Here is a 40847-nt window from a genome sequence, read left to right as displayed (position 1 = left end):
GTCACTCTTCAAGACTTAAAATCAAATATTTTTTTGATAGTGTCCTGTGAGTGCCCACACAGATTGTCTGATAAATTGTTAAAGAGCGTTGCGACATTTCTTTTGGAAATTCGACTCGGTTTTTATTAACTTAGGTCGTTGTCGCGAGGTGACGTATATTACGTTTTTTATTTAGAAAGTCAAGCGTTTATTTTCAACTTTTTCTTTCTCACCTCTGTTATCACAAGGCTTCGAGGTTTTCTTCGAGCCGGTTTATCGTGACAACGGATGCGCATTATAGGGAGCCCAGAAAATCTAGCAAGTGTTTTTTTGTTTTTTTATTTTGTTCGCGTTTTTTTTAGCCAAAACAGGCTTTATAAGTTAAATAAGGTCTGTATATTGACTATTTCAGCAGCAATTATTCATTTACTCGCGTAATATAAGTATCTAAGAAATGCGTATTGAGATGAATTATGGAATTAAGTAAGCAACAAACTGCCTCACAGAAGAACCGCTCTTATATTATTGCAGAGAATCTTGGACAGTTAATTTTAAGCAGTACCTATTTACCTGACTCCATTTTACCCAATGAATTAGATTTATCAGAACAATTCCAAGCAAGCAGAACAGCAATAAGAGAAGCAATAAAAATACTCGCGGCAAAAGGAATGGTATTAGCCCGCCCTAAAATTGGTACTCGTGTGATGCCTTCTTCAAATTGGAATTTTTTGGACCAAGACCTTTTAAAGTGGTGGTCGAATAGCGAAGAACAGTCCGTTGTTATTAAACATTTTAAAGTTGTTCGTCTCGCAATTGAGCCCCAAGCTTGTTATCTTGCTGCATTACATGCAACACAAGAACAAAAACAATCTTTACAACTTTTAGCGAGTGAAATGCAATTACTAGCAAAAGAATTTGATAGAGAACGATGGATAAAAATTGACTACCATTTTCATTTAACTATCTATAAAGCTTGCGCTAACCCTTTTTTGATCTCTTTTGCTAATCTGTTTCGCTCTATCTATCAGCGTTATTTTGATGTAATCACTGATAATGAAGTAATTGAAGTTGATACACATCAACAGCTCGCGAATGCAATTATTGAAGGCAAAAGTGCAGATGCCCTTAATTTTTGCTATAGCTTATTAACGAATACTCAGAAATAAAACTAACGAGATAACTCACCGATTTTGGAATTCAATTTTTTAGATAGGTAACTGATGTTCAAGACAGCCAAAAATATGTCTGGTCTTCCATGGATTGCGGCCATGGCCTTTTTCATGCAAGCACTTGATGCCACTATTTTGAATACGGCTTTACCTGATATTGCCAAGAGCCTTCACCACTCCCCCCTTGCTATGCAATCAGCAGTAGTCAGTTACACATTAACTGTTGCCTTATTGATCCCTGTAAGTGGGTGGTTTGCCGATAGATTTGGGACACGGCGTGTTTTTATTTTAGCAGTTTCATTATTTTCTTTAGGTTCTTTATTGTGTGCACTTTCACCCTCCCTAGATTTTTTAGTAACGTCAAGGGTTATTCAAGGGGTTGGTGGGGCAATGATGATGCCAGTTGCACGTTTAGCGCTAATTAGAGCTTATCCACGTAGTGAATTATTGCCAATATTAAACTTTGTCACAATACCGGGGTTAGTTGGGCCAATATTAGGGCCTCTGCTAGGTGGTATATTAGTGACCTACGCCACATGGCATTGGATATTTATTATTAATATTCCTATTGGCGTTTTAGGTATTTTTTATGCGTTAAAACATATGCCTGATTTTAAAATGCCGAAGCGAAAATTTGATACCCTCGGTTTCTTATTGTTTGGATTCGGTTTAGTAATGCTATCTGTCAGCCTCGATTTCTTTGGTGATAAATCGCTACCTACATCTATACCAGTATCTCTTGTTGCAATTGGGTTTCTTTTCCTATTTCTTTATATTTTCCATGCAAGGCGAATTAAGCACGCCATTATTCCTTTAAATTTATTTAAAACTCGCACTTTTTCTATTGGTATCAGTGGGAATGTTGCAACTCGACTAGGTACTGGCAGTATTCCATTTCTAATGCCATTAATGCTACAAGTTGGTTTTGGCTATGAAGCTGTTGTTGCTGGTATGATGATGGCACCATTAGCGATTGGTTCAATCACAGCAAAATCCGCTGTTACAAAAATACTCACTAAATATGGGTACCGTAATACATTATTTGTTATCACCATCATTATTGGATTAATGATTGCTCAATTTTCCTTGCAGTCACCAAGTATGTCGATTTATCTGTTAATAGTCCCTTTATTCATTTTAGGTATGGTAATGTCTGTACAATTTACCGCAATGAATACGATATGTTTGGCTGACCTAACAGATAATAATGCAAGTGCGGGGAACAGTATGTTAGCCGTGACTCAACAGCTATCGATAAGTTTCGGTATTGCAGTGAGCGCAGCAATATTGAACTTCTATGGTGGACAGCCTAACAGCAATACCGTCGATAATTTCCATTATACCTTTATTACTGTCGGTGCTATCACCTTAATATCCGCTTTTGTCTTTTTATTATTAAGTAAGACTGATGGGGATAACTTAATAAAAAATAAAGCAAAAAAGGCTAAAAATTAGCATTTCCTGACCGATTGACGCTCAATAAGTTCAGGTGTTAATACTAAAACACTGGCATCTGCTTCAGGGTTATCCATACGATAAATAAGTTGGTCAACAGCCTGTTTGCCTAGTTTATCTTTTGGTTGATGGATCGTCGTCAATGGTGGGATCATATAAGGTGAAAGGTCGATATCATCATAACCAATGATTGAAATATCATCAGGCACTTTGATTCCTTTTTGGAATATAGCCTGATAAGCCCCAACAGCCATGGCATCATTCCCTGCAAAAATAGCTTGTGGAGGCGTTGATAACTCAAGCAGTTTATTCATTGATTCAAAACCACCAGCAAATTCGAAGTCACTGAAAATAATATAATCTTCATTAACTTCAATTTTAGCCTGTTCCATCGCTTGAATAAAACCTTGATAACGAGCCCTTGCTGGAGACTTATCTTGAGGCCCCGCAATACAGGCTATTCGGGTAAAACCCGAATCAATAAGATAACGGGTAGCAATTTCCCCCCCAAGAAATGAGTTATCTTGAATCACATCTCCTACTGAATCAAATGGTGACCAATCCATCATAACGGTCGGAACGCTAGGGTAGCGAGTAAACACATCCTTCGATGGGCCTTGAACTTCTGTACACATAATTAATAGCCCATCAACACGTTTTTGTAATAACGTTTCTAAGCTATGGTTCATACGTTGAAGGTCACCTTCAGTATTACATAAGATCAAACTATAACCGCGCTCGTAGCAACTACGTTCAACACCACGTACTACTTCTGCATAAAATGGGTTATTACTTGTTGTTAGTAACATCCCTATTGTATTAGTGCGATTCATTTTTAAGCTTCTAGCTAATGCTGAAGGGGCATAGTTTAGCTCTTCTATCGCATTTTTGACGCGCAGAGTTATACTTTCGCTAACATAGCGATTTTGATTAATCACGTGAGAGACTGTGGATGTCGACACCCCCGCTAAACGTGCCACATCTTTCATTGTTGCCACAAGCTAATCCTGTTGAGTCAAAAATTGTTCAATTTCTTTACGCCAAGGTACCGATGGCTGCGCGCCAGGACGAGTTACAGCAATTGCTGCGGCAGCATGAGCAAAAATAATTGCGTCTTCATCTGCCTTACCTTCCAATAGTGCAGTGACATAAGCCCCATTGAATGTATCACCTGCCGCAATAGTATCTACTGCTTTTACGTTAAATGCAGGAATTATTTTCCCTTGTGAGCCTTGTTCACTATACCAAACCCCTCTGGACCCTAGCGTTATCATCACTTTGCTGATCCCTTTTTCGTGCAACACCTGTGCAGCTGCTTGTGCTCCTTTATTATCATTAACAGCAATCCCTGTTAGATGCTCAGCTTCGGTTTCATTTGGTGTAATGATATCGACTAGTGTTAATAATGAATCTGGCAATGACTGGGCTGGTGCTGGATTTAAAATTACCTGTGTATTATTTTTATTGGCAATTTCAGCAGCCATTTGTACCGTATCAAGAGGTGACTCTAATTGCATTAAAACAGCATCAGCTTCGATAATTTTTTGTTGATAGCTAGCAAGCCTTTCTGTCGTCAATTGTGCATTTGCGCCTGCACTGATACCAATAATGTTTTCACCTTGTTGGTTCACATAAATCAATGCCACACCAGTAGTTTCATCTTGAATGGCATCAATACACTCAGTTTTAATATTATCCAAACTAAGCTGTTTTTTAATACTAGAACCAATGCCATCATCACCAACACAAGCAATAAAAGTTATGTCAGCACCGCTTCTACCCGCGGCGACAGCTTGATTTGCGCCTTTACCACCAAATGCAACTTGATAGTGATCACCCCTCACCGTTTCACCCGGCTGCGGAAATTGCTTAACATTTAATATATGATCAGCATTGATACTACCAAGAACCACTAGCTTTGCTGTAGCCATAACGTTTATTTCCTTTTTATTGTGACGTAATAACCCACAAACTAAATGAACCGCCGTTATAATAGTAAACGGCGGTTTTTATTTTTTATTGTTTTACCACTAATTCCAATTCAACTGGAACCGTAGATTCAACTTTTTCACCTTTTAAGACTTTATCCGCTATCTGTACTCCAACGATACCGATTTGGTCTGGGCGCTGTGCTATGGTTGCCCCTAATTTACCGCTTTCTACTGCTTTGATGCCATCATTAGTGCCATCAAACCCAACAACAAGAACATCAGAGTAACCAGCAGTTTGTAAAGCTCTTAAAGCACCTAGAGCCATTTCATCATTCTGAGCAAATACCGCTTGGACAGTAGGATGTGCCGTTAACAAGTTTTGCATGACGTTCAAGCCTTTTGTTCTATCAAAATCAGCAGGTTGGCTCGCCAGTAAATTAAATTTATGCTCTTTTGCTCCAGTATTAAAACCTTCACCACGCTCACGCGCTGCTGAAGTACCGGAAATCCCTTCTAATTGAATGACTTTTGCTTCATTACCCGTTTTTTTTGCGATATAGTCAGCCGCCATTTTCCCACCCATGCGGTTATCTGATGCCACATGGCTGACAACTTCACCTTTATTTGCTGCTCTATCTAATGTGATCACAGGAATGTTAGCTTTGTTAGCCATTAAAATAGAATTCCCGACCGCGTCTGAATCAGTTGGATTGATTAACATAAGTTTTGTGCCACGCACAGTTAGATCTTGTACGTTTGCCAACTCTTTAGCTGGGTTATCTTGAGAATCTAAGACGATCAATTCATACCCCAGTTTATCAGCTTCTTTTTGTGCGCTGTCTTTCATCGTCACAAAGAATGGATTGTTAAGTGTAGAAATAACTAATGCAATGCTATCTTTCGCCATCGCATTAACACTGACCGTTGCACTCAGTGCAACCGCAGATAATAGTGTTGCTAATTTATTCATCTTCATAATAATTTTCCTGTAGGGTTATTTTTTATTATCAACAAGTACCGCAAGTAAGATGACGACAGCTTTTACAATCATCTGATAGTTTGACGAAATACCTAATAAGTTTAAGCCATTATTTAGAAAACCAAGGATCAAGGCACCAATCAAGGTTCCGACAATGCGGCCTTTACCACCAGCAAGGCTGGTACCACCAAGAACAACCGCAGCAATGGCATCCAATTCATATCCATTACCCGCCATTGGTTGTGCTGATGATAAACGCGCAACTTCGATTACACTCGCCAATGCAGCTAACAAGCCACATAAGGCATAAACGATAATTTTAATGCGGTCGACGTTAATACCAGATAGGCGAGTTGCTGATTCATTCCCCCCTAATGCATAGATATAACGACCTAGACGTGTGTGATGCAACATGTACCATGCAGCCGCAAAAACAATGATCATTAACCAAACAGGGGTCGGAATGCCAAATGGACGCCCAATACCAAACCAACCAAATAAATCTGCGTTATCACTAAACCCTGTATTAATAGGGCTTCCGTCGGTGTACACGCGAGTAACCCCACGTAGTAATAACATCATGACTAGAGTTGCAATAAAAGCTTGAACTTTACCTTTTGCGACAATAACACCGGTACATGCGCCAATTGCAGCCCCCAATGCTAATGCACCAGCAACAGCGACTAAAGCATTTACATCAGTACTCACCATAGAAGCTGCCACAGCCCCAGTTAATGCTAATAATGAGCCGACAGACAGGTCAATTCCTGAGGTTAAAATGACCAATGTCATTCCAACAGCCATAATGGCATTCACAGAGGTTTGTTGTAAGATATTGAAAAAGTTATTAACCGTAAAAAAATTAGGGCTTAATGTCGATACGATCGCAATTAAAATTAATAGTGCTATTAATGATTTTTGCTCCATCAGCCATGCTTTGCTGAACCAGCGTTTTGATGATGCGGTAGTTGAACTCATGCTGATAACTCCTGAACTGAGCCATAATGTTTACCCACTGCAGCAGCCATTAAGGCTTCCTGAGTTGCGTCTTTGGCGGAAAACTCCCCACTGATATGACCTTCATGCATAACCAAAATACGGTCACTCATTCCAATCACTTCTGGCATTTCTGAAGAAACTAAAATGATACTCAGTCCTTCTTTCTTAAATTGGTTAATTAATTGATAAATTTCTTTTTTGGCTCCAACATCAACCCCGCGAGTTGGTTCATCAAGGATCAGGACTTTAGGTCGCGTCATTAACCCCCGAGCAATTGCCACTTTTTGCTGATTACCACCAGAAAGGTTGCCAATAATTTGGTTCATTGATGGCGTTTTAATATTGAATAATCGAATGAAATCACTGACAGTTTGTTGTTCTTCTTTATGTTTTAAACTACCACCTACGCGGCTAAAATAACGTAGTGCCGTCAATGACATATTTTCTTTCACTGACATGCCAAGTACTAAACCATCACGTTTGCGGTCTTCAGAAATATAGACAATGCCGTTATTTAGGCCATCTTGAGGAGTTCTTAATGTGACTTCCTTACCTTCAAGAGTAATAGTCCCTGTTTTCTTCGCTGCCGCGCCATAAATAATTTTCATCAATTCCGTGCGACCTGCCCCCATCAACCCTGAAACCCCTAAAATTTCACCACTTTTTAGACTAAAACTGGCATTAGTGACTCCGGGACCGGATATATTTTGCAACTGTAAGCGCACACTACCAGTAGGAACATCAACTCTCGGATACTGATCTTCTAGTTTTCGTCCTACCATCATTTCAATTAGCTTTTCTTCTTCTAATTCGCTAACAGGTTTTTCACCTATAAATTGGCCGTCACGAAAAACAGTTACATCATCGCAAATTTCAAAAATTTCTTTTAGCCGATGAGAAATGTACACAATGCCACAGCCTTGCGCTTTTAAGTCTTCAATAACTCTAAATAAAGAAGCTGTTTCTGTATCAGTTAAAGCATCGGTTGGCTCATCCATGATGATAACTTGGGATTGATAACTCAGAACCTTAGCTATTTCGACCATTTGCTGCTCACCAATAGAGAGCTCAGCAATAGTTTGGTGGCTGTTATAATCAAGATTAAGACGTTGAAGAAGTTTGTCTGATTCACTAAACATCTTTTTCCAGTCGATTTTGCCAAATACATTAACAAATTCTCGACCAAGAAAAATATTCTCCGCGATAGTTAATTCAGGAATAAGATTTAGCTCTTGGTGAATAATACCAATGCCTGCTTCTTGGGAGTTTTTAGGGCCATTAAATTTTACTTCTTTGCCTAGATAGCGGATTTTACCTGCATCTTTGCTATAGATACCGGTTAGTACTTTCATCATGGTTGATTTGCCAGCCCCATTTTCCCCCACCAGCGCCATGACTTTTCCAGGATAGACATTTAATGTCGCCCCATTAAGGGCTTTTACCCCTGGAAATGATTTATCGATTCCGATAAGTTCTAATAAAGGTTGCATAATCACCTCAGAAAGTCACACCAGAACAAAGAATAATGTTAGCGAACGGTGAACATTCTCCGGTGCGGATCACCGCTTTACTGTCATGAGTCAGTTGTTTAAAACGTTCATGGCTGCAATAGATAATTTCAATCGTATTATTTTGAGTGACTTCTAGCTGTTGTAAGTGAGCTAAAATAGCATCTTCCATTTGTGGGTTATTGGTACTAATTTCCTCAGCTAGAATGGCTTTTTCGACTTGCATCTCTTGAGTAATAACACTTAAAACTGACATGAAATCGGGTAAGCCTTGAGTAATGGCTAAATCAATACGCTCAGTTCCTTGAGAAATAGGCAAACCAGCATCAGCAAGCGTTATTTGGTCCGTATGACCTAACTTGGCAATTACAGAGGTCACGTTGGCATTAAGTAAAACACCCTTTTTCATTTTTCACCGCCATTCTAGTAAGCGAAACGTTTCGCTCATGTAATCATAGTAAAGATGAGTCACAACTCAATATTGATGGTTAATATTTGTGATCAACATCGAAACGTTTCGTTAGCGTTAAAAAAATAAAAAATGATAACTAATTGAATAGCTTAAGCTGAATCGTTTCTATTGATTCATAAATAAACATAAAAAAAAACATTCAAAAACAATTAAAAATTGTTTACACAAATTTTTTGATGAAAAATGCCATTTAAATTCATTTTAAACTCATTTTATGGTGACATATCAAATGTAATTTAAGATAGGTTGAATTATTTATCTTTAACCGTTGCGATAAGGAATAAAAAATGAATATGACATCATCAATAAAATCAGTTAATCCAGCAACAAATAAAGTAGAAAAGATTTATCAAGAAATGAGTGCGGAGGAAGTCGATACAATACTCAGCAAAGCAGATAACGCCTACCTGACTTGGAAAAAAAGCTCATTTACAGAGCGAGCAGTAATTTTACATAACATAGCAAAATCTATGCGAGATAAAAAAGAGCTTCTCGGAAAAATCTGTACAACAGAAATGGGAAAACTATTAAGTGAATCGATAAGCGAAGTCGAATTATGCGCAAATATTTTTGACTACTATGCGAATGAAGGAAGCCGTTTATTAGCGGATAAAGAAATTGATGTTAAACACGGAAAAGCCTTCTTAACTTATGAACCTATCGGGGTACTCCTGACTGTTCAACCATGGAATTTTCCATTTTATCAAATAACTCGAACAGCTGCTGCTAATCTAATGGCAGGGAATACCATTGTTTTAAAGCATGCTTCAAATATTCCCCAATGCGCTGAAATAATGGAAAAAATATTTATTGAAGCAGGCCTACCGGATGGCGTTTACAACAATTTATTCATTCCTGGCTCAAAAGTTTCAGCTCTTGTTTCAGATGAACGAGTCAAAGCCGTATCTTTAACAGGAAGTAAACCTGCTGGTTCCAATTTTGCCTCTGAAGCAAGCAAAGTAATAAAAAAATCAACACTTGAGCTAGGAGGGAGTGATGCTTTTATTGTGCTAGCTGATGCAGATATTGATAGTGCGGTTGCGACAGCGACTGCTGGCCGTCTATGGAATGCAGGGCAAGTTTGTGTTTCACCAAAACGTATTATTGTATTAGAAAACGTTGCGAAAGAATTTATCGCAAAAGCAAAAGCAATCTATGAAAAAATTATTGTGGGTGACCCAATGGACCCAGCTACGCAACTCGCCCCATTAAGTAGCGAAGGAGCAGTAAACGACGTTATTAATCAAGTTGAAGTGGCTGTAAAAGAGGGCGCAACACTGGTATTTGGCGGTAAGCGATTAGATCGTGAAGGGGCGTTTATGCAACCCACAATATTGACAGATATAAAACCGAATATGAAAGCTTATCATGAAGAAATATTCGGCCCAGTACTTTGTATTTATGCTGTAAAAAATATAGATGAAGCCATTCAATTAGCTAACGCGACTGAATTCGGTTTAGGTGGAACTGTCTTTGGTAAGAATGAAGCGGAAGCAATAAAAGTGGCTCGCCAAATAGTCACAGGGATGGTTTATATCAATCATACGACAGGAATTGCCCCTGAGCTCCCCTTCGGTGGAACTAAGCTTTCTGGTTATGGTCGAGAACAATCACTTGCGGGCATTCGTGAGTTTGTGAATGAAAAATTAATTCGAGTTACCACGCCAGATGCACCTTATTAATAATTATTAATCCTCAGCGCGGGCTCATAGTTTTATACTCATGAGCCCACCCAGTCCAAATCAGCTCTCTTTCGATTAAGATTTTCTCGCCTTAATACAGCTACACACGATTTAAATCAAATAACACAAAAGAAAAATGACAAATTTGATTGCACTGTTTATAAAAGGACGGATAACCTAAGAATTAAGCGTAACTACAACATTATTGAATTTTGTTATTCAATGAAAGGAATATCGATGCAATTATCTGAACGGATAGCTCAACTTAGCAATTACCTTGAAAGCGGTTTATATGAACGCCAGCAGGCTATTCGTTTATGTTTATTAGCCACATTAAGTGGGGAAAGTGTTTTTCTCTTAGGCCCTCCAGGTATTGCAAAAAGCTTGATAGCGAGACGAATGAAATTTGCTTTTCGCCATGCAAATGCGTTTGAATACTTAATGACACGTTTTTCGACTCCCGAAGAAATATTTGGCCCACTATCAATACAGGCACTAAAAGATGAAGGGCGCTACCAACGGCTAACTAAAGGCTATTTACCTGATGCTGAAGTTGTCTTTCTTGATGAGATTTGGAAAGCCGGCCCCGCTATTTTAAATACTTTGCTAACGGCAGTAAATGAACGCAAGTTTCGTAATGGTGACGAAGAAAAACGTATTCCGATGCGGCTATTAGTTACCGCTTCTAATGAACTTCCTGATGCAGATAGTAGCCTAGAAGCACTATTTGACCGTATGTTAGTGCGTATTTGGTTAGATAAACTACAAGAAAAACAAAATTTCCGCGCACTTCTAACTGGAAAATCATCCTTAGATGAAGCACAAGTACCTGAACATTTAAAAATCAGTGATGAAGAATACCAACAGTGGCAACAAGAAATACCGAAAATTACGCTACCCGATCACTGTTTTGAGCTTATTTATCAACTACGTCAACAATTAGATGCAACAGATAAGCAAGTTTATGTTTCTGACAGGCGATGGAAAAAAGCGGTTTATCTACTGCAAGCAAGTGCATTTTTCAATGGTAGAAGTAGTGTATCCCCCCTTGATATTGTGCTACTAAAAGATTGCCTATGGCACGATATGCAATCCATGAACACCTTGCCTAAATTATTGCAATCTCTACTGCAAGAGGATGGCTGGCAACAACGTAAATTAATGCACGAAATAGAGCTAACTTACCAACAATGGATGTCATCAACCCAAGATCAAAACAACCAAGACGCATTTAAAGTAAATAAAAACAATGCAATGTTTGCTCGCAAAGCCTCATATGTACTCCCAGAGAATATTGCTGAAGGGCGTATTACGCTATTTTTACATCGCCCATTGCAGTTACATAATATGAAAGTCACCTTTGTGACAACGGATAAAAAATCCCTGATAAACTTTTTAAATAAAGGAACAACGTTATCAGCTCACCTCAACGGAATTGGTTTTGCCCAAGAATTGGCCGCAGAGATTAATAATTTAAACCAAATTCAATTATTAGATGTGAGTCACCAATCATCGACTTTATATCTACAGGATAAAACAGCAAGTAACATACCTACGATAAATAACCAAGAATGGTTAGATAAGTTGGATAAAATTCAAAATGATATCCAAACAGCTCGCTATCAATTTGAAAAACAGCAACCAAATTTATTTATCGAGCCCCATTGGATAGCAGATATAGAACAAAGCTTTATTAACGTATCCGAGAGACTCATCCAACTACGCAACCAAATCACGGGTAAAGTGGCTGAATAATTATGATGAGTTTAGCCACACTCGAAATGCTACTTTCGGTTAATGAAGGTCAATTAATTGAAGAGATCATTATTTCTCTTCTCGCTACCCCACAATTGGCCGTATTTTTCGAAAAACACCCACGTTTGAAAAAAGCCTTACTAAAAGATTTATCCAGTTGGAAAAAAGATCTCAAACAAAGGATGAAAGATGCACTCGTCCCTTTACAGCTTTCTGAAGAGTTTGAGTTGTATCGCCAGTCATTAGGAATTTCCACTGATGCTTTTTTTACCCAACTCCCTACTGTAATTGAAAAGCTTCATCAACTTGATTCCCCTTTTTATCGTGAAGCTTATCAGTTACAGAGTGGCAAAATAGAAAACCGTGGTGCAAGACAATCACTGTTTGTCCAAAGATGGCGTATTAGCTTAATTTTTCAAGTTACGACTCTTCATAAAGAACTGTTGGAGCAAGAAAAAGAACAGTTGCTGGCGGAATTACAGCGTCGGCTAGCGTTAAGTGGAAATTTAGAAGATATACTCGGTGAAAATGAGCGAGCAGCAGGCCGCTTATGGGATCTAAGCAAAGGGGCCAATATGACCTCAGCTTATAATGACCAATTGTTAAATCGTTATAGTGAGTTTTTACGCCAACAACCTGAACTGGAAAAAATAGCCCAATTGTTAGGCCGCAGCCAAACAGCCCAAGCCATTCCAGATGATAGCGTCATACTTGAACCAATGACTATCATGGAAAAAGTCCCTGAAACTGTCCCCGAACAAGTTAATGGTTTAAATCAAAGCGATGATATTTTACGGTTATTACCCGCGGAATTAGCCATGTTAGGACTTGAAGATATAGAGTTTGAGTTTTATCGCAAATTGCTTGAAAAACAACTTTTGACTTATCGTTTACAAGGTGAGAGTTGGCAAGAAAGAAAAATACTTCGGCCAATCACACATCATCATAACGAAGAGCAACCAAGAGGACCATTCGTTGTATGTATCGATACCTCTGGTTCAATGGGGGGGTTAAATGAACGATGTGCCAAAGCCTTTTGCCTTGCCCTGATGAAAATTGCGCTGGCAGATAACCGGTCATGCCATGTCATGTTATTCTCCACTGAAATAGTGCACTACGATTTATTATCTGCCGATGGCTTAGATCAATGTATTCGTTTTTTACATCAGACCTTTAAAGGTGGGACCGATCTCGCCGCTTGTTTGCAAGAAACAGCAATAAAATTGGAGTCAAAACAGTGGGCTGATGCAGATGCAGTGGTAATTTCTGATTTTGTGGCTCAACGTTTGCCCGATGAATTAATTCAGAAGATTAAATCAATGCAGAAGATGGGGAAATACCGCTTCCATGCGGTATCCGTATCAAATTATGGGAAACCCAGCATCATGAAAATTTTTGACCATATTTGGCGCTTTGATACTGGGTTAAAAAGCAGGCTACTACGCCGCTTTAATCGCTAATTACAGCATACCTTCAACTGACTCTTGCATTTCTTCGCCCCACACGCCACATTGTACTTGGCCAATGTGTTGACGTTGCAGAAGCAACATCACTAAACGTGATTGACCAATGCCACCCCCAATAGTTTGCGGCATTTCACCTTTCACTAACGCTTGATGCCACTCTAATTCCATACGCTTTTCATCATTTGTCAGGCCTAATTGGTATGTCAAGCACTCAGGACTTACACGAATACCCATAGAGGACAGCTCAAAAGCATCTTGTAATACTGGGTTCCATACAATGATGTCACCGTTTAAACCACAAAAACCATCTTCATTTTTTGTCGTCCAGTCATCATAGTCTGGTGCACGTACATCATGTGATTCACCGCTCGATAACTTACCGCCGATACCAATCAAGAATACAGCACCCAGTTCTTTCGCGATAGCGCGCTCACGACCTTTAGCGTCTAAGTCAGGGTAACGCTGTAGTAACTCTTCACTGTGGATAAAGTGAATTTGGTCTGGCAGGAACGGTGCCAAACCAAATTCTTTACTTACGGCAGCTTCTGTTTCTTTTATTGCCTTATAGATTTTACCCACTGTCTGTTTCAGATAAGGAAGAGTACGCTCCTCATCTGCCATCACTTTTTCCCAATCCCACTGATCAACATAGACAGAGTGGATAGGGGTTAAGCGATCCTCGTCCGGACGCAACGCTTTCATATGTGTATATAAACCTTGGCCTTTACTAAAACCAAAACGACCGAGCGTTTTACGTTTCCATTTAGCCAATGAGTGAACGACTTCGAAGGTTGCACCTGGAATTGATTTCACTTTTACTTGAACGGCTTTTTCACTACCGGATAAGTTATCTTGTGTACCATCACCTAAACGGCTCAGGATTGGGCCTTGAACCTCAATTAAGCCTAATTCCTTTTCAAGTAAACGTGAGAAATATGATTTAACAAAACTAATTTGTTGCTGATGTTCGATGAATGACTTGTCCATAATTTTGTACCCATAATTTGATTGCTGTATTAGCTGATGTATAGATTAAGCAACAAAATGAGGTATAAATTCAATATACTTCATTAAAAAAAGCCATTGGCGTTTATTTTAATCAAAAAAAAGGGTATAAAAATGAATAATCGTTAAAATGGAGGTGAAATAATGCCTGAAAATTATCAAATCGATAATCTCGATCGTGACATACTTCACGAATTAATGGGAAATGCACGTACACCATATGCGGAATTAGCAAAAAAATTCTCTGTTAGCCCAGGTACAATTCATGTTCGCGTAGAGAAAATGAAGCAAGCTGGAATCATTCAAGGAACTCGTATCGATATCAGCCCAAAACGGTTAGGTTTTGATGTCTGCTGTTTTATTGGCATCATTTTAAAAAGTGCTAAAGATTACCCAACAGCACTAAAAAAACTGGATGCCTTAGAAGAAGTGGTTGAGGTTTATTACACAACTGGGCAATACAGCATTTTTATCAAAGTCATGTGCAAGTCAATTGATGCGTTACAAGACGTACTTATCAACAAAATTCAAACGATTGATGAAATACAATCCACCGAAACGTTGATCTCCTTACAGAACCCAATCTTGCGAACAATTAGCCCTTAGAAAAAAAAATTATATAACAACATTATCCACAGGTAGATCCCAGCTCATTCACAGCGTACAATAGCCAGCAATTATCGTGAAAGAGAATCACCATGACAAAAGTAACCTTAATAAGTGGCAGTACAATGGGCAGTGCAGAATATGTTGCAGAGCATATGGCTGAGATTTTGGACGAATTAGGTTATGAAACAGAAATTCAACATGGTCCTAGTCTTGATGACTTAACACTTGAAGGGTTATGGCTGGTGGTTAGCTCTACACATGGTGCAGGTGATTTACCAGAAAACATTCAGCCTTTATTTGAAAGCATACAAAAAGAATCCCCAGATCTAAGTAAAGTTAAATTTGGTGCAGTCGGGATCGGTAGTTCCGAGTATGACATTTTTTGTGGTGCGATCCACAAACTTGATTCGTTATTAAGCGAAAAAGGGGCAAAAAGGATCGGTGAATGTTTTGAAATTGATGTCCAGCAACACGAAATACCTGAAGATCCCGCGGGGGAATGGGTTAAAATTTGGGCAAACGAACTATGATTTGGTTATTAAACCAGCAGTCAGCTGTGGATAACTCAGGGAAGATCACGGTATTAACCGGTAGTTATCCATAGTATAAGTTTTAGGTCGACCACTGCCTGTGTATAAGTCACCTTTTTGATCCCAGCTTATACGCAATAGGATCACGGATCATTCACAGTATATGATCCTTTACACTTTTATGATCTTTAAAGTGAAAATCCACTTATCCACAGAAACGAGCGATCCTAATAATAGATCTAATAAAGAGATCTTTAAATAAAAAGATCTTAATACTATATAAGGGAGATACCTAAAACTTGGTGTCTTCCTAAAACTTGAGTAGAATCCTCTCCTCAAATGCACAGTCAGCATTTTCTAACGTTTAAGGTTCACACATGTTTTATCCAGAGCAATTTGACGTCATCGTAATTGGTGGTGGTCATGCCGGTACTGAAGCAGCAATGGCAGCTGCACGTATGGGGCGTCAAACCCTATTACTGACTCACAATATTGATACATTGGGCCAGATGTCTTGCAACCCAGCCATTGGTGGGATCGGTAAGGGACATCTGGTTAGAGAAATTGATGCCCTTGGTGGTTTAATGGCAACTGCAACTGACAAAGCCGGCATTCAATTTAGAACATTAAATGCCAGTAAAGGGCCGGCAGTACGTGCAACTCGTGCACAAGCAGACCGCGTTCTTTATCGACAAGCAGTTAGAACCGCTTTAGAAAATCAACCAAACTTAATGATTTTCCAACAACCTGTTGAAGACTTAATTGTTGAAAATAATCAAGTCACAGGCGCTGTTACCCGCATGGGCTTAAAATTTAAAGCAAAAGCAGTGGTATTAACGGTAGGGACTTTTCTTGATGGAAAAATTCATATAGGTTTAGAAAACTACAGTGGTGGTCGTGCTGGTGACCCGCCATCAGTTTCCCTTTCTCAACGTTTAAGGGAATTGCCATTACGAGTTAACCGCTTAAAAACGGGAACTCCACCACGTATTGATGCAAGAACCATCGATTTCACCCAGTTAGCACAACAACTAGGTGATAATCCTATGCCTGTTTTTTCATTCCTAGGCTCACAGGATCAACATCCACAACAGATGCCTTGTTACATCACTTACACCAATGAAAAAACCCATGATGTGATCAGAAATAACCTTGATCGTAGCCCAATGTACGCAGGGATCATCGAAGGTATAGGCCCGCGTTATTGCCCATCGATCGAAGATAAAGTGATGCGCTTTGCAGACAAAGACTCACATCAGATCTTCTTAGAACCCGAAGGCTTAACCAGCAACGAAATCTATCCAAATGGTATATCCACCAGCTTACCATTTGATGTCCAAATGCAAATAGTTCATTCCATGAAAGGAATGGAAAATGCAAGGATCATTCGCCCTGGTTATGCTATTGAGTATGATTTCTTTGACCCTAGAGATCTCAAACAAACTCTAGAAAGTAAATTTATTAATGGCCTGTTCTTTGCTGGTCAAATTAATGGCACAACAGGTTATGAAGAAGCTGGTGCTCAAGGGCTACTAGCAGGCCTTAATGCTGCACAATATGCCTTTGGGTTAGAAGGTTGGTTCCCTCGTCGTGACCAAGCCTATATTGGGGTTTTAGTCGATGACCTGTGTACTTTGGGGACTAAAGAACCTTACCGCATGTTCACTTCACGTGCAGAATACCGTTTGATGCTGCGTGAAGACAATGCAGATTTACGTTTAACTGAAAAAGGGCGTGAACTAGGGTTAGTTGATGACGTTCGCTGGGCTCATTTTAATAACAAAGTTGAATTGATTGAAAAAGAGCGTCAACGCTTAAAAGATATTTGGGTTCATCCAAAATCTGATAACCATGCAGAAATCGACGCAATTTTAACGGTACCAATATCAAAAGAAGCTAACGGGGAAGATTTACTACGTCGCCCTGAAATGACCTATAAAATGTTAACCTCACTTAACCTTTTTGCTCCAGGTATTGATGATCCTCAAGCTGCCGATCAGGTTGAAATACAGGTTAAATATGAAGGTTATATCGCTCGTCAAAAAGAAGAGATCGAAAGACAGCTACGGAATGAAAACACGATATTACCTATTGACCTTGATTACAAACAAGTCAAAGGGTTATCTAACGAAGTAATGGCTAAACTGAACGACCATAAACCAACATCCATAGGCCAAGCTTCACGTATTTCAGGTATTACCCCGGCTGCAATCTCTATTTTACTTGTTTGGCTTAAAAAACAAGGCATGTTACGCCGGAGCGCATAAAAATGGATTTATTATCAAAACTTAACCAATTGTTAGCAAAAGCGGATATCAACCTAACAGATAAACAAAAACAGCAATTAATTGGTTACGTTGAGTTATTAGTTAAATGGAACAAAGCCTATAATCTAACTTCTGTACGTGACCCGCAACAGATGCTGATTCGCCATATTATGGATAGCATAGTGGTGAACGGTCAACTCAACGGGACCACGTTTATCGATGTAGGAACAGGTCCTGGCTTACCAGGGGTTCCTTTAGCTATTGTTCGACCTGAGTCCCACTTTGTTTTATTAGACAGCTTAGGGAAGCGCATACGCTTTTTAAAACAGGTTCAACACGAACTTGGTTTGACGAATATCGAACCGATTCAATCTCGTGTTGAAGAATACCCAGTTGGGTCTGGTTTTGATGGGGTTATCAGTCGAGCTTTCGCATCATTGGATGATATGTTGAGCTGGTGTCACCATTTACCCTCCCCGACAGGGCATTTTTATGCGCTCAAAGGTATGATCCATAATGACGAAATCACCTCATTACCTGAGCAGTTTAAGGTTGAATCAATCATTGAACTGGAAGTTCCTGAACTTGATGAACAACGCCATTTAGTTAAAATATCTATAAAATAAAGTTGCTTCTCGTCAAAAAAATTTATCATTTAGAGCGATAGCCGAAGGTTTAAAAAACTGACGGCTATTATTATTTTTAACGGGGTAGTTAACACTCGAATTTTACGTACTGTTTACACGGCAATAACGAATAAGTTTCCAAAACAGCGTTTTGAAAGTAAATATGGGGTTAATTGCCAATTTTTACTTAATCGATTTAGCTTGATAGTTAGTTAATATTGAAATATTTGCTTTATAGCGGCAGTTTTTTGTTCAAAAATTGAATTCTTTAATTATTTGATTTACAGATTAATTCTATTTTTTCTTACGAAGAAAATTGAATGAATAAATAAAGCGAATAATACGAAGTGTGATATTGATCACGTTTAACTGTAAGTATGTAGCAAATCATTAACTATTTATTAATTATTACTGCGACAATTCTGCGCTAACTCGAAAAAATTAAATATTTATTCACCTTTTCGCTACTTACTGATTGAATTCATTTCGCCTGCCCGTATAATTTGCTCGTTTTTGTCTCTTGACACATTTAAGCAAAGGCAGTTTTATACAACACTTAGCGTTTCTGAGGCTGAGAAGAGCTGGGAGTATCAAAAAAGTTATGTCTGTATCCCTTTATGACAACAAGCATGCTGCAAAGCAGTTGTCTGTTCAGTTTATAACTTTAGTGATCCTCAGTGGGGCTTTCTGTGCAAATAGTATAGAATGGGGGGCCTCTGCTCTTGCTGGTGGGTTAGCATGCTGGTTACCAAATATCGTATTTATGCTGCTAGCACAATTTCAGAAAGCAAAGGAAGAGGATGAACCTGTCCGCATTGCCTGGTTCTTAGCATTAGGAGCAGGGCTAAAGGTTGTTACAACTATCGTTGTTTTAGTTGTTGCTTTCGGTGTGTTCAAAGCGTCATTAACACCACTGGGTTTGACCTATTTAGCGGTGCTAATTGTTCAGATTGTTGCACCAGCCGTTTTTAAACGGTAAGTATTTTTAAACTACAAAAGGGTAAGAGGCATCATGTCTGCATCAGGAGAAGTGATGACTACAGAGGATTACATAGGCCACCATCTGAGAAACCTTCAGTTGGACCTGAGTACCTTTAAGTTGGTCGATCCCCACGCTAGTCCAACATTTTGGACGTTGAACATTGACTCGCTTTTTTTCTCAGTAGTTCTCGGGGCTTTGTTCCTGTGGCTATTTAGAAAAGTTGCAGCCAATGCGACTAGTGGCGTACCCGGTAAGTTACAGACTGCAATAGAACTGATCATTGGTTTCGTTGATAACTCAGTCCGTGATATGTATCACGGAAAGAGCAAAGTTATTGCTCCTTTAGCATTAACTGTGTTCGTCTGGGTATTCTTAATGAACCTGATGGATTTACTCCCAATTGATTTCCTTCCGTATATTGCTGAGCATTATCTCGGGTTACCTGCATTACGTGCAGTACCAACCGCTGATGTTAGTGTCACCTTATCGATGGCTATTGGTGTGTTTATCCTAATCCTCTTTTACAGTATTAAGATGAAAGGAATTGGCGGATTTACGAAAGAGCTCACTATGCAGCCTTTCAACCATCCTGTTTTTATTCCTGTTAACTTGATTCTTGAAGGGGTAAGCCTGCTGTCAAAACCTGTATCACTCGGTCTGCGACTGTTTGGTAACATGTATGCAGGTGAATTGATCTTTATTCTTATCGCGGCTCTGCTTCCGTGGTGGTCACAGTGGTTGTTAAGCCTACCTTGGGCTATCTTCCACATACTGATTATTACGCTACAAGCCTTTATTTTTATGGTTCTGACTGTTGTCTATCTGTCGATGGCATCTGAAGAGCACTAATTTAATTATCAATAATTGTATTAACTGAAACAAACTGGAGACTGTCATGGAAAACCTGAGTATGGATCTGCTGTACATGGCTGCCGCTGTGATGATGGGCTTAGCGGCGATCGGTGCTGCGATCGGTATCGGCATCCTAGGTGGTAAATTTTTAGAAGGTGCTGCTCGTCAGCCAGATTTAATTCCTCTGCTGCGTACACAGTTCTTTATCGTAATGGGTCTGGTCGATGCTATTCCGATGATTGCTGTTGGTCTGGGCTTGTATGTAATGTTCGCTGTTGCTTAATTAACGTTACGGAACACTTTAAGAACATTAATTCACTAATGAATAAGAGGTATTGTCTGTGAATCTAAATGCAACAATCCTCGGCCAGGCTATCGCGTTTGTCCTGTTTGTTTGGTTCTGTATGAAGTATGTATGGCCACCGATTATGGCGGCCATTGAAAAACGTCAAAAAGAAATTGCTGACGGTTTATCTTCCGCAGAACGTGCTAAAAAGAACCTGGAACTGGCGCAAACCGACGCAACCGACCGACTGAAAAAAGCGAAAGCTGAAGCACAAGTCATCATTGAGCAAGCGAATAAACAACGCACTCAAATGATTGATGAAGCAAAAGCAGAAGCAGAAGCAGAACGTGCAAAAATCGTCGCACAAGCGCAAGCTGAAATTGATGCTGAGCGTAAACGTGCACGTGAAGAGTTACGTAAACAGGTTGCGATGCTTGCTATCGCAGGTGCCGAGAAGATCATTGAACGTTCCGTGGATGAAGCTGCTAACAGCGACATCGTTGATAAACTAGTCGCTGAACTGTAAGGAGGGAGGGGCATGTCTGAAATTGCTACTGTAGCTCGCCCCTACGCCAAAGCAGCTTTTGACTTTGCTGTGGAAAACCAATCTGTTGAAAAATGGCAGAATATGCTGGGCTTCATCTCAATGGTGTCGCGTAATGAACAGGTTGGTGAGCTGCTTTCTGGTTCTATTGCACCAGAAACATTAGCTAAAACGTTTATCTCTGTTTGTGGAGATGAAATTGACGAGCATGTTCAAAACTTGATTCGTGTTATGGCAGATAATGGGCGTTTAACTACGCTACCAGAAGTATTAACGCAATTTATTCAATTACGTGATGCTCTGGAATCAACGATTGAAGTTGATGTACTTTCTGCAAACGAGTTGAGTGAACAGCAGTCAGCTAAAATTTCTGCAGCGATGGAAAAACGTCTGTCACGCAAAGTTAAGCTGAATTGCAAAATTGATAAGTCTGTTATTGCTGGAGTGATCATTCGTGCTGGAGACCTCGTCATTGACGGTAGTATCCGCGGTCGCTTAGAGCGTTTAACTGACGTCTTGCAGTCTTAAGGGGACTGGAGCATATGCAACTGAATTCCACCGAAATCAGCGAACTGATCAAACAGCGTATTGCTCAGTTCGATGTTGTGAGTGAAGCTCACAATGAAGGTACGATTGTATCCGTTAATGACGGTATCATTCGTATTCACGGTTTAGCCGAAGTCATGCAGGGTGAAATGATCGCGCTGCCAGGCAACCGTTACGCCATCGCATTGAACTTAGAGCGTGACTCTGTTGGTGCGGTTGTTATGGGTCCTTATGCCGACTTGGCAGAAGGCATGAAAGTAAAATGTACTGGTCGTATTCTTGAAGTTCCAGTAGGCCGTGGCCTACTTGGACGTGTCGTGAATACACTGGGTCAACCAATTGATGGTAAAGGCCCTGTTGAGAATGATGGCTTCTCTCCAATTGAAGTTATTGCTCCAGGTGTTATCGAACGTCAATCCGTTGATCAGCCTGTACAAACTGGTTATAAATCAGTCGATGCGATGATTCCAATCGGCCGTGGTCAGCGTGAGCTTATCATCGGTGACCGCCAGACAGGTAAAACTGCTCTAGCGATCGACGCAATCATTAACCAGCGTGATTCTGGTATCAAATGTGTTTATGTCGCTATCGGTCAGAAAGCATCTACAATTTCTAACGTAGTACGTAAACTCGAAGAACACGGCGCTCTGGAAAACACCATTGTTGTTGTTGCGACTGCATCTGAATCAGCAGCTCTGCAATACCTTTCCGCATACTCTGGATGCGCAATGGGTGAATACTTCCGTGACCGTGGTGAAGATGCACTGATCGTTTACGATGACCTATCTAAACAGGCTGTCGCATACCGTCAAATTTCGCTGTTGCTGCGTCGTCCACCAGGACGTGAAGCATACCCAGGTGATGTTTTCTATCTGCATTCACGTTTACTTGAGCGTGCAGCTCGTGTTAACGCTGAATACGTTGAAAACTTTACTAAAGGTGAAGTTAAAGGCAAAACAGGTTCATTGACGGCTCTGCCTATCATTGAAACTCAAGGCGGTGACGTTTCTGCATTCGTACCGACTAACGTAATTTCGATTACAGATGGTCAGATCTTCCTGGAATCTAACCTGTTTAACTCTGGTATTCGTCCAGCGGTTAACCCAGGTATTTCAGTATCTCGTGTTGGTGGTGCTGCTCAGACTAAAATTATCAAGAAATTGTCTGGTGGTATTCGTACAGCACTGGCTCAGTATCGTGAACTGGCAGCGTTTGCTCAGTTTGCTTCCGACCTTGATGATGCGACTCGTAAACAGTTAAGTCATGGTCAGAAAGTAACTGAATTGCTGAAACAGAAACAATATGCACCGATGTCAGTAGCAGAGCAGTCATTGTCTCTGTTTGCGGCAGAACGTGGATTCTTGGATGATGTTGAGTTAGCGAAAATTGGTGCATTCGAAACAGCATTAGTTTCATATGCACTGCGTGAGCATGCTGACCTTATGAATGAAATCGGCCAGGCTGGTAACTATAACGATGATATCGAAGGTAAGTTGAAAAAACTGCTCGAATCATTTAAAGCAACTCAGTCCTGGTAATACTATTCGGCCCGTGAGTTTTTATGGGCCGTCTGGTTAATAAGGAGAAGCAGTAATGGCCGGCGCAAAAGAGATACGTTCCAAGATTGCCAGCGTGCAAAACACGCAGAAGATCACTAAAGCGATGGAAATGGTCGCTGCGTCCAAAATGCGTAAATCGCAAGAACGCATGGCGGCTAGCCGTCCTTATGCGGAGACCATGCGCAGTGTTATTGGTCACCTAGCGTTAGGTAATCTGGAATATAAACATCCATATCTCGAAGAGCGTGAAGTTAAGCGCGTAGGGTATTTGGTTGTTTCAACAGACCGTGGTCTGTGTGGTGGTTTGAACATTAACCTGTTCAAAAAACTCCTTGCAGATATGAAATCATGGTCTGAGAAAAATGTTCAGGTTGATTTGGCTTTAATCGGCTCTAAAGCGGTTTCATTCTTTGGTTCTGTTGGCGGCAATGTCGTTACACAAGTAACCGGAATGGGGGATAACCCAACGCTTTCAGATTTGATTGGTCCAGTTAACTCTATGCTACAAGCCTATGATGAAGGGCGTTTGGATAAACTGTATGTGGTGACTAACAAGTTCATCAATACAATGTCTCAGGAGCCAACTATTCTTCAATTATTGCCATTGCCTGCAAGCAATGATGAAACATTGAAGAAGAAATCTTGGGATTATATATACGAACCCGATCCTAAGGCGTTGCTGGATACCCTGCTACGTCGTTATATCGAGTCGCAGGTTTATCAGGGCGTCGTTGAAAACCTGGCTAGTGAGCAGGCCGCACGAATGGTAGCGATGAAAGCCGCTACTGATAATGGTGGTAACCTGATCAAAGAGTTGCAGTTGGTTTACAACAAAGCTCGTCAGGCCAGCATTACTCAGGAGCTTACCGAAATTGTTTCGGGTGCTTCCGCGGTTTAACAGCTAGGTTTACGAATTACGTAGAGGATTCAAGATGGCTACTGGAAAGATTATCCAGGTAATCGGCGCCGTTGTGGACGTCGAGTTCCCTCAAGATAGCGTACCAAAAGTGTATGACGCTCTTGAGGTTATGAACGGTAAAGAAAAACTGGTGCTGGAAGTTCAGCAACAGTTAGGCGGTGGTGTTGTCCGTTGTATCGCAATGGGGACATCAGATGGCCTAAGCCGTGGTTTAAGTGTTGTTAACTTAGATCACCCAATCGAAGTACCAGTAGGTAAAGCAACTCTAGGACGTATCATGAACGTTCTGGGTGAGCCTATTGATATGAAAGGTGATATTGGCGAAGAAGAACGCTGGTCAATTCACCGTGCAGCACCTAGCTATGAAGAGTTATCAAACTCAACAGAACTACTGGAAACCGGTATCAAAGTAATGGACTTAATCTGTCCATTCGCGAAAGGTGGTAAAGTTGGTCTGTTTGGTGGTGCGGGTGTTGGTAAAACAGTAAACATGATGGAACTTATCCGTAACATCGCGATTGAGCACTCAGGTTACTCAGTATTCGCAGGTGTTGGTGAGCGTACTCGTGAAGGGAACGACTTCTATCATGAAATGACCGACTCTAACGTTTTGGATAAAGTATCACTGGTTTATGGCCAGATGAACGAGCCACCAGGAAACCGTCTGCGTGTTGCGCTGACTGGTCTGACTATGGCTGAAAAATTCCGTGACGAAGGTCGTGACGTACTGCTGTTCGTAGATAACATCTATCGTTATACACTGGCGGGTACTGAAGTATCAGCACTGTTAGGTCGTATGCCATCAGCGGTAGGTTATCAGCCAACGCTGGCGGAAGAGATGGGTGTTCTGCAAGAACGTATTACCTCAACTCAAACAGGTTCTATCACTTCCGTTCAAGCGGTTTACGTTCCTGCGGATGACTTGACTGACCCATCACCAGCAACCACCTTTGCTCACTTGGACGCAACGGTAGTACTGAGCCGTCAAATCGCATCTTTGGGTATCTACCCAGCGGTTGACCCTCTCGATTCTACTAGCCGTCAGCTAGACCCACTCGTAGTTGGTCAAGAGCACTATGATGTTGCGCGTGGCGTTCAGTCTATTCTGCAACGTTACCAAGAACTGAAAGATATTATCGCAATTCTGGGTATGGATGAGTTGTCTGAAGAAGACAAACTGGTTGTTGCTCGTGCTCGTAAGATCCAGCGCTTCCTGTCTCAACCATTCTTCGTTGCTGAAGTATTTACCGGTTCACCAGGTAAGTTCGTTTCCCTGAAAGACACTATCCGTGGCTTCAGTGGTATCCTGAACGGTGATTACGACCACCTGCCAGAACAAGCGTTCTATATGGTTGGTACCATTGAAGAAGCTGTGGAAAAAGCTAAAAAGCTTTAATCCAGCTGACAGGAGGTTGATATGGTAGCTGCAATGACATACCACCTGACTGTTGTTAGTGCTGAAAAACAAATGTTTGAAGGCCTAGTACAGAAAATTCAGGTGACAGGTAGTGAAGGTGAGCTGGGGATTTACCCGCAGCATACCCCGCTGCTGACTGCCATAAAACCGGGCATGGTACGTATTACCAAGCAGTTTGGTGAAGAAGAACTAATTTACCTCTCCGGCGGTATTTTAGAAGTACAACCAAACGGTGTTATCGTACTCGCTGATACAGCGATCCGTGGTAAAGATTTAGACGAAGCTCGAGCAGTGGAATCTAAACGTAAAGCGGAAGAACACGTCCGTAAAGCACACGGTGATGTTGATTATGCTCAGGCATCGGCAGAACTTGCAAAAGCAATAGCCAAACTTCGAGTGATCGAATTGACTAAAAAGCTAATGTAATGATAGCAGTATAGAAAAAAGCCAGTTGGTTAACCCTAACTGGCTTTTTTATTTGAACGAAATATGTAGTAATTTATAAAGGAAATAGGTTTACTTTCATCCCTAAGTTGGAGTTTCAGGAAAAATGACTGTGCAAAGAAAAAGTGTCGTGATTTTAGCTGCCGGTAAAGGCACACGGATGTATTCAAATCTACCTAAAGTTTTGCATTTACTTGCGGGCAAACCGATGGTGCAGCATGTTATAGATACAGCAAAATCCATTGGTGCATCAGATATTCATCTGGTATACGGACATGGCGGTGATTTACTGAAGGAAAAACTGGGTGAGCAAAACCTAAATTGGGTATTGCAGGCCGAACAACTTGGAACGGGCCATGCGATGCAACAAGCTGCACCAAACTTCCAAGATGATGAAGACATTGTCATGTTATATGGTGATGTCCCATTGATTGCCAAAGATACCTTAGATCGCTTAATTGAAGTGAAACCTGAAGGTGGAATTGGTTTACTGACCGTTATCTTAGATAATCCAAGTGGTTATGGACGTATCATTCGTGAAAATAATGAAGTTGTCGGTATTATTGAACAGAAAGATGCGACTGAAGAGCAACGTAAGATCCAAGAAATCAATACTGGTATTATGGTTGCTAGTGGTAAAGATTTTAAACGTTGGTTGGCTCAGCTAAACAACGATAATGCACAAGGCGAATATTACATTACAGATGTCATCGCATTAGCGCATAAAGAAGGGAATAAAATTGCAACTGTTCATCCTAAACATTTAAGTGAAATGGAAGGCGTGAATAACCGTCTGCAATTGGCTGCGTTAGAAAGGGTTTATCAGAAAGAACAAGCTGAAAAACTGTTATTAGCGGGGGTGATGCTAATCGACCCTGCACGTTTTGACCTGCGCGGAACATTGACTCATGGTCGTGACATTATTATTGATACTAATGTGATCATTGAAGGCGATGTGACATTGGGCAATAACGTCCATATTCAATCTGGCTGTATTTTGAAAAACTGTGTAATTGGGGATAACTCAGTTATTAGCCCATATTCAGTAATAGAAAACTCTGATTTATCATCAGAATGCACGGTTGGCCCTTTTGCGCGTTTACGCCCAGGTGCTAAATTAGCGGCCAAAGCGCACGTAGGTAATTTCGTTGAAATGAAAAATGCGTCTTTAGGGTTAGGTTCTAAAGCTGGCCATTTGAGTTACCTCGGTGATGCACAAATTGGTGATAACGTGAATATTGGTGCTGGAACTATCACTTGTAACTATGATGGCGCTAATAAATATAAAACCATTATCGGTGATGATGTATTTGTAGGCTCTGATACCCAATTAGTCGCGCCAGTTTCAGTGGCAAAAGGTGCAACCATTGGTGCTGGTACGACAGTGACTCGTGATGTGAATGAAGATGAGCTTGTTGTTAGCCGTGTAAAGCAAATGCATATAAAAAACTGGCAACGTCCAGTTAAGAAAAAATAAGTAAATATTAAGGAGTGATAGCGATATCTCTCCTATGATAAAAACGCTAATAAATAGCAAAGATTAAAATAGCTACCTAAGGTAGCAATATAAAAATAAATATCCCCATTTTCTACAAGGCTGGGGAACAGTGAAAACTGTACAACAATTAGGTTACGACAAAATAAGGGTCTCTATAGAAAGAGCCTTTTGTCTAGGAATCAATAAAATATGTGTGGAATTGTAGGTGCTGTTGCACAACGTGATATCGCAGAAATTTTGTTAGAAGGTCTTCGTCGTCTTGAATATCGTGGTTACGACTCAGCTGGTATGGCTGTTGTTGATCACGAAGGTCATCTACAACGCTTACGTGAAGTGGGCAAGGTGCAAATGCTGGCGGAAGAAGCGGAAAAGAACCCTGTATCAGGTGGAACGGGGATTGCGCATACTCGTTGGGCGACTCATGGTATTCCAAGTGAACGTAATGCTCACCCGCATACGTCAGGTTATATTGCAGTTGTTCATAATGGTATTATTGAAAACTACTTAGAACTGAAAGAAGAACTGAAAAAACTCGGTTATGTCTTTAGTTCAGAGACTGACACTGAAGTGATTGCTCACCTTGTTCACCATGAACAACAAAAAGGTGGGTCACTGGTGGAAGTGGTTCAACGTGTTATTCCACAATTACGCGGTGCTTACGGTACGGTAATTATGGATAGCCGTATTCCTGAATTATTAGTCGCTGCACGCTCTGGTAGCCCATTGGTTATTGGCTTAGGTGTGGGTGAAAACTTCTTAGCATCGGACCAATTAGCACTACTGCCTGTGACTCGTCGTTTTATTTACCTTGAAGAAGGTGATGTCGCGGAAGTTACTCGCCGTACTGTTCGTATTTTTGATAATAACGGTGCCCCTGTTGAACGTGAGCAAATCGAATCAAATGTTCAATATGATGCAGGTGATAAAGGCGTTTATCGTCATTACATGCAAAAAGAAATTTACGAACAGCCAATGGCAATTAAAAACACCCTTGAAGGGCGTTTTGACAAAGACAATGGCATCGATTTGAGCGAATTAGGCCCTAAAGCCGGTGATATTTTATCTCAAGTTGAGCATATTCAAATTGTTGCTTGTGGAACATCTTACAATGCAGGCATGGTTGCGCGCTATTGGTTTGAATCCTTAGCAGGTATTCCATGTGATGTGGAAATCGCTTCAGAGTATCGTTATCGCAATCCAGCACATCGTAAAAATAGTTTAATGATCACGTTGTCTCAGTCAGGTGAAACGGCGGATACATTAGCGGCATTGCGTTTATCTAAAGAATTAGGTTATCTGACTTCTTTAGCTGTTTGTAATGTTGCAGGCTCTTCATTGGTACGTGAATCAGAATTTGCGTTGATGACAAAAGCGGGTGCAGAAATTGGTGTGGCATCAACCAAGGCATTTACTACACAATTAACAGTTTTACTGATGTTAGTGGCATATATGGGGCGTTTAAAAGGTGCAAACCCTGAGCTGGAAGAAAATATTTCCCATGCATTACATGCGCTCCCTTCCCGTATTGAAAGCATGTTGTCTCAAGATAAAGTCATCGAAGCATTAGCGGAAGATTTTTCTGATAAGCACCATGCATTATTCTTAGGTCGTGGTGATCAATTCCCTATAGCAGTTGAAGGGGCATTGAAATTGAAAGAAATTTCATATATTCATGCGGAAGCTTACGCTGCGGGTGAATTGAAACATGGTCCATTAGCGTTAATTGATGCAGATATGCCTGTCATTATTATTGCTCCTAATAATGAGTTACTTGAAAAGCTTAAATCAAATATTGAAGAAGTGCGTGCTCGCGGCGGTTTATTGTATGTGTTTGCTGATAAAGACGCGGGATTTGAAGCCAGTGAAAATATGAAAATCGTTTCTTTACCTCATGTTGAAGAACTGATTGCACCAATTTTTTATACTGTCCCATTACAATTACTGTCTTATCACGTCGCATTAATTAAAGGTACTGATGTAGATCAGCCTCGTAACTTAGCGAAATCTGTTACGGTTGAGTAATTAATAAATTGATTAATAAAGGGCTCATTATTTAACCGTAATGAGCCTTTTTTTTCAAATTTAAGCAATCTTGAACATATTTGTGTTGATTGTATTCGTATAGAAAATGAAAAAGAAAGGCAAGAAAAAGTTGAATATATTGATAACCTCTTCTTTATAAAAAAAGAAAATGCGTTAAGTATCAATGATCTTTCTTTTGAAAATAGTGTTTTTTTACTTGCACTTATACGGTGTTGTGCTGATGAAAACCTAATGTATTTAGATAGCCTTGATAATCGGAGGTATGAAAAATTAACACCGAATTATAATTTTGATCTGTTAATTATAGAACAGCTTTATACCGCTGGTTTAGTCACTCATTTTCCTGCATCAGGGTCATTGTCCTTGTAAGAAAAATGACCCTGTGTTGTGGAATAGTATCGTTAGTAAGGATGTTATTTCACTTTCCTTTCAATTTTGGTAAAAGATCTTCTATTTCAGAATAATAAAAAGGCTTTTCATTATTCGTTTTAAGTGGGTTTATAGTAAACATATCCTTATAAATTTCATGTATTGTTAGGGTTCCTAATGAGGGATATTTTTTTAACCCAGTAGCTTGTGCTACAAAGTCGACATCAATAACATATTTTTTTCCATTATTATCTATTTTAACATTTCCTTCAGAACCATAATCAAATAAAATACGCCCTTTCTCTTTTACAAAGTCAAATGCATTTTTTCCAGTTATAGACTTACCATCGACATATTTGGTAATTAGTACTTGTTTACCATTTTTTAATGTGATTCCTCGAGAAAAATCATTATCCCTATTTATTTCATTTAATACATTTGAACAGCGAGAGTACTCGGTGTTTTTATTACTTTTCTGTATATTGTCATCATTGGGTATTTTGATAACAAAGTTACCTATCCTATAGGCGGCTCCATATACCCCTTTTCCGATGAGATCGCCAGAACATAGGACTATAGTATGATCATTATTCCCTGTTGGAATGAATGTTTTTCGGTGGTTTTTAATTAAATTAATATATTGTGAGGGTAGTATTTTATTTTGTGATTGAGTGTAAATTACATTTTTCTCCCTAATTATTTCAGAAAATAAATCTATATTATCTATACTTTCTATGTTTTTTTTATCGCTTTTTATTTTGTTTGATATAATTTCTTTTTTATAATTTAGTTCTATGTTTTTGTTTGCTATATTTACTATCTTGTTTTTTAGTGTGACCTTGTTGGAAATGTTATATATTTTATTTGGGTTATGTTTATAATCAACATTGATAATAATTGGTCTCATAATAATCTCCATTTAAATATGTTGTATAATGATATTAAAATTAAGAGATTATTTATTTTAAAAAAGGATGTTATGAGTCGTTTTTCAATAAGTTAATCATATCACTAAATATAGATTGCCATTCATTATCATCGATTTCCATTAATCCCATATAGCGCAGCATAAAAGCGCCTTCAGTTGCTAGAAAAATAATTCTTGCCTGTTTGCCTTTTTCTGTGGATGTATTCAGGTTTTCAATACGTTCACGATACCAAATACGTGTACTTTTAAGGTATTCCGGAGTTTGTAATAATGACGCCATTAAGGCCGCACCTTTGGCCATTGAGACTTTATCGTGCTCATGGGTTGCTTGTAGATGGGCTAAAATTTTCCTTTCTGGGCTATTATCTTGCTCAATAACTCGGTTGAATACTTCATCATAGGATCGGCCCCAACGTTCAAACATCGCATCGATAAGGGCCTCTTTATTGCCAAAGCAGTACTGAACTCCACCTTTAGAGATCCCCATTGCTTTTGCAACAGCATCAATAGTCAGGGCTGCGGCCCCTTGTGTAATGACGATTTCTTCAGCGGTATCCAGTACCTTATCGCGATCAATCGTTCGTTGACGTCCCATTTAGAAAAACCTCTTTTCAATACATACGTATGGATTTATATTATAGCACGATCATCAATAAAGCGTGATCAACCAAACTCATTGAGAGAATTTTATGTTAGCCGATTATAAACGCTGGATAGTACTTCTGTTAGTATCAAGTGTGTTATTTCTTATAGTTATTGATGTTACTGTGCTTTATACCGCACTGCCCAAGTTGACTCATGATTTAGGTGCGACCGCATCTGAAAAACTATGGATTATGAATGCTTACCCATTAGTGGTTGCAGGTTTATTGCCTGCTGCGGGAATGTTAAGCGATAAAGTGGGTCATAAGCAGATGTTTTTATTGGGGCTACCATTATTTGGCATAGCGTCATTATGTGCGGCTTTTTCGCCAACGGCGATGAGTTTAATTTTATCTCGAGGCTTCCTCGCGGTTGGTGCTGCTGTAAGTATGCCAGCGACATTAGCGATTGTTAGGAATGTTTTTTTAAACCCAAAAGAAAGGGCGCTCGCAATCGGTATTTGGTCTGCTGTGGCATCAGGTGGTGCCGCTATTGGCCCTTTAATTGGCGGTATCTTACTTAACCATTTTTGGTGGGGTTCTGTTTTTTTAATTAATGTTCCTGTTGTGTTATTAGTTTTACCATTTGCTTATTGTTTGGTTCCTAAATGCGGTGGAAATAACAACAAAAAAATCGATGTACTGGGGGCTATTTTAGTTTTGATCGGGCTTATCAGTTCTATTTATACATTAAAAGAAATAGGTAAAGCTTATACAGATTGGACTGCTGTAATGGCTTCTGGGGTTATTGGTGTGGTCTTTTTGGCGGTCTTTAAGCATCGGCAAATCACATCGGAATCGCCAATGATTGATTTTGCCTTATTGAGAAATCCTAAATTTAGTGCTGGTATCTTGATGGCAATTATATCCCTTGTGGTTATTGTTGGGGTCGAACTGCTGCTTAGTCAGCGGTTACAGTTGGTACTAGGTTATACGCCATTTGACGCGGCGCTTTATATCATGCCTATTCCTATTGCCTCGTTGATCTCAGCCCCTTTAGCGGGGGTGTATTTGCATAAGTTAGGTGAAACAAAATTAGCTGTTTTAGGGTTTACATGTACCTTAATTGGTGTTGTTGGTTTAGCGTGGGTATTTAAAACATCAACAGGTTTATTATTACTTTCATTCTTATTTTTGATTGGCTTTGGGTTAGGGGCTATTTTTACTACGGCTTCTACAACGGTAATGTTAAGTGCATCCGAAGAAAAAGCAGGTATGGCAGCTTCTCTTGAAGAGGTTGCTTATGAAATTGGTAGTGTACTTGGCGTGACTTTTATGGGGGGGTTGATGAGTGCTGTTTATACGTTAAAGCTATCCCTTCCAGATGATTTAGCGGTCAGTAATAAGGTCTATGATAGCATTGATGAAGCGTTGCTGGTTTCTGAAAAGCTACCATTAGACAGTGCTAACAGATTAATTAATCAGGCTAATATTGCTTTTGATCATGCCTTTTTAGTGGTCATGATAGCGACGATTGTTGTCTTGCTTGTTAGCATATTGGCTCTACCGTACTTTATGCGTACTAAAAAACACTGAATTGATTAATTAAAAATGGGAGCTAGGTTGCTCCCATTTTAGTTGGATTTAATTATTTCACTTTACGGATCATGATGATAGCCATCAACGGGCTAAGGGAAAATAACGCAAATAGCCAGATAGATGCCTGTTGTGCCCCCAACATTCCGCCGGGGCTGATTAGCCCACTATTGTTAACAACGACACCAACAAGAGCTGCTGATAAGGCCGTGGCATATAGCTGAATAGTAATTATTGAAGAAGATGCAAGGTTTTCTTCCCCTTTTGGCGCATTATTAAATACACGTAGAACGAGGTGAGGCCAACAAATGCCAATACCTAGCCCAACGCCTGCCATAGCAATTAAGTAAATAATAAATAAAGGTAAAGATTCGGTCAGTTTCTGGTTATGCGTCAATACTGCTAGAACAATCAGAGATATAAATATGATGACCGGCCAGACTCTTATAATCTGAATGACTACCTTACCTGTTTTATTTGCACTAAATAGTGCCCCTATTGTCCAGCCAGCAGCCATGATCGCAGTTAAGTACCCTGCATATAATGGTGAAAAGTGATGAATGGTTTGAAGAAAATAAGGTACATAAATTTCTGTTGTCATGCCACCAACAAGTAAGCACATAGTTAAAAAAATCACACCAAGCTGATTTTTTAACGAATAGGAGCCGGTTGGTAATAAACGTTTTCCGTTTTTCCCATCTAACAACACAATAATAATAAGTGTGGCGAGGCCAATGAATAAGCCAATCAGGTTTACTAGTAATTTTTCCGATAAGCTACCAATTGAAATAGCAAGAACTGAGATAACAAGTAATGATATTGCTAAGAAAGGAATTTTAGCCGTTTGAGGTGGCTGGTTTTGCCTTTTTGGTAGTTGTCCGATGACAATTAAGGATAAAAAAACGGCTACAGGGAGTAGGGCCCAAAATGCCCAGCGCCAATGACCACCCTCTGCAAAAATACCACCAATGGCTGGGCCACATAAGGTCGCTATTCCCCACATACCAGAAACGACGCCCATCGCCCGTGACCATAAATTTTCTGTGAAAACAATTCGGATCAAAGCATAACTTAGTGCGAATAAAATCCCCCCACCAAGCCCTTGTAGCGCTCTCCCTCCAAGTAATATCAACATAGATGGGGAAGCCGCACACCAGATAGACCCAAGGGAAAATAATATTAATGCTATTAAATAGGCAAATTTAGGCCCAAAGCTATCTAAAATTTTGCTGGAAAGCGCTGAACCGACAATTGAAGTTGCCACAAACAACGTGGTATTCCATGCATAATATTCAAGACCACCAATATCGTTAACCACACTGGGTAATATGGTTGTTACGATATAAATATTAATAGCGTGTAAGGCAACGCCTCCAGTGAGCGCTATTGTGAGTAATGCATTGGAACCACTGAGTAAATCAGCCCATTTACCCTGTGCTGTTGTTGGTGTTTTATTGCTCATAGAGAGACCCGCTAGACAGAATAGTCAGAAAAGAGGTATTATCCAAGTAATGTATTGGATAATAGAGTCGTATAATGATTAAAGCAAGTAATTACTTTGATAATTTAAATCTCACTCAAGCCGTAGATAAAGTCCTTTTTTGTATTAAAACGAAAGGGCCAATATCTACAGCAGTAATCGCTAAAGATTTAAATCTGACGGGGGAGGCTGCACGGCAACACCTTCAAAAGTTAGTTACTTTAGGGTTAGTGGAAGGTGCTCAGTGTATGTCACAAACCGGAGCGGGAAGGCCTCGGCAAAATTGGGTTCTCACTGAATTAGGGCACCAGCGTTTTCCTGATACCCATGCGCAATTAGCTCTGCAATTAATTGATTCTGTTCGTACTATTTTTGGTGATGAGGGTTTAGAGCGCCTGATAAGCCAAAGAGAAGAGGAAAGCCGAGATAAATATTTTGCACGTTGTAAAGGTTTGGCATTGCCGGAACGTTTAGCAGCATTAGCAGAAGTCCGGAGCGAGGAAGGCTATATGGCGAAAGTTGAGCAAGATAATGACAGTTGGTTATTTATTGAAAATCATTGCCCAATTTGTGCTGCCGCGACGGTTTGCCAAAACTTTTGCCGTTCGGAATTAACTTTATTTAGCGAGGTAGTCGGTGACGAGGGGAGTGTTGTGCGTGAGCAATACTTGCTAAATGGTGCGGCACGTTGTGTATATCGAGTCACAGTTAAAAACTAAATACCAAGAAGTCTTGGTATTTAGTTATCAAAATAAGCTTATTGATAAACAGTGAGTGTTTCCGTTGATTCTATATGTGGCGCCAGTTCTTGTTTATCTAACCATAATGGTTTTTTACCGAACTGGTTGTACAGTGAAAGCTGGTCTTGGTAATGGGGTGAGCGTTTGCCTTGGGGTGAAATAAAACCACTTTGACCAGGAGCAACAACATCCCACGCTTGAACACCATTTTCAGTAAATACCACAAGGTCATTTTCTGTACCTCTATTATGGTATTCATTTTGATGGAAATTTTCTTTTGCTAGAGCCTGTGGAACCCCAAAGAAATTATTTTCACGGAAAGTTAATGCAGTAGCATTGGTTTGCCAGTTTGCAGGGTCGTCGCCGTATTTATCTTTCATTTTTTGGTAGGTGGTATCCAGTGCTTTTCGGATGATAGTATTCTTGGATTGACCTGAAAAAATATCCACTGTTTGAGGAATAGCGGAGTCATTACCCAGTAGTGATTCATAAAGTAACTTGGCACCCGTGCTAATATTTAATGACCCTGTAGGCCCTTCTTGTGTGGTTTCATAGCCACTTGCAAGATACCATTTATCAAATGGGGTTGGGATCGTTTGGCCTAATGTAGCTTTGAGCATTTCTTTTAACCAAATATCAAGGATGGCTGAACCTGGGTGAATATAGTGTTTACCATCACTGGATAATTGGTTTATACCATCCCATTGTTTGAGTATTGAGACTAATTTGGCTGCGTTATCACTAGCTGGTAAGGTTTCAGTAGCTTGTCTTAAATAAGGCATAAATAAACGCCGGTTGAGGTCAACACGGCTAGTCTGTTGTAAAATATTCCACATATCATCTGATGTTAATTTATCATAAGAATCTATGAGGTTGTCTATCTCTGTCACTCTATCCGCACTGCCCCAGAGAAAAGCAAAAAGGTCGCTCGCAGGGTAATTTTTTGCGGGGGAATTATTCCAGTTAGCGATATAACCTGATTTAGGGTTATACACTTTAGGGTTGTTTTCGAAGGGTTGCATACCTTTCCAATCCCAATCACCTGTTCCTGGAACAGGTAAACGCGGATCATGGTTAGCTTGGCGATCTGGGTAATGACCGGTGTGAACATAGCCGATGTTTCCGTCTTTATCGGCGTAGTACCAGTTAATTGTGAGGGCTTGGTCCTTTGCTTGGTTTAGCCATTGCTGCCAATTTTGTGCTTGCCCTTGTTTAACCCATGCCATTAATGATGATAGTTCTTTCCCATCCCACGCGCGAGATTTACTGTAAGCGGTGTGAGTAGAGTCGTCGCGCTTAATAATATTGCCATGAACTGTACGGTAAACAGCAAAGGTAACCGGTTTTTCGCCTTTTACGTTGATTGTTTCTTGGCGTGTTAGCATTTTTTTCCATTGGCCTTGATGTAAATAATTATTGGGGTTTTCAGGTGAAACTTCTTCAGCAAAGATATCAACACCATCGCCAAACCCTGCCGTTGACCCCCAAGAAATATGGCCATTATGACCGAATAAAATAGCTGGGTAGGCAAAAGGAGTATTTCCAACAATGTTAAACCCTGCACCATGCAAACCAATACCATAGGTATATGCGGGGTTAAACCAACCGAACTGAGGGCCGTTGAGTAAAATAGCGTTTGCGCCAGAAGCTTTATTTTTCCCCACTAACCAAATATTGCTGGTGGTGGGGTAGCCCGCAATCCCATTAGCTCCACCTTGTTCGTACTGTTGGGAAATTAACGCATTGTTTTGTTTAGGGGAAAGAGCAATAAGTTTACCTGAGTTATTTTTAGCGGGTCGATCAAACATGGGAGCCGTTAAACGGTAATCATTAATTTGATTCAATTGTGTTGTTATTTTGTTATTTTTTGAATCTGAATAGGTAAATTCTTGCGGTGAGATGGTTGTTGGTGCATTGGGGTTATTAAGCCAATTAATTTGGTCAAAGACTTTTACTCCCATTTGTTCACCATACTTATCTTTCAGTGCAGTAAGTAATGCAAGGTTATCAATTTCACTGTTCATATCAGAAAAACGATTTGCCATTGTACCAACCATGATCATGGCAACATCAAAGCTATCCCATTGTGAAGGTAAAAAACCATAATCGATAAACTGCTTAGGCATTAATTCATTTGGTTTTTCATTAACTTGTTTTATCCATGCATTCATTCCATCAGCATAACCTTTTAGAATATCTTTCTGTTCTGTCGGTAAATGAGTTATTTGTTGATGAATAGAATCTGGCCAATAGTTAGTTCTAATATCTTTGTCAAAAGCGATGTAATCTTTACCTAACACTTCTGAAACCGTGCCCTGTGTGCTGCGTTTCGCCATTTCCATTTGGAACAGCCTGTCTTGTGCGACAGCATAACCATACCCATAAAAAAGGCTATAAGTATCATCGGCATAAATATGAGGAACACCATAGCTGTCTCGTTCAATTTTCACTTGTGTAGTGTGTGCGGCAAGTGAGGTGAATGACAAGGTGGTTAACCCGAAAACCATTGCGATAGGTATGACTTTTTTTTTCATCGGTTGTGTCTCCATTGTCGTTATTGTTTTTTGAGACTAGCATTATTACATTGTTAATTATTGGTTAATTTTAAGTTAATTATTAATATGTGAATCAAGCTCACAAAAAGGGATACGTAAAATGGGAAAAAAGATAAAAAATGAGTCAAATGGTGGGGTTATTTGAGCGAAGATCAACGCGTTTTTTTGTCGTAACGATTAGCCAACCATGCGTAGGTAATACCAGCTAGGGCACCAGCAATATGGGATTCAGTAGAAATATACAGGTTAATGGGGAGCAAGCCGCTAGCCATCGTACCAAAATAAAATAACACGAATAATGCAATGGCAATATCAACCCATTTTCGCCGTAAAAAGCCTTGGGCAATGAGTAAGCCCCATAGACCAAAAACCCAGCCACTAGCACCGATATGGATAGCATTACGGCCTAGTAACCAAACAGCTAAACCACCAACACTGATAATAAACAATGATGCCAGTAGATAAGCTTTAACTGTGCGATGAAGTAGCAAGGCACTTAAAATGATAAATGGCGGTAAATTGCTGAATAGATGCTCCCAACTACCGTGGATAAAGGGGGCAAAAAAAATGCCTAGTAACCCGGTCATGGTTCGAGGGACAACCCCAAAGGGGGTTAACCCACCCGCTGTTAGACTATTAATTAACTGAACAATAATAAAAATTGCTACCAGAAAAATTAATAGCCTAATACGCGGGTAACCTTGCAAAAAGTTCATCAGGGGTTACCAAGGGCTTGGACGCTTTCTACTAATGAAGCTAGCTGGCCCACAACCCGATCACCAATATCGGCATTATCGCCACCAAGTGCTTTATTACGCATGAAGTCTTTCTTAATTTGCTGCCAGCGTTTAGCATCTTTCTGAGAAAGAGTGCCACGTATTTCAGCCAGTTTAAGTAAGTTTTCTTCTGCACCAGTGGTTAAAAGTTGAGCTTCCCCAAGGTAGTGGTCATCAAGTAACCTTTCTAGCTCATCGTCATTCATAACTGAAGAAACCTTTTCACTCAATTTATTCATGTTTCGATAGCTACCTTGTAGGCGGAAAGCCGGCTCTGTACGGTATTTATCTGATTGGGCTGCACTTGCGATATACTGTTGGTTCACCTTCAATACAATATCTCGTAACTTAATCATTTTTTTGATTACTGAAGTAATTTCATTTATTTCAGCATCAGAATATGGGTAGCTGAGTGAGTTAGTTGAGATTGATTTCCCCATAGCTTTGTCGACAAATAAGTAGAGGTCATTAAGGTCCCGTAACGCTAGAGGGGCTAATACAGGGTTAGATGTGAGGCTATTTTCGATATAACTCAATGCAAAAGCATCATCCATCCCACCTAATACTTCCCCGAGGTTATAGATATCAGCACGGTTTGCTAGCATATCTGGAATACGGAACACTTCTCCTGACTCGGTATAAGGGTTACCGGCCATGACGACACAGAATTTTTTGCCTCGCATATCATAAGTTTTGGTTTTTCCTTTCCAAACCCCTTCAATGCGCCTTGTTCCATCACATAAGGAAATAAATTTCTGTAAAAACTCAGGGTGTGTATGTTGTATATCATCGACATATAGCATCACATTATTCCCCATTTCGAGGGCTAAATTCAGCTTTTCAAGCTCTTGCCTTGCCGTGGCATTAGGTGCTTGTTCGGGGTCAAGGGAAAGCACATCATGCCCAAGAGCAGGGCCATTAACTTTCATAAAAATTAACCCTAAGCGATCTGCCGCGTATTCCATTAAGGTAGTTTTACCATAACCTGGTGGGGATATCATTAATAGTAGCCCCATTAGGTCGGTGCGTTTCCCTTCCCCAAGAGCCCCTATTTGTTTCGCCATATTGTCACCAATAATTGGCAAATAAACATCATTTATCAATTTATTACGAACAAATGAACTCAGTGGTTTGGCTTTGAACTCATGAAGTTTTAAGCGACTACGTTCTGTGGCAATAATGCGTTGTCGTAATGCTTGATACTGGCGAAATTCAGGAATAAAACGTTTCCTTTGCCCACGCATACGACCAAAGTAATTATCTAAACTTAAGGATAAAGTCTGGTTTTCAATCGTTGGATGCTCACCTAGCAAACCGCTAACTTTAAAGTAAAGGTCAGCTTCACTATAACGGGCAGAGGCGACTTTATCTAATATGATAATCGCGATTGCACCTGGTATATAAGGTTCTAGATGAGAAAATTCAGGTACAGAACATAGCCCTTGTAGCCAGTTTTGAATTAATGACCAGCGTTGAGCATAGCGAGTACCTAGGTTTTGTTGTGAACGATTGAAATCGAGCCACATATGCGCGTCTTCCAATCGGCTTTGTAATGCGAGCACTAATTCCCTAGCATATTTACTATAAACCAATTCTATGGGTGTTCTCGCTAAGGCAAAACTTAGATATTCAGCAGCCTGAGTCTGTACATACCCTTGGCATTGAATTGGGTTATCTTGTAAAAATAAGCTGATACCAGCTTCAATTTCGGCTTGTAGGTCAAGTAGGGCATTATCATTATGGAATAATTGGTGAATATTCATTGCCGTTCTTGCGCGTTCCGGCCATTGAGCAGGGTAATCTTCGTTTTGTACTTGTTCCCAATAGATTGCAGCAATGGCACGGGCTGTTGGGTTATAACGTAGAAGGTCTGCATTTTCACCGATTGGCAGTAATTTTTTCAGTAGTGCAACGGCATCATGGTCATGAATACCTTTTTCATAGCCTTCTTTGTAACGTGGGCTAGCAAAATCACGGACAATTTTCTCAAGTTTTTCTGGGGAAGTTAACGCACTTTTTAGAAGACTAAAATCCAGCCCGTCTTGGCGCTTGGTTGCCGCATAAATAATAGAATAAGCAAGGTATTCTGAACGATAAACGGTATCAGACTCAGATTCTAGTGATGCACTCCAATAAGGTCGTAACTGTGATAACTCTGCATTCTCAATAGGTTCTTGGAAATCAGTCCCTGTTAGATAAACCCACAGTTGATCATTCTTAGGTAAAATCGTTAGGTCTAGTTCTTGGGTATTCACACTAAAACGGTGACGACCCAATTTAATGATATTGCCGCCATCTTC

Annotated in this window: 35 protein-coding genes (1 of these 35 only partly in view); 22 read left to right on the top strand and 13 right to left on the bottom strand. The window is 40.0% G+C overall.

Features of this window, described 5'->3' with window-relative positions:
• Nucleotides 1-452 precede the first annotated feature (452 nt).
• Together ACPEH5_RS19250 and mdtD are read left to right on the top strand one after the other, a co-directional pair.
• Complete coding sequence (locus ACPEH5_RS19250) at nt 453-1145, top strand: FadR/GntR family transcriptional regulator (protein ID WP_042846819.1); 693 nt, start codon at nt 453-455, stop codon at nt 1143-1145.
• A 54-nt stretch (nt 1146-1199) separates the two neighbouring features.
• Nucleotides 1200-2603: a multidrug transporter subunit MdtD gene (gene mdtD, locus ACPEH5_RS19245; RefSeq protein WP_042846818.1), complete on the top strand. Its 1404-nt coding sequence runs from the start codon at nt 1200-1202 to the stop codon at nt 2601-2603.
• On the opposite strand, the gene rbsR is transcribed toward mdtD, so the two are convergent.
• From rbsR to rbsD, 6 genes are all read right to left on the bottom strand, one after another.
• A complete protein-coding gene (rbsR, locus tag ACPEH5_RS19240; protein WP_164975540.1) occupies nt 2600-3601 on the bottom strand; it encodes a ribose operon transcriptional repressor RbsR in 1002 nt (333 codons plus the stop codon). The genes mdtD and rbsR overlap by 4 nt on opposite strands.
• Nucleotides 3602-3604: 3 nt before the next feature.
• Nucleotides 3605-4534 carry a ribokinase gene (gene rbsK / locus ACPEH5_RS19235; RefSeq protein WP_042846817.1) on the bottom strand — a complete coding sequence of 310 codons (930 nt, stop codon included), beginning with the start codon at nt 4532-4534 and terminating at the stop codon, nt 3605-3607.
• 85 nt (nt 4535-4619) lie between these two features.
• A complete protein-coding gene (rbsB, locus tag ACPEH5_RS19230) occupies nt 4620-5510 on the bottom strand; it encodes a ribose ABC transporter substrate-binding protein RbsB (protein ID WP_042846816.1) in 891 nt (296 codons plus the stop codon).
• 18 nt (nt 5511-5528) lie between these two features.
• Nucleotides 5529-6491 carry a ribose ABC transporter permease gene (rbsC, locus tag ACPEH5_RS19225; RefSeq protein ID WP_042846815.1) on the bottom strand — a complete coding sequence of 321 codons (963 nt, stop codon included), beginning with the start codon at nt 6489-6491 and terminating at the stop codon, nt 5529-5531.
• Entirely contained in the window at nt 6488-8002 is a 1515-nt protein-coding gene (rbsA, locus tag ACPEH5_RS19220) for a ribose ABC transporter ATP-binding protein RbsA (RefSeq protein ID WP_166686698.1), read from the bottom strand. The genes rbsC and rbsA overlap by 4 nt, the downstream gene beginning before the upstream one ends.
• 7 nt (nt 8003-8009) lie before the next feature.
• Nucleotides 8010-8429: a D-ribose pyranase gene (rbsD, locus tag ACPEH5_RS19215; protein WP_042846813.1), complete on the bottom strand. Its 420-nt coding sequence runs from the start codon at nt 8427-8429 to the stop codon at nt 8010-8012.
• Nucleotides 8430-8779: 350 nt separating this feature from the next.
• Between rbsD and ACPEH5_RS19210 the strand changes: the two genes are divergently transcribed.
• From ACPEH5_RS19210 to viaA, 3 genes are all read left to right on the top strand, one after another.
• Nucleotides 8780-10174, top strand: a complete 1395-nt coding sequence (locus ACPEH5_RS19210; protein ID WP_281111265.1) for an NAD-dependent succinate-semialdehyde dehydrogenase — start codon at nt 8780-8782, stop codon at nt 10172-10174.
• 237 nt (nt 10175-10411) lie between these two features.
• Nucleotides 10412-11929, top strand: coding sequence for an ATPase RavA (ravA, locus tag ACPEH5_RS19205; protein ID WP_071547557.1), 1518 nt, complete (start codon nt 10412-10414; stop codon nt 11927-11929).
• Between the two features lie 2 nt (nt 11930-11931).
• Nucleotides 11932-13389 (top strand): ATPase RavA stimulator ViaA, encoded by a 1458-nt coding sequence (gene viaA / locus ACPEH5_RS19200; protein ID WP_129467265.1) that lies wholly within the window; start codon nt 11932-11934, stop codon nt 13387-13389.
• Here viaA and asnA read toward each other — a convergent pair whose 3' ends face one another.
• Nucleotides 13390-14382, bottom strand: coding sequence for an aspartate--ammonia ligase (gene asnA, locus ACPEH5_RS19195; protein ID WP_042846809.1), 993 nt, complete (start codon nt 14380-14382; stop codon nt 13390-13392).
• A 162-nt stretch (nt 14383-14544) separates the two neighbouring features.
• Between asnA and asnC the strand changes: the two genes are divergently transcribed.
• From asnC to glmS, 15 genes are all read left to right on the top strand, one after another.
• Nucleotides 14545-15006 (top strand): transcriptional regulator AsnC, encoded by a 462-nt coding sequence (gene asnC, locus ACPEH5_RS19190; protein ID WP_042846808.1) that lies wholly within the window; start codon nt 14545-14547, stop codon nt 15004-15006.
• A gap of 92 nt (nt 15007-15098) precedes the next feature.
• Nucleotides 15099-15539, top strand: a complete 441-nt coding sequence (gene mioC, locus ACPEH5_RS19185) for an FMN-binding protein MioC (protein ID WP_042846807.1) — start codon at nt 15099-15101, stop codon at nt 15537-15539.
• A 377-nt stretch (nt 15540-15916) separates the two neighbouring features.
• On the top strand, nt 15917-17806 hold the full coding sequence (gene mnmG, locus ACPEH5_RS19180) for a tRNA uridine-5-carboxymethylaminomethyl(34) synthesis enzyme MnmG (RefSeq protein ID WP_042846806.1): 1890 nt from the start codon (nt 15917-15919) through the stop codon (nt 17804-17806).
• A gap of 2 nt (nt 17807-17808) precedes the next feature.
• Nucleotides 17809-18432 (top strand): 16S rRNA (guanine(527)-N(7))-methyltransferase RsmG, encoded by a 624-nt coding sequence (gene rsmG / locus ACPEH5_RS19175; protein WP_042846805.1) that lies wholly within the window; start codon nt 17809-17811, stop codon nt 18430-18432.
• A 601-nt stretch (nt 18433-19033) separates the two neighbouring features.
• Nucleotides 19034-19411 (top strand): F0F1 ATP synthase subunit I, encoded by a 378-nt coding sequence (gene atpI, locus ACPEH5_RS19170; protein WP_042846804.1) that lies wholly within the window; start codon nt 19034-19036, stop codon nt 19409-19411.
• 33 nt (nt 19412-19444) lie between these two features.
• The gene (gene atpB / locus ACPEH5_RS19165) at nt 19445-20263 is read left to right on the top strand and encodes a F0F1 ATP synthase subunit A (RefSeq protein WP_048605636.1); all 819 of its coding nucleotides are present in this window, start codon (nt 19445-19447) and stop codon (nt 20261-20263) included.
• Nucleotides 20264-20309: 46 nt separating this feature from the next.
• Nucleotides 20310-20549, top strand: coding sequence for a F0F1 ATP synthase subunit C (gene atpE, locus ACPEH5_RS19160; RefSeq protein ID WP_004093904.1), 240 nt, complete (start codon nt 20310-20312; stop codon nt 20547-20549).
• 58 nt (nt 20550-20607) lie between these two features.
• On the top strand, nt 20608-21078 hold the full coding sequence (atpF, locus tag ACPEH5_RS19155; RefSeq protein WP_042846802.1) for a F0F1 ATP synthase subunit B: 471 nt from the start codon (nt 20608-20610) through the stop codon (nt 21076-21078).
• 12 nt (nt 21079-21090) lie between these two features.
• Nucleotides 21091-21624, top strand: coding sequence for a F0F1 ATP synthase subunit delta (gene atpH, locus ACPEH5_RS19150; protein ID WP_042846801.1), 534 nt, complete (start codon nt 21091-21093; stop codon nt 21622-21624).
• 14 nt (nt 21625-21638) lie between these two features.
• Nucleotides 21639-23180: a F0F1 ATP synthase subunit alpha gene (atpA, locus tag ACPEH5_RS19145; protein ID WP_042846800.1), complete on the top strand. Its 1542-nt coding sequence runs from the start codon at nt 21639-21641 to the stop codon at nt 23178-23180.
• A 55-nt stretch (nt 23181-23235) separates the two neighbouring features.
• Complete coding sequence (atpG, locus tag ACPEH5_RS19140; protein ID WP_042846799.1) at nt 23236-24099, top strand: F0F1 ATP synthase subunit gamma; 864 nt, start codon at nt 23236-23238, stop codon at nt 24097-24099.
• A gap of 34 nt (nt 24100-24133) precedes the next feature.
• Nucleotides 24134-25516 (top strand): F0F1 ATP synthase subunit beta, encoded by a 1383-nt coding sequence (gene atpD, locus ACPEH5_RS19135; protein ID WP_042846798.1) that lies wholly within the window; start codon nt 24134-24136, stop codon nt 25514-25516.
• Between the two features lie 21 nt (nt 25517-25537).
• On the top strand, nt 25538-25963 hold the full coding sequence (locus ACPEH5_RS19130) for a F0F1 ATP synthase subunit epsilon (protein ID WP_042846797.1): 426 nt from the start codon (nt 25538-25540) through the stop codon (nt 25961-25963).
• A 124-nt stretch (nt 25964-26087) separates the two neighbouring features.
• Nucleotides 26088-27458 carry a bifunctional UDP-N-acetylglucosamine diphosphorylase/glucosamine-1-phosphate N-acetyltransferase GlmU gene (gene glmU, locus ACPEH5_RS19125; RefSeq protein WP_166686694.1) on the top strand — a complete coding sequence of 457 codons (1371 nt, stop codon included), beginning with the start codon at nt 26088-26090 and terminating at the stop codon, nt 27456-27458.
• 210 nt (nt 27459-27668) lie between these two features.
• On the top strand, nt 27669-29501 hold the full coding sequence (gene glmS / locus ACPEH5_RS19120; RefSeq protein ID WP_042846795.1) for a glutamine--fructose-6-phosphate transaminase (isomerizing): 1833 nt from the start codon (nt 27669-27671) through the stop codon (nt 29499-29501).
• Between the two features lie 439 nt (nt 29502-29940).
• Here glmS and ACPEH5_RS19115 read toward each other — a convergent pair whose 3' ends face one another.
• Both ACPEH5_RS19115 and ACPEH5_RS19110 read right to left on the bottom strand, forming a co-directional pair.
• Complete coding sequence (locus ACPEH5_RS19115; RefSeq protein ID WP_166696396.1) at nt 29941-30798, bottom strand: hypothetical protein; 858 nt, start codon at nt 30796-30798, stop codon at nt 29941-29943.
• 70 nt (nt 30799-30868) lie between these two features.
• On the bottom strand, nt 30869-31414 hold the full coding sequence (locus tag ACPEH5_RS19110) for a TetR/AcrR family transcriptional regulator (RefSeq protein WP_129467263.1): 546 nt from the start codon (nt 31412-31414) through the stop codon (nt 30869-30871).
• 94 nt (nt 31415-31508) lie between these two features.
• Between ACPEH5_RS19110 and ACPEH5_RS19105 the strand changes: the two genes are divergently transcribed.
• Complete coding sequence (locus ACPEH5_RS19105) at nt 31509-32996, top strand: MFS transporter (protein ID WP_166696394.1); 1488 nt, start codon at nt 31509-31511, stop codon at nt 32994-32996.
• Between the two features lie 52 nt (nt 32997-33048).
• Here the strand turns inward: ACPEH5_RS19105 and ACPEH5_RS19100 are convergent, their stop codons facing one another.
• Nucleotides 33049-34458: an MFS transporter gene (locus ACPEH5_RS19100; RefSeq protein ID WP_281111264.1), complete on the bottom strand. Its 1410-nt coding sequence runs from the start codon at nt 34456-34458 to the stop codon at nt 33049-33051.
• Between the two features lie 74 nt (nt 34459-34532).
• Between ACPEH5_RS19100 and ACPEH5_RS19095 the strand changes: the two genes are divergently transcribed.
• Entirely contained in the window at nt 34533-35195 is a 663-nt protein-coding gene (locus ACPEH5_RS19095; RefSeq protein ID WP_048605648.1) for a helix-turn-helix transcriptional regulator, read from the top strand.
• 38 nt (nt 35196-35233) lie between these two features.
• Here the strand turns inward: ACPEH5_RS19095 and ACPEH5_RS19090 are convergent, their stop codons facing one another.
• The 3 genes from ACPEH5_RS19090 to ACPEH5_RS19080 all read right to left on the bottom strand — a co-directional run.
• Nucleotides 35234-37723 (bottom strand): penicillin G acylase, encoded by a 2490-nt coding sequence (locus ACPEH5_RS19090; RefSeq protein ID WP_281111266.1) that lies wholly within the window; start codon nt 37721-37723, stop codon nt 35234-35236.
• Nucleotides 37724-37923: 200 nt separating this feature from the next.
• Nucleotides 37924-38487, bottom strand: a complete 564-nt coding sequence (locus tag ACPEH5_RS19085) for a rhomboid family intramembrane serine protease (RefSeq protein ID WP_166686689.1) — start codon at nt 38485-38487, stop codon at nt 37924-37926.
• On the bottom strand, nt 38487-40847 hold the final stretch of the coding sequence (locus ACPEH5_RS19080) for a DNA repair ATPase (RefSeq protein ID WP_131680792.1). It continues 2577 nt past the right edge of the window; only the last 2361 of its 4938 coding nucleotides appear in the window; the start codon falls outside the window, past its right edge; the stop codon is at nt 38487-38489. Before ACPEH5_RS19080 ends, ACPEH5_RS19085 begins: the two co-directional genes overlap by 1 nt.

It is taken from the genome of Providencia sp. NPDC089933, assembly GCF_049545585.1.
Lineage (GTDB): Bacteria > Pseudomonadota > Gammaproteobacteria > Enterobacterales > Enterobacteriaceae > Providencia > Providencia huashanensis.
Note: the sequence above shows the minus strand (reverse complement) of the source record. Positions and strands in the feature narration are given on the sequence as shown.

Excerpts from the sequence above, each read along its gene's own strand:
- ACPEH5_RS19250 (WP_042846819.1), top strand. The coding sequence starts at position 453 with ATGGAATTAAGTAAGCAACAAACTGCCTCACAGAAGAACCGCTCTTAT.
- mdtD (WP_042846818.1), top strand. The coding sequence starts at position 1,200 with ATGTTCAAGACAGCCAAAAATATGTCTGGTCTTCCATGGATTGCGGCC.
- rbsK (WP_042846817.1), bottom strand. The coding sequence starts at position 4,534 with ATGGCTACAGCAAAGCTAGTGGTTCTTGGTAGTATCAATGCTGATCAT.
- rbsB (WP_042846816.1), bottom strand. The coding sequence starts at position 5,510 with ATGAAGATGAATAAATTAGCAACACTATTATCTGCGGTTGCACTGAGT.
- rbsC (WP_042846815.1), bottom strand. The coding sequence starts at position 6,491 with ATGAGTTCAACTACCGCATCATCAAAACGCTGGTTCAGCAAAGCATGG.
- rbsA (WP_166686698.1), bottom strand. The coding sequence starts at position 8,002 with ATGCAACCTTTATTAGAACTTATCGGAATCGATAAATCATTTCCAGGG.
- rbsD (WP_042846813.1), bottom strand. The coding sequence starts at position 8,429 with ATGAAAAAGGGTGTTTTACTTAATGCCAACGTGACCTCTGTAATTGCC.
- ACPEH5_RS19210 (WP_281111265.1), top strand. The coding sequence starts at position 8,780 with ATGAATATGACATCATCAATAAAATCAGTTAATCCAGCAACAAATAAA.
- ravA (WP_071547557.1), top strand. The coding sequence starts at position 10,412 with ATGCAATTATCTGAACGGATAGCTCAACTTAGCAATTACCTTGAAAGC.
- viaA (WP_129467265.1), top strand. The coding sequence starts at position 11,932 with ATGATGAGTTTAGCCACACTCGAAATGCTACTTTCGGTTAATGAAGGT.
- asnA (WP_042846809.1), bottom strand. The coding sequence starts at position 14,382 with ATGGACAAGTCATTCATCGAACATCAGCAACAAATTAGTTTTGTTAAA.
- asnC (WP_042846808.1), top strand. The coding sequence starts at position 14,545 with ATGCCTGAAAATTATCAAATCGATAATCTCGATCGTGACATACTTCAC.
- mioC (WP_042846807.1), top strand. The coding sequence starts at position 15,099 with ATGACAAAAGTAACCTTAATAAGTGGCAGTACAATGGGCAGTGCAGAA.
- mnmG (WP_042846806.1), top strand. The coding sequence starts at position 15,917 with ATGTTTTATCCAGAGCAATTTGACGTCATCGTAATTGGTGGTGGTCAT.
- rsmG (WP_042846805.1), top strand. The coding sequence starts at position 17,809 with ATGGATTTATTATCAAAACTTAACCAATTGTTAGCAAAAGCGGATATC.
- atpI (WP_042846804.1), top strand. The coding sequence starts at position 19,034 with ATGTCTGTATCCCTTTATGACAACAAGCATGCTGCAAAGCAGTTGTCT.
- atpB (WP_048605636.1), top strand. The coding sequence starts at position 19,445 with ATGTCTGCATCAGGAGAAGTGATGACTACAGAGGATTACATAGGCCAC.
- atpE (WP_004093904.1), top strand. The coding sequence starts at position 20,310 with ATGGAAAACCTGAGTATGGATCTGCTGTACATGGCTGCCGCTGTGATG.
- atpH (WP_042846801.1), top strand. The coding sequence starts at position 21,091 with ATGTCTGAAATTGCTACTGTAGCTCGCCCCTACGCCAAAGCAGCTTTT.
- atpA (WP_042846800.1), top strand. The coding sequence starts at position 21,639 with ATGCAACTGAATTCCACCGAAATCAGCGAACTGATCAAACAGCGTATT.
- atpG (WP_042846799.1), top strand. The coding sequence starts at position 23,236 with ATGGCCGGCGCAAAAGAGATACGTTCCAAGATTGCCAGCGTGCAAAAC.
- atpD (WP_042846798.1), top strand. The coding sequence starts at position 24,134 with ATGGCTACTGGAAAGATTATCCAGGTAATCGGCGCCGTTGTGGACGTC.
- ACPEH5_RS19130 (WP_042846797.1), top strand. The coding sequence starts at position 25,538 with ATGGTAGCTGCAATGACATACCACCTGACTGTTGTTAGTGCTGAAAAA.
- glmU (WP_166686694.1), top strand. The coding sequence starts at position 26,088 with ATGACTGTGCAAAGAAAAAGTGTCGTGATTTTAGCTGCCGGTAAAGGC.
- glmS (WP_042846795.1), top strand. The coding sequence starts at position 27,669 with ATGTGTGGAATTGTAGGTGCTGTTGCACAACGTGATATCGCAGAAATT.
- ACPEH5_RS19115 (WP_166696396.1), bottom strand. The coding sequence starts at position 30,798 with ATGAGACCAATTATTATCAATGTTGATTATAAACATAACCCAAATAAA.
- ACPEH5_RS19110 (WP_129467263.1), bottom strand. The coding sequence starts at position 31,414 with ATGGGACGTCAACGAACGATTGATCGCGATAAGGTACTGGATACCGCT.
- ACPEH5_RS19105 (WP_166696394.1), top strand. The coding sequence starts at position 31,509 with ATGTTAGCCGATTATAAACGCTGGATAGTACTTCTGTTAGTATCAAGT.
- ACPEH5_RS19100 (WP_281111264.1), bottom strand. The coding sequence starts at position 34,458 with ATGAGCAATAAAACACCAACAACAGCACAGGGTAAATGGGCTGATTTA.
- ACPEH5_RS19095 (WP_048605648.1), top strand. The coding sequence starts at position 34,533 with ATGATTAAAGCAAGTAATTACTTTGATAATTTAAATCTCACTCAAGCC.
- ACPEH5_RS19090 (WP_281111266.1), bottom strand. The coding sequence starts at position 37,723 with ATGGTTTTCGGGTTAACCACCTTGTCATTCACCTCACTTGCCGCACAC.
- ACPEH5_RS19085 (WP_166686689.1), bottom strand. The coding sequence starts at position 38,487 with ATGAACTTTTTGCAAGGTTACCCGCGTATTAGGCTATTAATTTTTCTG.